General features: G+C 63.1%; 53 protein-coding genes, 1 tRNA gene and 1 pseudogene (1 of these 55 running past the window's edge). 26 read left to right on the top strand and 29 right to left on the bottom strand.

Features of this window, described 5'->3' with window-relative positions; translation table 11 throughout:
* A protein-coding gene (locus ACTHNZ_RS04640) for a patatin-like phospholipase family protein (protein ID WP_440541325.1) crosses the window boundary here: on the bottom strand, window positions 1–856 show its 5' portion. 128 nt of this gene lie to the left of the window's left edge; the window shows 856 of its 984 coding nt (coding positions 1–856); it begins with the start codon at window positions 854–856; the stop codon falls past the left edge of the window.
* 253 nt (window positions 857–1,109) lie between these two features.
* Between ACTHNZ_RS04640 and gltX the strand changes: the two genes are divergently transcribed.
* Both gltX and ACTHNZ_RS04630 read left to right on the top strand, forming a co-directional pair.
* The gene (gene gltX, locus ACTHNZ_RS04635; RefSeq protein WP_440541324.1) at window positions 1,110–2,519 is read left to right on the top strand and encodes a glutamate--tRNA ligase; all 1,410 of its coding nucleotides are present in this window, start codon (window positions 1,110–1,112) and stop codon (window positions 2,517–2,519) included.
* A gap of 127 nt (window positions 2,520–2,646) precedes the next feature.
* A tRNA-Ala gene (locus ACTHNZ_RS04630) sits at window positions 2,647–2,722 on the top strand.
* A gap of 102 nt (window positions 2,723–2,824) precedes the next feature.
* On the opposite strand, the gene ACTHNZ_RS04625 is transcribed toward ACTHNZ_RS04630, so the two are convergent.
* The 7 genes from ACTHNZ_RS04625 to ACTHNZ_RS04595 form a co-directional block, all read right to left on the bottom strand.
* Window positions 2,825–3,625, bottom strand: coding sequence for an IclR family transcriptional regulator (locus ACTHNZ_RS04625; RefSeq protein WP_440541323.1), 801 nt, complete (start codon window positions 3,623–3,625; stop codon window positions 2,825–2,827).
* Window positions 3,626–3,732: 107 nt separating this feature from the next.
* Complete coding sequence (locus ACTHNZ_RS04620) at window positions 3,733–4,641, bottom strand: SMP-30/gluconolactonase/LRE family protein (protein WP_440541322.1); 909 nt, start codon at window positions 4,639–4,641, stop codon at window positions 3,733–3,735.
* On the bottom strand, window positions 4,638–5,474 hold the full coding sequence (locus ACTHNZ_RS04615; RefSeq protein WP_440541321.1) for a citryl-CoA lyase: 837 nt from the start codon (window positions 5,472–5,474) through the stop codon (window positions 4,638–4,640). Before ACTHNZ_RS04615 ends, ACTHNZ_RS04620 begins: the two co-directional genes overlap by 4 nt.
* A 19-nt stretch (window positions 5,475–5,493) precedes the next feature.
* Window positions 5,494–6,954 (bottom strand): MFS transporter, encoded by a 1,461-nt coding sequence (locus ACTHNZ_RS04610; RefSeq protein WP_440541320.1) that lies wholly within the window; start codon window positions 6,952–6,954, stop codon window positions 5,494–5,496.
* 42 nt (window positions 6,955–6,996) lie between these two features.
* Window positions 6,997–8,208, bottom strand: a complete 1,212-nt coding sequence (locus tag ACTHNZ_RS04605; RefSeq protein WP_440541319.1) for a CaiB/BaiF CoA transferase family protein — start codon at window positions 8,206–8,208, stop codon at window positions 6,997–6,999.
* A gap of 138 nt (window positions 8,209–8,346) precedes the next feature.
* Window positions 8,347–9,534, bottom strand: coding sequence for an MFS transporter (locus ACTHNZ_RS04600; protein WP_440541318.1), 1,188 nt, complete (start codon window positions 9,532–9,534; stop codon window positions 8,347–8,349).
* Between the two features lie 73 nt (window positions 9,535–9,607).
* A complete protein-coding gene (locus ACTHNZ_RS04595) occupies window positions 9,608–10,063 on the bottom strand; it encodes a MarR family winged helix-turn-helix transcriptional regulator (protein ID WP_440541317.1) in 456 nt (151 codons plus the stop codon).
* A 139-nt stretch (window positions 10,064–10,202) separates the two neighbouring features.
* On the opposite strand from ACTHNZ_RS04595, the gene ACTHNZ_RS04590 reads away from it, so the two are divergent.
* The 7 genes from ACTHNZ_RS04590 (at window position 10,203) to ACTHNZ_RS04560 (ending at window position 17,904) form a co-directional block, all read left to right on the top strand.
* Window positions 10,203–10,694, top strand: coding sequence for a flavin reductase family protein (locus ACTHNZ_RS04590; protein ID WP_440541316.1), 492 nt, complete (start codon window positions 10,203–10,205; stop codon window positions 10,692–10,694).
* A 96-nt stretch (window positions 10,695–10,790) separates the two neighbouring features.
* Window positions 10,791–12,026 (top strand): acyl-CoA dehydrogenase family protein, encoded by a 1,236-nt coding sequence (locus ACTHNZ_RS04585; RefSeq protein ID WP_440541315.1) that lies wholly within the window; start codon window positions 10,791–10,793, stop codon window positions 12,024–12,026.
* Between the two features lie 24 nt (window positions 12,027–12,050).
* Window positions 12,051–13,043: an amidohydrolase family protein gene (locus tag ACTHNZ_RS04580; protein ID WP_440541314.1), complete on the top strand. Its 993-nt coding sequence runs from the start codon at window positions 12,051–12,053 to the stop codon at window positions 13,041–13,043.
* A 45-nt stretch (window positions 13,044–13,088) separates the two neighbouring features.
* Window positions 13,089–14,462 (top strand): MFS transporter, encoded by a 1,374-nt coding sequence (locus ACTHNZ_RS04575; RefSeq protein WP_440541313.1) that lies wholly within the window; start codon window positions 13,089–13,091, stop codon window positions 14,460–14,462.
* A gap of 3 nt (window positions 14,463–14,465) precedes the next feature.
* Window positions 14,466–15,560 carry a maleylacetate reductase gene (locus ACTHNZ_RS04570; protein ID WP_440541312.1) on the top strand — a complete coding sequence of 365 codons (1,095 nt, stop codon included), beginning with the start codon at window positions 14,466–14,468 and terminating at the stop codon, window positions 15,558–15,560.
* A gap of 16 nt (window positions 15,561–15,576) precedes the next feature.
* Window positions 15,577–16,482, top strand: coding sequence for an intradiol ring-cleavage dioxygenase (locus ACTHNZ_RS04565; RefSeq protein ID WP_440541311.1), 906 nt, complete (start codon window positions 15,577–15,579; stop codon window positions 16,480–16,482).
* Window positions 16,483–16,680: 198 nt separating this feature from the next.
* Complete coding sequence (locus ACTHNZ_RS04560) at window positions 16,681–17,904, top strand: porin (RefSeq protein ID WP_440541310.1); 1,224 nt, start codon at window positions 16,681–16,683, stop codon at window positions 17,902–17,904.
* A gap of 94 nt (window positions 17,905–17,998) precedes the next feature.
* On the opposite strand, the gene ACTHNZ_RS04555 is transcribed toward ACTHNZ_RS04560, so the two are convergent.
* The 5 genes and pseudogenes from ACTHNZ_RS04555 to ACTHNZ_RS04535 all read right to left on the bottom strand — a co-directional run bounded on the left by ACTHNZ_RS04555 (window position 17,999) and on the right by ACTHNZ_RS04535 (window position 21,949).
* The gene (locus ACTHNZ_RS04555) at window positions 17,999–18,757 is read right to left on the bottom strand and encodes a YoaK family protein (protein ID WP_440541309.1); all 759 of its coding nucleotides are present in this window, start codon (window positions 18,755–18,757) and stop codon (window positions 17,999–18,001) included.
* 96 nt (window positions 18,758–18,853) lie between these two features.
* On the bottom strand, window positions 18,854–20,038 hold the full coding sequence (locus ACTHNZ_RS04550; RefSeq protein ID WP_440541308.1) for an acetate/propionate family kinase: 1,185 nt from the start codon (window positions 20,036–20,038) through the stop codon (window positions 18,854–18,856).
* A pseudogene (locus ACTHNZ_RS04545) lies at window positions 20,035–20,958 on the bottom strand (bifunctional enoyl-CoA hydratase/phosphate acetyltransferase); the annotation flags it as partial. The pseudogene ACTHNZ_RS04545 and the gene ACTHNZ_RS04550, both read right to left, overlap by 4 nt.
* A 229-nt stretch (window positions 20,959–21,187) precedes the next feature.
* Window positions 21,188–21,562 carry a DUF3564 family protein gene (locus ACTHNZ_RS04540; protein ID WP_440541307.1) on the bottom strand — a complete coding sequence of 125 codons (375 nt, stop codon included), beginning with the start codon at window positions 21,560–21,562 and terminating at the stop codon, window positions 21,188–21,190.
* A gap of 45 nt (window positions 21,563–21,607) precedes the next feature.
* Window positions 21,608–21,949 (bottom strand): c-type cytochrome, encoded by a 342-nt coding sequence (locus ACTHNZ_RS04535; RefSeq protein ID WP_440541306.1) that lies wholly within the window; start codon window positions 21,947–21,949, stop codon window positions 21,608–21,610.
* Between the two features lie 133 nt (window positions 21,950–22,082).
* Here ACTHNZ_RS04535 and ACTHNZ_RS04530 point away from each other — a divergent pair, with 133 nt between their 5' ends.
* Window positions 22,083–22,358 carry a DUF1488 domain-containing protein gene (locus tag ACTHNZ_RS04530; RefSeq protein ID WP_440541305.1) on the top strand — a complete coding sequence of 92 codons (276 nt, stop codon included), beginning with the start codon at window positions 22,083–22,085 and terminating at the stop codon, window positions 22,356–22,358.
* Window positions 22,359–22,388: 30 nt separating this feature from the next.
* A complete protein-coding gene (locus tag ACTHNZ_RS04525) occupies window positions 22,389–23,378 on the top strand; it encodes a zinc-dependent alcohol dehydrogenase family protein (protein WP_440541304.1) in 990 nt (329 codons plus the stop codon).
* A gap of 70 nt (window positions 23,379–23,448) precedes the next feature.
* Here the strand turns inward: ACTHNZ_RS04525 and ACTHNZ_RS04520 are convergent, their stop codons facing one another.
* The 4 genes from ACTHNZ_RS04520 to ACTHNZ_RS04505 form a co-directional block, all read right to left on the bottom strand.
* A complete protein-coding gene (locus ACTHNZ_RS04520; protein ID WP_440541303.1) occupies window positions 23,449–24,228 on the bottom strand; it encodes a helix-turn-helix domain-containing protein in 780 nt (259 codons plus the stop codon).
* A gap of 390 nt (window positions 24,229–24,618) precedes the next feature.
* Complete coding sequence (locus tag ACTHNZ_RS04515; RefSeq protein WP_440541302.1) at window positions 24,619–25,446, bottom strand: universal stress protein; 828 nt, start codon at window positions 25,444–25,446, stop codon at window positions 24,619–24,621.
* Window positions 25,443–25,949 (bottom strand): universal stress protein, encoded by a 507-nt coding sequence (locus tag ACTHNZ_RS04510; RefSeq protein ID WP_440541301.1) that lies wholly within the window; start codon window positions 25,947–25,949, stop codon window positions 25,443–25,445. Before ACTHNZ_RS04510 ends, ACTHNZ_RS04515 begins: the two co-directional genes overlap by 4 nt.
* A gap of 63 nt (window positions 25,950–26,012) precedes the next feature.
* Window positions 26,013–26,852, bottom strand: a complete 840-nt coding sequence (locus tag ACTHNZ_RS04505; protein WP_440541300.1) for a universal stress protein — start codon at window positions 26,850–26,852, stop codon at window positions 26,013–26,015.
* Window positions 26,853–27,132: 280 nt separating this feature from the next.
* Between ACTHNZ_RS04505 and ACTHNZ_RS04500 the strand changes: the two genes are divergently transcribed.
* Window positions 27,133–27,783 (top strand): BON domain-containing protein, encoded by a 651-nt coding sequence (locus tag ACTHNZ_RS04500; protein ID WP_440541299.1) that lies wholly within the window; start codon window positions 27,133–27,135, stop codon window positions 27,781–27,783.
* Window positions 27,784–27,854: 71 nt separating this feature from the next.
* Window positions 27,855–28,091 carry a hypothetical protein gene (locus ACTHNZ_RS04495; protein WP_440541298.1) on the top strand — a complete coding sequence of 79 codons (237 nt, stop codon included), beginning with the start codon at window positions 27,855–27,857 and terminating at the stop codon, window positions 28,089–28,091.
* On the opposite strand, the gene ACTHNZ_RS04490 is transcribed toward ACTHNZ_RS04495, so the two are convergent.
* Window positions 28,081–29,487, bottom strand: a complete 1,407-nt coding sequence (locus ACTHNZ_RS04490) for an MBL fold metallo-hydrolase RNA specificity domain-containing protein (RefSeq protein WP_440541297.1) — start codon at window positions 29,485–29,487, stop codon at window positions 28,081–28,083. The two genes, ACTHNZ_RS04495 and ACTHNZ_RS04490, sit on opposite strands and share 11 nt — an antisense overlap.
* Window positions 29,484–30,461: an LOG family protein gene (locus tag ACTHNZ_RS04485; protein ID WP_440541296.1), complete on the bottom strand. Its 978-nt coding sequence runs from the start codon at window positions 30,459–30,461 to the stop codon at window positions 29,484–29,486. Before ACTHNZ_RS04485 ends, ACTHNZ_RS04490 begins: the two co-directional genes overlap by 4 nt.
* A 149-nt stretch (window positions 30,462–30,610) precedes the next feature.
* Here ACTHNZ_RS04485 and ACTHNZ_RS04480 point away from each other — a divergent pair, with 149 nt between their 5' ends.
* The 3 genes from ACTHNZ_RS04480 to ACTHNZ_RS04470 are packed head-to-tail and all read left to right on the top strand — an operon-like array spanning window position 30,611 to window position 33,048.
* Window positions 30,611–31,036, top strand: coding sequence for a BON domain-containing protein (locus ACTHNZ_RS04480; protein ID WP_440541295.1), 426 nt, complete (start codon window positions 30,611–30,613; stop codon window positions 31,034–31,036).
* A 20-nt stretch (window positions 31,037–31,056) separates the two neighbouring features.
* Window positions 31,057–32,094 carry a zinc-dependent alcohol dehydrogenase family protein gene (locus ACTHNZ_RS04475; protein WP_440541294.1) on the top strand — a complete coding sequence of 346 codons (1,038 nt, stop codon included), beginning with the start codon at window positions 31,057–31,059 and terminating at the stop codon, window positions 32,092–32,094.
* 21 nt (window positions 32,095–32,115) lie between these two features.
* Window positions 32,116–33,048: a 1-phosphofructokinase family hexose kinase gene (locus tag ACTHNZ_RS04470; RefSeq protein ID WP_440541293.1), complete on the top strand. Its 933-nt coding sequence runs from the start codon at window positions 32,116–32,118 to the stop codon at window positions 33,046–33,048.
* 101 nt (window positions 33,049–33,149) lie between these two features.
* On the opposite strand, the gene ACTHNZ_RS04465 is transcribed toward ACTHNZ_RS04470, so the two are convergent.
* Entirely contained in the window at window positions 33,150–33,440 is a 291-nt protein-coding gene (locus tag ACTHNZ_RS04465) for a hypothetical protein (protein ID WP_440541292.1), read from the bottom strand.
* Between the two features lie 604 nt (window positions 33,441–34,044).
* Between ACTHNZ_RS04465 and ACTHNZ_RS04460 the strand changes: the two genes are divergently transcribed.
* Genes ACTHNZ_RS04460 through ACTHNZ_RS04440 form a run of 5 tightly spaced genes read left to right on the top strand, consistent with a single transcriptional unit; the run spans window position 34,045 to window position 39,266 of the window.
* Entirely contained in the window at window positions 34,045–35,034 is a 990-nt protein-coding gene (locus tag ACTHNZ_RS04460; RefSeq protein WP_440541291.1) for an HlyD family secretion protein, read from the top strand.
* Window positions 35,031–35,975, top strand: coding sequence for an ABC transporter ATP-binding protein (locus ACTHNZ_RS04455; RefSeq protein ID WP_440541290.1), 945 nt, complete (start codon window positions 35,031–35,033; stop codon window positions 35,973–35,975). Before ACTHNZ_RS04460 ends, ACTHNZ_RS04455 begins: the two co-directional genes overlap by 4 nt.
* Window positions 35,975–36,985, top strand: coding sequence for an ABC transporter ATP-binding protein (locus tag ACTHNZ_RS04450; RefSeq protein WP_440541343.1), 1,011 nt, complete (start codon window positions 35,975–35,977; stop codon window positions 36,983–36,985). Before ACTHNZ_RS04455 ends, ACTHNZ_RS04450 begins: the two co-directional genes overlap by 1 nt.
* Window positions 36,982–38,118 carry an ABC transporter permease gene (locus ACTHNZ_RS04445; RefSeq protein ID WP_440541289.1) on the top strand — a complete coding sequence of 379 codons (1,137 nt, stop codon included), beginning with the start codon at window positions 36,982–36,984 and terminating at the stop codon, window positions 38,116–38,118. Before ACTHNZ_RS04450 ends, ACTHNZ_RS04445 begins: the two co-directional genes overlap by 4 nt.
* Window positions 38,119–38,135: 17 nt before the next feature.
* Entirely contained in the window at window positions 38,136–39,266 is a 1,131-nt protein-coding gene (locus ACTHNZ_RS04440) for an ABC transporter permease (RefSeq protein ID WP_440541288.1), read from the top strand.
* 33 nt (window positions 39,267–39,299) lie between these two features.
* Here the strand turns inward: ACTHNZ_RS04440 and ACTHNZ_RS04435 are convergent, their stop codons facing one another.
* From ACTHNZ_RS04435 to ACTHNZ_RS04420, 4 genes are all read right to left on the bottom strand, one after another.
* Window positions 39,300–40,334, bottom strand: a complete 1,035-nt coding sequence (locus tag ACTHNZ_RS04435; RefSeq protein ID WP_440541287.1) for an Acg family FMN-binding oxidoreductase — start codon at window positions 40,332–40,334, stop codon at window positions 39,300–39,302.
* A 69-nt stretch (window positions 40,335–40,403) separates the two neighbouring features.
* A complete protein-coding gene (locus ACTHNZ_RS04430; protein ID WP_440541286.1) occupies window positions 40,404–41,360 on the bottom strand; it encodes a universal stress protein in 957 nt (318 codons plus the stop codon).
* Between the two features lie 93 nt (window positions 41,361–41,453).
* Complete coding sequence (locus ACTHNZ_RS04425; protein ID WP_440541285.1) at window positions 41,454–43,283, bottom strand: SulP family inorganic anion transporter; 1,830 nt, start codon at window positions 43,281–43,283, stop codon at window positions 41,454–41,456.
* 9 nt (window positions 43,284–43,292) lie between these two features.
* Entirely contained in the window at window positions 43,293–43,640 is a 348-nt protein-coding gene (locus tag ACTHNZ_RS04420; protein ID WP_440541284.1) for a hypothetical protein, read from the bottom strand.
* Window positions 43,641–44,320: 680 nt separating this feature from the next.
* Here ACTHNZ_RS04420 and ACTHNZ_RS04415 point away from each other — a divergent pair.
* From ACTHNZ_RS04415 to ACTHNZ_RS04395, 5 genes are all read left to right on the top strand, one after another.
* Window positions 44,321–48,097 (top strand): nitrate reductase subunit alpha, encoded by a 3,777-nt coding sequence (locus tag ACTHNZ_RS04415; protein WP_440541283.1) that lies wholly within the window; start codon window positions 44,321–44,323, stop codon window positions 48,095–48,097.
* A complete protein-coding gene (gene narH / locus ACTHNZ_RS04410) occupies window positions 48,094–49,620 on the top strand; it encodes a nitrate reductase subunit beta (RefSeq protein WP_440541282.1) in 1,527 nt (508 codons plus the stop codon). The genes ACTHNZ_RS04415 and narH overlap by 4 nt, the downstream gene beginning before the upstream one ends.
* A gap of 67 nt (window positions 49,621–49,687) precedes the next feature.
* Window positions 49,688–50,455, top strand: a complete 768-nt coding sequence (gene narJ / locus ACTHNZ_RS04405) for a nitrate reductase molybdenum cofactor assembly chaperone (protein ID WP_440541342.1) — start codon at window positions 49,688–49,690, stop codon at window positions 50,453–50,455.
* Window positions 50,452–51,135 carry a respiratory nitrate reductase subunit gamma gene (narI, locus tag ACTHNZ_RS04400; protein WP_440541281.1) on the top strand — a complete coding sequence of 228 codons (684 nt, stop codon included), beginning with the start codon at window positions 50,452–50,454 and terminating at the stop codon, window positions 51,133–51,135. The genes narJ and narI overlap by 4 nt, the downstream gene beginning before the upstream one ends.
* 63 nt (window positions 51,136–51,198) lie before the next feature.
* Window positions 51,199–52,461 (top strand): MFS transporter, encoded by a 1,263-nt coding sequence (locus tag ACTHNZ_RS04395; protein WP_440541280.1) that lies wholly within the window; start codon window positions 51,199–51,201, stop codon window positions 52,459–52,461.
* A 52-nt stretch (window positions 52,462–52,513) separates the two neighbouring features.
* Here the strand turns inward: ACTHNZ_RS04395 and ACTHNZ_RS04390 are convergent, their stop codons facing one another.
* From ACTHNZ_RS04390 to ACTHNZ_RS04370, 5 genes are all read right to left on the bottom strand, one after another.
* A complete protein-coding gene (locus tag ACTHNZ_RS04390; RefSeq protein ID WP_440541279.1) occupies window positions 52,514–53,308 on the bottom strand; it encodes a c-type cytochrome in 795 nt (264 codons plus the stop codon).
* A complete protein-coding gene (locus ACTHNZ_RS04385) occupies window positions 53,305–54,930 on the bottom strand; it encodes a b(o/a)3-type cytochrome-c oxidase subunit 1 (protein WP_440541278.1) in 1,626 nt (541 codons plus the stop codon). The genes ACTHNZ_RS04390 and ACTHNZ_RS04385 overlap by 4 nt, the downstream gene beginning before the upstream one ends.
* Window positions 54,920–55,489, bottom strand: coding sequence for a cytochrome C oxidase subunit II (locus ACTHNZ_RS04380; protein ID WP_440541277.1), 570 nt, complete (start codon window positions 55,487–55,489; stop codon window positions 54,920–54,922). The genes ACTHNZ_RS04385 and ACTHNZ_RS04380 overlap by 11 nt, the downstream gene beginning before the upstream one ends.
* A gap of 9 nt (window positions 55,490–55,498) precedes the next feature.
* Window positions 55,499–55,681 carry a hypothetical protein gene (locus tag ACTHNZ_RS04375; RefSeq protein ID WP_440541276.1) on the bottom strand — a complete coding sequence of 61 codons (183 nt, stop codon included), beginning with the start codon at window positions 55,679–55,681 and terminating at the stop codon, window positions 55,499–55,501.
* Between the two features lie 12 nt (window positions 55,682–55,693).
* Window positions 55,694–56,048: c-type cytochrome (locus ACTHNZ_RS04370; protein WP_440541275.1), on the bottom strand; the 355-nt coding region annotated here is incomplete at its 5' end.

The raw sequence follows: 56,048 nt of genomic DNA, 5'->3' as shown, positions 1-56,048 counted from the left end.
TGGCCGACAGCGCGGGCCGAATGACGAAGTCGGCGTATTTCTCGAGCTCGTAGGTCTTGATCGTCTGGCCCATGATCGTGAACGTCTGCAGCAGTACGTCGAACGAGCTTTGCGTCAACGCCGTTTGCGGATCGGCCGAAATGTCCACCGCGATGACGAAGTCGGCGCCCATCCTGCGCGCGAACGAGGCCGGCACGGGGCTCACGAGCCCGCCGTCGACATACTCGTGCCCGGCGATCCTGACCGGCTCGAAGATCGAGGGTACGCTGCAGGACGCGCGCACCGCGATGCCGGTATCGCCGCGTTGAAACAAGATCGGCTGGCCGCTGCGCAGATCGGTTGCGACGACGCCCAACGGCTTCGCCATTTTTTCGATCGGACGATGGTGCAACGTCGTATCGACGTAGTTCTGCAGCGCGACGCCTTGCAGGAAACCGCGCGTGCGAAACGGCATGGCCCAATCGCTGATCGACGCTTCGTCCATCGTCAACGCGAGCTTGTTGATCTGCAGGCCGCTCATTCCCGACGCGTAGAGCGCCCCGACGACGGAGCCGGCGCTCGTGCCGCAGACGAGATCGATCGGCAGGCCGCGCGCCTCGAGCGCTTTGATCACGCCGATATGCGCGAACCCGCGCGCGGCGCCGCCGCCGAGGGCGAGCCCGATGCGCAGCGGTTTCGGCGGGGCAACGGGCGGCCGGGCGGGTTCGGTGTTCGATTCGTTCGTGCGCGTGGCGGGCGATGCGCACGCGGCGAGCAGGGCCGATGCGCATGCAATGGAAAAGCCGCGGCGGGTGAGGCGAGGGGAAGACGGTTTCAACGAGAATCTCCTGCAGCGCGCCGCACATTCGGCGCGCACGTCGATGCGCGCGGCAAGACCTAGCGGGCCCGCCGGCAGCCGCGCGCAAGCGCAGCGCGCACATCATACGGCAAAGCGATTGGGCGCGGCTGAGTGGTTGCTCGACTCGTGCGAGCCGGGCAGGCGGTGCGGTGTGGTGCGGTACGGTGTGGCGCGGTCCCGTGCTGTGCGCCCCGGGTATAATTGCCGTCTATTTCTCTTTGCTCGACGGCAGCGCGCTTGCGTAGGTGCCGTCGAACTATCGACGCTACCTATGACCACCGTCCGTACCCGTTTCGCCCCGAGTCCCACCGGTTTCATCCACCTCGGCAATATCCGCTCCGCGCTCTACCCCTGGGCATTCGCGCGCAAGATGCAAGGCGCGTTCATCCTGCGGATCGAGGATACGGACCTGGAGCGTTCGACGTCCGAATCGGTCGATGCGATTCTCGAAGGAATGGCCTGGCTCGGCCTGGATTTCGACGAAGGCCCCTTCTATCAGATGCAGCGCATGGACCGTTATCGCGAGGTCGTCGCGCAGATGCTCGATCAAGGGCTCGCGTACCGCTGCTACATGTCGATGGAAGAGCTCGAAGCGTTGCGCGAGCGCCAGCGCGAGGCGGGCGAGAAACCGCGCTACGACGGCACTTGGCGCCCAGAGCCGGGCAAGACGCTGCCGACGCCGCCGGCCGGCGTCGAACCGGTGATCCGCTTCAAGAATCCGCTGGACGGCGTCGTGGCGTGGGACGATGCGGTCAAGGGCCGCGTGGAAATCTCGAACGACGAGCTCGACGATTTGGTCATCGCTCGGCCCGACGGCACGCCAACGTACAACTTCTGCGTCGTCGTCGACGACCTCGACATGCGGATCACGCACGTCATCCGCGGGGACGATCACGTCAACAACACGCCGCGGCAAATCAACATTCTGCGTGCGCTCGGCGGCCAAACCCCGGTCTATGCGCATTTGCCGACCGTGCTCAACGAAGCCGGCGAGAAGATGAGCAAGCGGCACGGCGCGATGAGCGTGGTCGGCTATCGCGATGCCGGCTACCTGCCCGAAGCGGTGCTCAACTATTTGGCTCGCCTGGGCTGGTCGCATGGCGACGCCGAGATCTTTTCGCGCGAGCAGTTCGTCGAGTGGTTCGACCTCGAGCATCTGGGCAAGTCGCCCGCGCAATACGATCACAGCAAGCTCAACTGGCTCAACAACCATTACATCAAGGAAGCCGACAATGCGCGGCTGGCCGAATTGGCGAAGCCTTTCTTCGCCGAACTCGGCATCGACGAGGCCGCGCTCTCGCAGGGGCCGGATGCGGCATCGGTCGTTGCGCTGATGAAGGATCGCGCGACGACGATCAAGGAGATCGCCGAAAATGCGGCGATGTTCTACCGCACGCCGGCACCGGAGCCCGAGGCGCTCGCGCAGCACGTGACCGATGCGGTGCGGCCCGCGCTGGCTGAGCTTGCCGCTGCGCTGCGCGGTTGCGAGTGGACGAAGGAGGGCGTTGCTGCCGCACTGAAGGCGACGCTCGCCGCGCACAAGCTGAAGATGCCGCAGCTTGCGATGCCGGTGCGCTTGCTCGTGGCCGGCACGACGCATACGCCGTCGATCGATGCGGTGCTCGTCTTGTTCGGGCGCGAGCGCGTAGTGAGCCGGATCGAAGGCGGCCTTGCAGCTTGATGTGATGAGAGGGCAATGGCTCCGGGGCATCGCCCTCATAGCGTCTTCGTAGAAAAGCGAAGAAAAACGCGGTGAGGGTATTTACAAGATCAAAAAGGGCCTATAGAATCTCACTTCTGTTCTGCAAGGGGGTATAGCTCAGCTGGGAGAGCGCTTGCATGGCATGCAAGAGGTCAGCGGTTCGATCCCGCTTACCTCCACCAAACACCGCAGACAGTCTCAAAGAAAAGCTCTGGATTCCAGGGCTTTTTCTTTTTCTACGATGCGTAGAGTTGTCCCATATCCGCTCCCTGATCTTTCGCGATTTATCGTGGCTGTTTGTTGCTGCCCCGCCCATCGTCGAGCACGGCGAGGGCGGCGCGCAACGGCGCCGCATCGCCGCCGAGCAGTTCTGTCGCGCGAATCGACGTCTCGACCATCGTTCTGCGCATGCTCTTCAACAACGCGTCGTCGACGCGCGAGCGCGGCCCCGCGAGCGTCAGCGCACCGGCTAGCGGCTGCTCGGCCGAAAACACGGGCGTCGAAATCCCGGCCGTTTCCTCGTCGCGCTCGCCGATCGAGATGTAATATCCTTCTCGCCGGATCGTTTCATAGAGTTGGCCGCGTGCGCCGCCGAATGCCGTCAGCACGCGGCCGCCCGATCCTTTGTCCATCGGCAGCACGTCACCCTCGCGGACATGGTCGCGAATCGCATGCGTCGAATCCACTCGATGCAAGCACACGCGCAGGTTCTGCTGCCTGACATAGAACGAGACGCTTTCACCGCTCCCGTCGCGCAGCGCGCGCATCAACGGCAAAATCACGTCGCTAAGTTGAAGGCCGCGTTGATAGATCGCACCGAGCTGCAATGCGCCGGGGCCGACGAAATAGCGGCCGTCGTCGGCGCGCAGCAGCATGCGGTGATGGATCAACGATGCAATCAGTCGCAAGATGGTGCTTTTGTAGAGCCCCGTGCGTGTAGCGAGCTCTGCGAGCGAAAGCCCTTTGTCGTCGGGGCGGAATGCAAACAGGATGGCGAAGGCGCGATCGAGCGCGGCGACGCCGTCGGGCGATGTCGTTGGCGCCGCAATAGCATCGGAGGACAGGCGATTCGAAGAGGCAGCCATGGATAGCGAGAGTCAATAATGGCACAGCGCAATTCAGGCGAACCCGACCGCGGCGCGCACTGCCTCCCATCGCGCTCTCGCGGCGTTATGCCTGACGGAGCGTTATTTTACTGCGCGATACCGGACTCGCTCCAATCGGCCCGCAATACCGACCCGGTACTCGAATCGGTGATGAACAGCGTTTGCCCGTGCGTGCCGCCGAACGTGACGTTGGTGATCGTGCGCCCCGCGCACGATTGGATCTTCGCGATGCCTTCGCCGTGAGCGTTGAGCACGAAGACGGCGCCGAGCGACGCATGCGCGACGAACAAGTTGCCCTGAGCGTCCATCGTCAAACCGTCGGGGCCACTCGTTCCATAGAACTGAGCGAAGCGCCCGACTTTGCTCGTGCTGCCGTCGGGAAGCAGAGGCATACGCCATACCGAGTTGTCTCGCGTCATGGCGACGAATAGCACCTTCTCCTTGGCATCGAGCACGAGACCGTTCGGGCTCGGTCCGTTGTCGATCAGGCAGTCGAGGCGGCCTGCCGTCGTCAAGCGAAACACGCGTCCCGTCGGGTCGTGCAACCCTGTCTGCCCTTGATCGGTGAAATAGATGTCGCCGTTGTGCGCCACGATGAGATCGTTGACGCCCTTGAAGCGCTCGCTGTTGCGTCGTGTGAGCAGCGGCTGCACCTCGCCGTGCGCCGGATCGAGCTTCATCACGCCGTTCTTGTAGTCGGCGATGACGAGGCGATGCACGGGGTGCCAGGCGAGGCCATTGGGTTCGCCGTCATAGTTCGCGATCACTCGCCATTCGAGCGACGGGGAAACCCGTAAAATCCGCCCATGCGGAATGTCCACGACATACAGATTGCCGTCGGGATCGAAGCAAGGTCCTTCGATGAAGCAGTCGATCGCCTCTGAGCCCTTGTTGGCGCGCGACCAGTCCGTTACCACGCCGTGCTTGCGCAATGCGTCCGGCATGGCAGTGTGGATGCTCGTTGCGACGAGCCGAGGTGCGGGATGCCAACTCATTGATCGTCTCCGGGGTAATGACGTTCGGTGTTGCCTGTGTATCGGTAGGGCATCTGGCGCGGCATCGGGCCTTTATTGCGCTCCGCGCGTCCTTTCTGTTCCCATGCGTGCGATAGGATGCCGACCGCGCGTGAGAGGCAGAACACGCCGCGGGCGAGTTCGGGCTCGAAGCCGAGCTCGGCATAGATGACCGCCGTTGCACCGTCGATGTTCATCGGAATCGATCGGCCTTTGCGCGCTTTCAACACGGTCTCGATGCCGCGTGCGATTGCGGCGTACCGTCCAGGCACGACGTCCTCGGCAGCCGCATCGTCGACCATCGCCAGCAGCCGGCCCGCGCGCGGATCGACGGGATGAAAGCGATGTCCGAAGCCGGGCAGATACTTGCCGTTTTCGGCGATGGACGCATCGATCGAACGCTCGATGGCGGATTCGAACGTGCCCCCTTGCGCCTGCTCGCGTTCGATCGCATGAAAGAGTTCCACTGCTTGTTGTCCCGCACCGCCATGAACATCGTCGAGCGTATTGAGTGCCGAAGCCATCGCCCCATTCAAAGGCAAGCCGCAACTGACGGCCATGCGCGAAATCGCGATCGAAGGCGCGTGCGGCCCGTGATCGACCGACGCCACGAGCGCCGCTTCCAACAGGCGTGCTTGGCCAGCCGAGGGCAAGTCGCCGCGCAGCATCAGCCAGATCATCTGGGGGAAGCCGATCGCGCCGATCAACTCTTGAATCGGATAGCCGCGCACACGGATGGACCCGGGGTGGATGTCGACGATCGACGTGCTCCAATAGTCGGCGGCGAGCGCCCCGAAATCACCGGTATGAGTCATGTGGAATTCCCTATTGAATTCAGCGATTGATGTCTTCGAGCGCGAGACCTTTCGTCGACGGCCCCATGATGCCGATCACGAGCATCACGAAAACCATGCAGCCGGTGATCATGTAGAAGACGCCCGTCGCGCCGAAATCGCGCAGAAAGAAAGCGACGACGAACCCCGAGAAAATCGCGCTGAGCCGGCTCCATGAATAGACGAAGCCGATGGCGCGGGCACGGATTTCGGTCGGATAGAGCTCCGACTGATACGTTTGGAACGAGTAGCTCATGATCGTGAGCGAAAGGTTCATGAACAGCCCGAATGCGATGAGTCCAGTCGCCCCGGTCTGATTCGCGAACAGCAGACCGAACGCCGCTGCCGCCCCCGCTGCGCCGACGAGACTCCATTTGCGTTCGACCTTGTCGGCAAAGTAGAAGAACACGGCCGGGCCGAACGGCAATGCGATCGACATCAGGAAGGAATACTGCAGGCTATGGACGAGCCCGAAGCCCTTGCTCGTCAGCAGCGAAGGAATCCAGTTGCTGAATCCGTAGAAGCCGATGACCTGGACGGCGTTGAACAGCGACAGCATGACCGTGCGTTTCAGATACGGCGCTTTCAACACGTCGCGAAAGCTTCGCTCCATCGTCGGCGCGGCGTGTTCGCGAGGTGCCGGTGCCGGCAATGCGCTGCCATGCTGGCGTTCGACGATGTGCTCGATTTTTTCCGTGACTCGCTCTGCTTCATCGAGTCGCCCTTGAGCTACGAGCCAGCGCGGGCTTTCGGGGATGCCGAGACGAATCAGCCAGACCAACGCTGCGCCTGTCGCGCTGGCAAGCACGACCCAGCGCCAGCCGTCGACGCCGAGCGGGTGCATCGGCACGAGCCACCACGACATCAGCGCGACCACCGGCACGGCGCAGTAGGGCACGATTTGAGTGATCGCGAACGCGCGGCCTCTCAAGTTCTTCGGCATCAATTCCGCGACGTAGGTATTGATCGTCACCATTTCGACGCCCAGCCCGATGCCGGCGAGCAAGCGGAATACGTTCACGCCGAGCGGGCTTTGCTGGAAGGCCATCAGAACGCTGGCAGCGGTATAGGCGAGCAATGCCACGACGAAAATGCGCCGTCGCCCGAAGCGATCGGCCAAGAAACCGAGCCCCAAGGTTCCAATGAAAAGGCCCGTGAACGTTGCCGCAACGAACGCCGCAATGCTGTTCATTGCGAAGATCGACGTGGAAGTCTTGACGAATAGTCCGCTCGCGATCAGGCCGGGTGCGATGTAGCCGGTCATGAAAAGATCATAGAATTCGAAGCAGCCGCCGAGCGACAACAAGAACACGATGCTCCAGATATGGCGCGTGGCGGGCAGTCGATCGAGACGGGCCACGATGGCGCGTGCCGTCGCATCGCGATCTTCCGTCAAGGGTCTCGCTCGAGCCGATTCGGTATGGGCCGGCGAAATCGCTCCCGCCGCAAGCGTAGATTTCATGTCTTCCTCCAATCAAGTATCTGTATGTGCGACGTCGGATCGTCAAATCGCGCCTTCATCTCTTAGCCGAGCGATCGCCTGCGCATCGAAGCCGAGCTGCTCCAGATGCGCTTGCGTATGCTCCGACAAGCGAGGCGCGCGCATTGCTGGGCCGCCCGAAGACGATCCCCCCTGCGCATCGATCAAGCGAAAGCCCGCACGCGTCACGCGCTGCACGCTATCGCCGTCTTCGAATTCGTGGATGAATTGGCGGCCGGCTATCTGCGGTTGGCAAATTGCCTCGGGCACGCTCAATACGAGTCCTGCGGGCACCCCCGCGGCGATCAGTCGCGCTTCCCAATGGGCGGCACTGTCGGCTGCAAGTGCAGCTTCGATTTCATGCTTCAGTTCGGCGCGATGCCGCTTGCGTCTATCGCGTTCGCGAAAACGCTCGTCTCGTGCAAGTTCAGGACGGCCGATGACTTCGCACAGCGCCAAGAACTGCTTCGTTTCGTTCGCTGCGATGTTCAACATGCCTTCGCCGCATCGGAACGTGCCTGATGGAGCCGCGGTGAAGTTTTCGTTGCCCATGGGCGTGGGCTCGACCCCCGCGTTCAGGTAGTTCGACACCACCCACCCCATCGTCGACATCGTGGCCTCGAGCATCGAGACGTCGATGATTCGTCCTTGCGCTGTGCGCTGCGCCGCAAGGACCGCCGCACAAATTGCGAGCGCGGCGCTCATCCCGCCCACGGTATCGGCCACGGGGTAGCCGACGCGTAGCGGTGCAGTGTCGGGACCGCCCGTCACGCTCATCGCCCCTGACATGCCCTGAATGATCTGATCGTAGGCTGGCCTGTGCGCGAGCGGCCCATCGTTGCCGAACCCGGAAATCGCGCAGTAGACGAGGCGCGGATTGACGGCGAGCAGCGATTGCGCGCTGAGTCCTAGGCGATCCATCACGCCGGGGCGAAAGTTCTCGACCAGTACATCGGCCTCGGTCACGAGCCTGCGCAAGATTTCCTTGCCGGCTTCGTGCTTGAGATTGAGCGTCATCGACTCCTTGCCCGCGTTCACCGCGACGAACGAGGCCCCCATGTTGCGTGCAGACGCCTCCGGATCAGCTCCCAAACGTCGGGCAAGGTCGCCGCCGTCGGGGTTTTCGATCTTGAGTACATCGGCTCCGAGCAGGGCGAGCTGATAGGTGCAAAACGGCCCCGACAGGACATTGGACAAATCCAAGACACGAATGCCGGAAAGAGGGAGCGGAAGCATGGCGATCTCTTTATGATTCGTTCTGTTAGATAGAACGTCGTTCTATAAAAAGGACGGACCCATGCTAGGGCGTGGAGCGGCTCATCAGAAATTGGGGATTACCCTCGGCGCAATGGGATATCGGGCGGGGGACTGCATCTATCGTCTGCGGATTGTCTCGAGCGCGTCGTAGAGAGTCAGCGCGGCGCCTATACTCAGGCCCAGCGCAAAGACCGCCGTTGCCATGGCGATCGTTCCGGTCGCCAAGATCATCGACGCGATCGGAACGACGGAGAGGATGACGACGTTGTTGAGCGTCTCGGCGGTGGCCAGAACCACACCCTTGTCATGAGCCGAACGTTCGGCCAGCACGGTCGTCGCGGAGGGGGCTCCGGCCCCGAGGGCTGCGCCCCACGCGGCGAGGCAGACGAGCGCGCCGAACACAGGTAGCGACAGAAGATGGAATGCCGCGACGGAAACGATTAAAAGGCTCGTCACGACGATCAGCGAACGTTCCTCGCTGCCCGTTAGGCGCCGGAGCTTCCCAGCCGACAGATTGCCGATTGCGAGCCCGACGCCGAATGCGGTCACGCTGAGCCCGACATGGGCGACGTCGAGTTGATAACGCTGGCGTAGCACTTCTCCCGACAACAGGAAAGCGGATACGCCCGTTCCATTCCATAAGCCTTTCGCGAGTAGGGGGCGCGTGACGGCCGGGTTGCGGAGCCATCTGAAGCCGTGGGTCTCGTGGGTCACGGCGGCAGGGCGACGTTTCGGCATCGCCGCGGTACCGATCAGGAACGCGACGATGCAACCGGTCGACGTCAGCAGGAACGGCGCTCGCCAGCCGACCCAGGCGGTCAGCAGGCCCGCCATCGCGGGACCAAGCGCGATGCCGAGTGTCATACCCAGCATGACGGTCCCCATCGCGGCCGCATGACGTGCGCGCGGCACAACCTCGGCAATCAGCGCGAACGAGGCTGGAATGATGATGGCGGACGCGAGGCCGCCGAAAATCCGGAGCGCGATCGCGATGTCGAGCGTCGGCGAGAAGGCGATGCCGACGCCGTCGATCGCAAACGATAGCAGCGCGATCTGCAGGAGACGGCTCCGATTGATCCGGTCCGACAGATAGCCGAGGAACGGCGCCGCGACGGCATAGGCAAACGCATAGCTCGAGATCAGCCAGGCGATGTGAACCGAGTCGGTGCCGAATGCGACACTGAGCGGATTCAGCATCGCAGAGAGCATGAACTCGCTCGCGCCGACGAAGAATACCGACATCGAGAGGACGGCCAACAGCGTGCGATCGTTATCCGTGCTGGCAACGGCTTCTGATGAGAACACGCCGTTTCCTATAAGAGTGCGAAATCGATAAACGTAGTGGCGACGCGTCGTGGGCCGGGACGGCGGACCGCGCTCATTCGGCAGCCTCCGTCACTTCCTCCTCGAGCGCATCGAGCAGGTCATAAATCTCCGAAAGCGTCTTCTTCAGCGTCTTCAGCGCCGCGGGCGAAAGCTTGCTGACCGCCACTTGCTCGAAATGCTGCGCGATCGGCATCAACTCCTTCAAAGCCTTCTCGCCGGCAGCCGTCAGGTTGATGGCGACCGTCCGCGCGTTGTTCTCGAGCCTGCTGCGCGAGACGAGCTTCATTTTCTCCATCGTGCCGATGAGGCGCGACAGCGTGGAAAGCTCGACCGTCGTCATGGCCGCCAAGTCGTTGAGCCGCTGATCCGGGACCTCCGCTAACGCCGCCATGACGCGATACATCGGCAGGGTGATCCCGTACGACGCGATCCGACGCGAGAACAGTTCCCCCATCCGCACGCCAACGCGGTTCAGCAGGTAGGGGAAGGAGTCGGTGAACTTGTACATAGGGGTATACCTCTTTCGTGATTGGCTAATTCTATCAAGCAAGAGTTTCGACCGCATGATTTGCATTGCCAACAGTTGCAAATGAAACTATAGTTGTTTGCAACACGGTGCTTCGAAGCCCGGATCACTCGGAGACGATATGGATACCCTAGCCGTACCTCATCCGCACATCGGCGCGTCGTTTCGTGCCGCGATGCGCCGCGTGGCGTCGACGGTCACGATCGTTACGGCCTGCGACGGGCATCGCCGTCATGGGATGACGATGACCGCCGTCAGCTCGCTTTCGATGGATCCGCCATCGATGATCATTTGCGTCAACCAGTCCACGTTCTTGCACGACATCCTGATGTCCGCTCGGCACTTTTGCGTGAACGTGCTGACGCACGATCAGGCCGAAGTATCGACGGCGTTCAGCGGCGCGTCGTTGCCCGAAGCGCGTTTTTCGGTGGGGGAATGGCTGACGCACGAGACGGGCATGCACTACCTCTCGAATGCGCAGGCCAATATCGTTTGTCGAAAGAACGCCGCCGTGCCCTTCGGCACCCACACGATTTTCATCGGCAGCGCCGAGGACGTGCTGCTCGGCGACGACGCCCGGCCGCTCCTTTACCGCAACGCCGCCTATTGCTAGGGCCCGTTCCCTGATTTCAATTCGGCGGCCGGCAATGCCTCGACGATATCCGCGATGCGCAAGCCGTTCCGCAATACCGACCATTGGAGGTGACTCATGATCGTTGTAGAAAGGGAAGCCGGACCGGCCGCGCTGCGCAGCGCCGCTCCCCCCTCGATTGAAGAACTGCGCACACGCTTCGCTGCGCTCGCGGCGCCCATCAAGGCTCGCGCCGCTCAAATCGAAGCCGACCGTCGGGTTCCGATGGACATCATCGATATGCTGCGCGGCGCAGGCTACTTCGATCTCGTGAAGCCGAAGGCATACGGCGGCTTGGAGAGCGACTTTTCAACGCTCGTCGATCTGAACACCGACTTGGCGAAGTCGTGCGCGTCGACGGCGTGGGTAGCCGGGCTTCTCGCCGCGCATCAATGGCTCGTGGGCTCCTTTCCGGCGCAAGCGCAGCACGACGTTTGGGGGGCGAACCCCGACGCGCTCGTCTGTGGCTCCTATGCCCCTGTGTGTCAAGCGGAGGCGACCGAGGGCGGCTATCTGATCAGCGGCCGCTGGAGCTTCGCGAGCGGATGCGAATGTGCGCAATGGTCGCTATGCGCGGCCATATTACCCGCGCAAGGCGATCGGGAGAAACCGGCGCCGGCGTTCCTGCTCGTGCCGGAGGCGGACTACACGATCGCGGATACGTGGCACGTCATCGGCTTGGCCGGCACAGGCAGCAAAACGCTCGTTCTCGACAACGTATTCGTGCCGGCACATCGGACGCTCTTGTTCTCGGAAACGACGAGCGGTGAGACACCGGGCGCAAAGCTCTATCCTCACCATCCGGGGTTCTCCATTCCGATGCTGAGCGCGATTCCATCGTGCTTGGCGTCGGTCGCGGTAGGCGCCGCGCAAGGCGCGCTGGAAGATTATCTCGAACGGACGGCCCGGCGCGTGACGCGCGGTGCCGTCGCGGGCGGGCAAAATCGGATGGCCGAATTCGCGACGATTCAATTGCGCGTGGCGGAGGCGACGGCAAGCGTGGACGCGGCGCGCCGGGGACTCGTTGCCGACCTGCGCGATCGGGAGGGGACGGTGAATGCCGGCGAGAAAGTATCCGTCGAAGAACGGATCAAAAGCCGACTCGGGCAGGCGTTCGCCGTCTCGCTCGCCATCCGGGCCACGGAAGCGCTGAACGCGTCGACAGGCGGGCAGGGACTCGACTTGGCCAATCCGATCCAACGTGCCTGGCGTGATGCCAATGCGGTGGGCCGGCATATCAGTATGAATTGGGACACGGTGGGCACGATGTACGGCCAGATGGCGCTGGGCCTCGAACCCAAAGGCCAATATTGATGCAATCGGAATTGGAGCATTCCTATGTTTAAAGCAACGCGCAAGATCGCGCTCGAAGAGCATTTCGCCATCGAGGAGACGGTTCAAGATTCGGCCGGTTTCGTGCCGCCTTCCTATTGGATCGAGTTGAAACACCGGTTGCTCGACATCCAGGATCGGCGTATCGAGGAAATGGATCGCAACGGTATCGAGCTGATGATCCTTTCTCTGAACGCGCCCACTGTGCAGGCCATTCCCGAGACGAAAGCGGCACATGCGCTGTCGCGGCGCGCGAACGACTTCCTCGCCGAGCAGATCGCGAAGCGCCCCGATCGATTCAAAGGATTCGCCGCGCTGCCCATGCAATCGCCCGAGCTCGCGGCGCGCGAGCTCGAACGCTGTGTCAAGGAACTCGGTTTCGTCGGTGCGCTCGTCAATGGCTTCTCGCAGGTGGAAGGCAGCGATGACGTGCTCTATTACGATCTGCCTCAGTTTCGCCCGTTCTGGGCGACGGTCGAGGCACTCGACGTGCCGTTTTACTTGCATCCGCGCAACCCGCTGCCCGCACACGCGCCGATCTACGAGGGACATCGTTGGTTGCTCGGCCCGACGTGGGCATTTGGTCAGGAGACGGCGGTTCACGCGCTGCGGATGATGGGCTCCGGCCTTTTCGACGAACATCCGCGCCTGAAGATCATTTTGGGCCACATGGGCGAGGGGCTGCCGTACAGTATGTGGCGTGTCGACAATCGGAACGCATGGGTGAAGACGAAACCGGCCTATCCGGCTGAGAAGCCCATTGCCGAGTACTTCCGCTCGAACTTCTGGCTGACGACGTCGGGCAACTTCCGTACGCAAACGCTGATCGATGCGATGCTCGAAATCGGCTCCGACCGGATTCTCTTCTCAGCGGACTGGCCCTTCGAAAATGTGGACCACGCGGCGCAATGGTTCGACGACGCGTCGATCAGCGAGAACGACCGAATCAAGATCGGCCGAACCAATGCGGCACGGCTGTTCAAGCTAGGCGACGTCTGATCGACGTCCGATCGTCATCACAAAACATAATTGGAGTGAGACACCATGCATGACGAACTCATCGACGTGCAGGACGAGTTGTCGGAGGCACCGGTCGGTCCGATGCACGTCAAGCTCGGCATCCTGCTCGCCTTGCTGACGCTGTTCGACGGATATGACACGTTCAATCCGGCCTACGTGATTCACTACGTACGCGAGCCTTGGGGCCTATCGTTGCAGCAGGCGGGGATGCTCGTCTCGAGCGGCCTGGTCGGCTTTCTGTTCGGGGCGGCCGTCCACGGCGCGATCGCCGATCGGTTCGGGCGGCGCATCACGCTGCTCGGCGGGTTGTGGATCACGACGATTTTCTCCGTTTTGACTGCCCTGGGTGGCCATTCTTTTGCGGCCTTTTGCTCGTTGCGCATTTTGACGGGCCTGGGCCTCGGGGTGCTGCTGCCGCTGTCGACCACCTACATCAATGAACTTGCGCCGCGGCGAATCGCGAACACCTTCGCGCTCTGGGGCGTGGCGCTGGGATGGGCCGCGGGCGGCGCTTGCGCCGGTATCGTCGGCGTTTTCGTGACGCCGCGCACGGGCTGGCAAGGGCTTTACTGGATCGGTTCGCTATCGTTCTTGCTGATTCCCTTCGTTCATCGCTATTTGCCCGAATCGCCGAAGTTCGTGTTGCTGCGCGGGCGCGAGGAAGACGTAAAAGCGATTCTGTCGAAGCTGCGCCCCGATCGCGCGGCGGCGTACCGCGATCGCGGCGTGGCACGGCATTCGGCAATCGCGCGAACGCCCGTTTTCGCGCTGCTCGAGGCGCCTTACCGCAGGCAGTCGATCGCGATCTGTGCCACGAGCTTCTTGAGCTTGTTTTGCATATTCGGACTCTCGGGATGGATCCCGACGCTCATGCAGGCGCGAGGCGAGACGTTCGCGGCCAGCTTTGCGTTCGGTGCGCTGATGCAGGTGATGTCGTTCGTAGGCGGACTCGTGTGCGGGCACCTGGTGGACCGCTCGAATCGTCCGCGCGAGTGGCTTTGCGCGTGGTGGGCCGTCGGTGCGCTGTCCGTGCTCGCGCTCGTTTTTTTCCGTACGCACTGGACCAATTTCGCATTCAGTGCCGCAGCCGGCTTTTGCATCATCGGTGGGCAATTCGTGCTCAATAATTTCACGGCGGCTTCGTACGAAACGCAAATGAGGGCAACCGCCGTCGGGATGGAGCTCGCCGTGGGGCGGCTTGGAGCGATTCTGGGGCCCTTCATCGGCGGCGCGCTGCAACAGGCATTCGGAGGCTCCGGCGCGATGCTCGGTGCGATTGCCGTGGCCGCGGCGGGCGCTGCCGCGTGCGTGATGTTCGCGACGAAAAGCGGCGCCGATTACGAGCAACGACGCGATGCGGCAGATGAGCCGGTTGCCGGCGTCGCAAGAGGGGGATGATCGATGAGCTTGGGTGCGATGATATCGAACCTGCCCTTCGTCTATGAAGGGTTGCCGATGCGCGTGCTGTTCGGCGAGGGCACGCGCTCGAGCGTGCGCGAGGAAGCGCTGAGACTCGGCATGTCGCGCGTGCTGGTTCTCAGCGGGCCGACGCATGAAACCGCCGCGCGGCAAATCTCGAGCGAGCTCGGCGATTTGCATGCCGGGACGTACGCGGGTGCACGGATGCATACGCCCATTGACGTGACCGAGGAAGCGCTGGCGCTGCTGCGCGAGCTGCGCGGCGACGGCATCGTGACGATCGGTGGCGGATCCGCCACGGGTCTGGGCAAGGCGCTTGCGCTCCGCACCGACCTCCCGCAGATCGCATTGCCGACGACGTATGCCGGGTCTGAAATGACGCCGATCCTCGGCGAGACGAAGAACGGCGTCAAGACGACGCAGCGCAGCGCAAAAGTGTTGCCCGAGACGGTGATCTACGATGTCGACCTCTCGATGGACTTGCCCGTGCGCCTGACCGGCGTGAGCGGCATGAACGCGATCGCGCATTCCGTCGAGGCGCTCTACGCGCGCGACGCCAACCCGATCATCGGTGCGCTGGCGCTCGAGAGCATTCGTGCACTCGTGAAGGCGCTGCCGGCGCTCTGCGATGATCCACATGAGCGGGCCGCGCGTGCGGGCGCGTTGTACGGTGCTTGGCTCGCCGGCATCTGCTTGGGCGCGGTCGGCATGTCGCTTCATCACAAGCTCTGCCACACGCTGGGCGGCACGTTCGATCTGCCTCATGCCGAGACGCATGCCGTCATCCTTCCGCATGCGCTGGCCTACAACGCCCCGGCGATACCGGACGTGATGGCGCGGCTGCGCGACGCCCTAGGCGTCGACGACGTTCCGGCAGCGCTTTATGAACTCAATCGCGTGATCGGGGCGCCGCGCGGACTGCACGAACTCGGCATGCCGGAGGATGGCATCGGCCGATGCGTCGAATTGGCGCTGGCGAACCCGTACTGGAATCCGCGGCCATTGGAACGGACGAAGCTGCGTGAGCTCTTGTCCCGCGCCCATCTCGGCGTCGTTCCGTCGATCGATCCGAACTAAAAACGAGGAGGCAGCGATGAGCGAACACGAAACGACTGCGTTTCCGCTATTCGACGAGCAGCGGTCGGCCGATATCGTCAATGCCCGAATCGGGCCCGACGTCGATCCGCGAACGCGCCGGATCGCCGAAACGGTGGTCAAGCATTTGCACGCGGCAGTGAAGGAGATCGAGCCGACGCACGAAGAGTGGCTTGCCGCCATCCGGTTTCTCACTGACACGGGGCAGATGTGCACCGACTGGCGCCAGGAGTTCATTCTGCTCTCCGACGTCCTCGGCGTGTCGATGCTCGTGGACGCGATCAATCATCGCCGCCCAGGCGCGGCGACAGCGAACACGATTCTTGGCCCGTTTTTCGTCGATGGCGTTCCGTTGTCGGTGTCGGGCGCGAACATCTGCCTGGACGGAAAGGGCGAGCCGCTCGTCGTGCAAGCCTCGGTCGCGGACATCGAGGGCCGCCCGGTGGCAGGGGCCGTTATCGACGTCTGGCAGACGAACGACGACGGCTTTTACGACGTTCAGCAAAAGACCATCCAACCCGACGGCAACTTGCGGGGCAAGTTCCAAAGCGATGCGCAAGGCCGGTTTTGGTTTCGGACCGTGAAGCCGCGCGATTATCCGATTCCGGACGATGGGCCCGTCGGCAAGCTGCTCAACACGCTCGGCCGGCATCCGAACCGTGCGGCTCACATCCATTTCATCGTCCAGGCGCCCGGATACGAAACGGTGATCACGCACGTATTCGCGCCCGACTGTCCGTATCTCGGCGAAGACGCTGTCTTTGGCGTGAAGGAAAGCCTCGTCGGACGTTTCGAGAAGGTTGACGATCCCGCGCGGGCGGCGTCGTTCGCGGTGGCGAGTCCCTTCTGGCTCACGGCGCCGTCTTTCGTTCTTCAACGCTCGGGGGAAGACCGCTCGCGATAGGCGCGCGATAGGCGCGAGATAGCCGTGAGGCGGGCGCAGCGGTATGCGCCGCTGCTTCGCGCTTGCATGCCGATGCGCATGGAGGAAGGCGTAATGAGGTAGTGAGCTGGGCCGGAAGAGGGAGGATGCACGGGTTATTACTTAGGAATACTAATTAATTGAAATGTATCGATAGCACGAACATAGGAGACTTTTGCAATGAGGAAGTTCGTATTTGGCGGCGCCATCGCCATGGCCGCGGCTGCGGCCCACGCCCAGAGCAGCGTGACACTGTACGGCATCGTCGATGTCGGTTTGAGCTACGTGAACAATGCACAAACGGGCCGCTCGAGTGCAGGTTTGCGCGGTGCGCCGCAGACGGCGCTTACGGACGCCCATGCGACGGGGATGTCGGGCAGCCGCTGGGGGCTGCGTGGAACGGAGGATCTCGGTGGCGGGCTGAAAGCCCTGTTCGTGCTCGAAAACGGATTCATGATCAACAATGGCACGCTGGCGCAAGGCGGGGCCGAGTTCGGGCGCCAGGCCTATGTCGGGTTGTCGTCGGCCACGGCCGGCACCGTGACCGCCGGTAGACAGTACGATCCGTTGGTCGATGCGATTCAGCAGTTTTCGGCGCCGTATTGGGCTGGTTACATGTCGTCGCACGTCGGTGACGTCGACAACCTGGCCAACACGAGCCGCATCAACAACGCCGTCAAATACACGACACCGAGCTTCCACGGCATCAAGGCGGGCGCGATGTACAGCTTCGGTGGCGTGGCCGGCAGTCAAGCGCAGAATCAGATCTGGTCGCTCGGCATCAGTTATAGCGCGGGGGCGTTTTCGCTTGGCGCGGCCTATTTGAACGCGCGCAATCCGAACGTGTCGTTCTACGGCAATACCCCCAACAAGGGGCCTGCGACGGTCGACAACATCGGCTCGCTCGGTTCGGCCACCACGCCGCAATCCTCGCCGGCGTTCGCGGGCTACGCTTCCGCGAATACGCTCGAGATCATGGGCATCGGCGCATCGTATGCGTTCTCTCGGGCGACGGTGAACGCCATTGTGACCAACACGCGATTCGATGGGCTGGGTTCATCCTCGGGGCCGAACCCGTTCGGCTATAAAGGGAACGCTGCGTTCACCAGTGCCGAGCTCGGCGTACGGACCATGATTGCGCCGACGCTGACGACCGGCATCGCGTTCGACTACACGCAGCGCAATTCGGTGAGCGGGGACGGCGGAGCGAAATACATGCAGCTCGATTTCGCGCTGGATTATTTGCTTTCGAAGCGAACGGACGTGTATGTCCTGGCGGCTGCTCAACGGGCGACCGGACACGATTCGCTGGGTCAGCCGGCGGTGGCGGCGATCAGCGGGTTCACGCCTTCCGCTACGGGCAAGCAAGTCGGGCTTCGGATCGGCCTGCGCCACAAGTTCTGAGCTGAGGCCGCCGATCGGCGGGACGGCGCCTACGCGGGCCGTTCCGAATCGGCGTCAAGCAGCGTTGGCGTGCTATCGATCGCTCCGGCCTCTACTACGCTTGCTCTCCGAGCATATCGTCGATCAATGGCACCACTGCGAGTGCGACGAGCAGCGCTGCCAGCGGCACGGTTGCCGAAAAGCCGATGTGCTTGAATCCGATCGCGCCCGCGATTCCGCCCAATAGAAACGAACCGAGCAGCGAAGCGAGCAGCGCGAGGCGCTGCCGGTCGCAGCGCACGAACCCCGCTGCGTGCCGCATCATGCCGTTGCGCGGTCCGTTCCAGTAAAAGAGCCGCCCGAGCTCGATTCCGATATCGGTCACCAAGCCCGTCATATGCGTCGTACGGATTTCAGCCTTGGAAATCTTCGTGATCATGGCGTTCTGCAATCCCATCACGAAGCAGAGCAGCGCAACCGTTGCCGGGACGAACAAGATGCGGTGCGCTTCGAGGTTCGACCCGAGGAGCCCAAAGCACAGCAGCAGCGTGGCCTCTAGCACGAGCGGCAGCCCGTACTGGCTGCGCAGTGCGCGCCGCCGGCCCCAATTGATGCAAACGGTCGACACCGCGGCCCCGAAGATGAACGACGCGAGGGAAGCCAGGCCGCTGGCGAATAAATCGATGCTGCCGAGCGCGAGATTGTCGGCGAGCGACGATACGATCCCCGACATGTGCGACGTATATTGGCCAACCGCGAGAAAGCCGCCGGCATTGGCGGCACCGGCGACGAACGCGAGCGAACGGCCGAGACGCCGGTTGGCTTCGTCGGTGCGCTCGGGGTGGGTGAAACCGCGGAGGTACTGAATGGGCATGCTGCTTCGTCGGTCAGCGATCAAGCGTGAGCCATCGTAGCACGGTTGGGATCGAGCCGTTGCGCGGAGGGGAGCCGGCGGGCGAAATTGGACCGATCAAGGTTCGCCATGGAGGACCGACACCGCCTCTTGCGCAATGATTTGCTCCTCGTCCGTTGCGATCACGAGCACTGCCGCACGGCTCGAGGCAGTACTGATGACGCACGCGTGACATGCATTGGACTGCACGTCGAGCTGTATGCCGAGCCATGCCAAGCGCTTGCAGACGGCGCTTCGAATCGCGGGCTGGTGCTCACCGATGCCGGCCGTGAACACGAGGGCATCGAGCCCGCCGATCGATGCCGCAAGCCGCGCGACCTCGCCGGCAATGCGAAAGGCGAACAACTCGAGCGCTTCGCGCGCCTCGGGCAATGCGCTCGCCAGCAATGCCCGGCTGTCGGCGCTGATGCCCGAGATGCCGAGCAGGCCTGACTCGTGGTAAAGCAGTGCTTCGACGTCGGGGAGGCTATACCCCTGTCGTGCGAGCAGATGCAGCACGACGCCAGCGTCGAGCGCGCCGCAGCGCGTCGCCATCGGAATGCCGTCGAGCGTCGAAAAACCCATGCTCGTGTCTCGACTCGTGCCCGCGTCGAGCGCGCACAGGCTCGCTCCGCTGCCGAGGTGTGCGATGACGACTTTTCCCTTGGCGAGGGACGGAAAGCGATCAGCAAGCCGTGAGGCGATGAATTGGTACGACAGCCCATGGAAGCCGTATCGTTTGATGCCCGCATCGAAGAAACGGCGGGGGATGGCAAAACGTCGCACGAGATCGGCTTGCGTCTGATGAAACGCCGTATCGAACGACGCCGACTGCCGCAGGTGAGGCCGCAGTGTCCGGATTGCGCGTATCAGCCGTACGCTTTGTGGCTGATGCAGCGGTGCGAGGGGAACGAGTTCCTCGATCGCTGCCAGCGTTCGGTCGTCGATCGCAACAGGACCCTTGAACCGATCGCCGCCATGCACGACTCGGTGCCCAACCAGCGTGAAATCGTCGAAGGAGAAATGGGCTTTGAACCAATCGAGCGTTTGATCGATGACTCCGTGCAGATCGTCGGTGAGCGGTGCGCTCAGGGCGAAGTGGGCAGCTTTTCCGCCATTCGATATGTTCAGCGCCAATGGAACGTCGTGGAAATCGATGCTGCCGCTGCCGATGCGGATCGGCGTGCGGTCGGCTACCCGGAACAGCCCGAATTTGATGGTCGACGATCCTGGATTGAAGGTGAGCAGCAGCGCGTCGTTCACGAGTCGGCGCCCCGATGATGCGTGCGCTCCGCAACGAGCTTCGCGAGGGCGGCCGACGCTAGGCGTACGCGCAGCGAATCGGCGCGGCTCGTGAGGATGATCGGCAGGCGTGCGCCGAGCACGAGCCCGGCGCCATCCGCACCCGCGAACAGCATCAGTTGCTTGACGAGCATGTTGCCGGATTCGAGGTCCGGCACGAGCAGGATGTCGGCTCGGCCCGCGACCGGCGAAACGATGCCTTTGGTCGTTGCGGCCGCGACGCTGATTGCGTTGTCGAATGCGAGCGGTCCATCGACGAGGCCTCCCGTGATCTGCCCGCGCGAGGCCATGACCGTGAGCGCTGCGGCATCGAGTGTGGACGGCATCTTTGGATTGACCGTTTCGACGGCCGCAATGACGGCGACGCGAGGCACGTCGACACCCATGAGCCTCAGGAAGTCGATTGCATTCTGGCAAATATCGCGCTTTTGCTCGAGGGTGGGGGCGATGTGGATCACGGCGTCGGTAATGACGAGCGGCTTGTCGTAGGCCGGAACGTCCATCGCATAGACGTGGCTGATGCGCCGTTCGGTCCGTAAGCCGGACCCGGTTGCGACGACCGCGGCGAGCAATTCGTCGGTATGCAGGCTTCCCTTCATCAGCGCGGAAACTTTCCCCGCCGCTCCCCACTCGACCGCGCGGGCGGCGGCCGCATGACTGTGCGGGACGGCCTCGATTGGAATTCCCGATAGATCGACCTCGGCCGCATCCGCCGCTGAGCGGATCTTCGCTTCGGGGCCGATCAGCACCGGATCGAGCAGGTTTTCGTCGCGCGCTTCCACGGCCGCGCGGATGGCTTCGGGCGAGCAGGGATGGACGATCGCCGTACGCAAGGCCGGGTGGCATCGCGCTTCCCGGATGAATGCCTCGTAACGGGCATGATCGAGCGCGCGAAACGGGCTTTCCGCGGGCAGCCCGGGTGCGGCTGTCGTCCCGCTCATCGAGCGAGCTCCCGGCTTCCTGCGAGTGTCCATCGGGGTTCCTTCTGACTCGGCTTGCAACCGACTGTACACGCGTAGGCGATGGCGGATATGACGCGCATCAAGCCAAGCCGACGCGCAGTGACCGATCGAAGGAGCGGGGCCGACAACGAGCGCCGAGGCTCAGCCTTCACCTCGCGCTCCAATCGTCCGCAAACAGGCCGCACTCTGGGGCGACGTTTTCGTTGTCTAGGCACTGCACGTGCCAATGGCCCGATGTCGGATTGCTGCTGTCCGGCGTGCACTGGCGAACAAGTCCGAGTTCACCCTCGAACGGGCCGCCTTGCGTGCCGAGTTGCAGTCCCTCGAGGAGGAATAGGGGCCGCGTGCCGGATGGTTCGCAAATCAATGTGCCGCTGGGCTCTGCTCGCAAGGGTCCCCATTCGGGAAGCGTGAGGCCACCGTGCGCCTCGCGCGACCATTTGAGCAATCCGTCATCGAGCCAAAGGATGGCATAGGCGCGCGGGTCCGTATCGAACGTATCAAGGTGTAGGGTGATTCGCATTGCGCTCTCCTCTCCTGTAGGCCAAGGATGGCTATCGCATTGCCCTTACTGGCTCAGCACCCAAGCAACGAGCTCGTGCGCCTCTTTCTGCGACAACGGGCCGCCGCGCTCCGACGGCGGAGGCATCGGCGTATCGCCCCAATGTGCCCTGCCGCCCAAACGCAGCTTTCGCTCGAGCATCCGAGCTGCGCGAGGCTTTTCGCGGTAGCGATCGGCGATCTGATGAAACGACGGCGCGAGGAACGGTTTGTCTACGGTATGACAGAACATGCAGTGCTGTCGATTGATCAACTCGCTGGGCTCAGGCGCAGCGAAGGTCGGCCTGGCCAGCGCCGCAGCCAAAGAACAGGCGATTCCGATTGCAAGTTTCGTTTGCCGCGCGTTCATCGATGTTCCCCGAGTGGCTCATCGTAGCCAGTGTAGATAAACGGTGTCGAGCGCCGGTTGATTCACGTCAAGCACGGTCGCCGCTCGCGCGGCTATCCTTGATATCAGGCATTTCGACGCAAAGGGGATCGACATGGATATCCGCTTTCCCGACGATCCGCCGCGCTATTGCGGCCCCAATCTCACACTGACCTTTCCGGCGCTCGTCGATGGCGAGCGCGTCAATTGCTCCATCACGGCCGAGGCGCTCGAGGACCATTTCGGCGCCCGATCGCCGCGTGAGGAAGACGCGCTGCGCGCGTTCAACGGCCATCGGCATAAAATCGAGCATGCCGCCCGCAGGCTGTTGCAGGAACTGGGAAGGACGCCGGTTGTTCTGCACAGCGGCTATTTCCGCTTCTGCGAATGAGCGGCGCGAAGTCATTCCCGGAGAGGCTCGATGCGCGCGATGGTGTTCGACGGAGCAGTACCGGTTTTGAATGAGTGCGAGTGGCCCGAGCCGATCCCCGGGGACGGGCAGCTATTGATCGACGTACGCGCATGTGGCATCTGCCGCACGGATTTGCACGTCATCGACGGCGATCTGACGCATCCGAAGCTGCCGCTCGTTCCGGGACACGAGATCGTCGGTGTGGTAGCGAAAGTCGGCGCCGGCGTCGAAGGCTTCAGCGTAGGCGATCGCGTGGGCGTGCCTTGGATGGGGCATACCTGCGGACGTTGCTCGTATTGCATCGGCGGACGAGAGAATTTGTGCGACGCGCCGAGCTTTACGGGTTACACGATCGATGGCGGCTACGCCGAGCACGTCGTTGCCGATAACCGCTATTGTTTCCATCTGCCACAGCGCTATTCGGACGTGGAGGCCGCGCCGCTGCTATGCGCCGGGCTCATCGGGTACCGTACGCTTCGAATGGCGGGGGACGCGAGCCGCATCGGCATCTATGGCTTCGGCGCCGCGGCGCACATCGTCGCGCAGGTGGCCCGGCATCAAGGACGCAAGGTCTATGCGTTCACGCGCGACGGCGACACCGCGGCGCAGCAGCTCGCGCTGCGGCTCGGCGCTACGTGGGCCGGCAGCAGCGCCGAGCGCCCGCCCGAAGAGCTCGATGCCGCGCTGATTTTTGCGCCGGTCGGCGCGCTGATCCCCATTGCATTGCAAGCGGTGGCCAAGGGCGGCACGGTCGTATGCGGGGGGATTCATATGAGCGATGTGCCGTCGTTCCCCTATGATTTTCTTTGGGGCGAGCGGCGTATCGTGTCGGTGGCGAACCTGACGCGTGAGGACGGACGCGCGTTCATGCGACTCGCCCAAGAGGTGCCGCTCGAGATTGCGGCCACGGCTTACCCGCTGCGGGAGGCCAATCGTGCGTTATCGGACGTGCGCGAGGGCCGCGTCGCGGGTGCCGCCGTTTTGACGATGCAATCATGAGCGAGCGCACGTTGCGGCCGTTCTTTCGCCCGCAACGTGCGTCGACGAGCATCGCCGAGCCTTGGAGCGATCACACCTGCTCGAGCCGCTTGAAGTCTACGATACGGATTTGCTTGCCGTGCGTATCGACGATGCCGTCCCTTTGAAACTTGGAGAACATGCGGCTCACGGTCTCGAGCTTCATGCCGAGGTAGCTGCCCATCTCTTCGCGCGTCATGCGCAGATAGAACTCCGAGGCCGAGTAGCCGCGCAGTTTCATGCGCGTCGAAAGGTTCAGCAGGAATGCCGCAAGCCTCTGCTCCGCAGTCCTCGCGCCGAGCAGCATCATGATTGCCGACTCGCGCACGATTTCCGTGCTCATCATCCGATGGACATGGTGTTGCATCGCCGGAACCTGGCGACACATCCCTTCAAGCAATCGAAATGGAATGATGCATGCGCTGCTGTCCTCGAGAGCAATCGCATCCGAATGGTAGTGCCCGCTGCAGACGCCGTCGAGCCCGAGGGTTTCGCCCACCAGATGAAAAGCCGTCACTTGCTCGCCGCCGTCCCTATCGGTGATGACGGTCTTGAACGAACCCGTGCGCACGGCGTACAGGCTTCGGAAATCGTCATTGCGGCGATACAACGTCTCGCCGCGCTTTACCGCGCGCGTCGAGTAAATGAGCGAATCGAGTTGCGTCAATTCCGACATCGTCAAATCCGCCGGCATGCACACCGCGCGCATGGCGCAATTGGAGCACCGCGCCGAAGCGCTTTTCGGGGTCGCGTCCGTGATGGGTATGACCGCACTGGAAGCTGCGGTGGCAGCGCTCGGTAAGCTTGGGAGGGAATCGAATACGGCAGACATGGCAGCCTCCGGTCGACGCATTCAAGCAAGTTGAGAGCGCCTTAGCGCTTCCCGCAAGCGTGTTGGTTGCGAGATCGAGCGCGCGCGGGATGGGGCAGTCGACTTGCGCCAGCCGCGATGCGGCGCCGGAAGCGCCTGCTCGATAGCCTCACTATGGTCCATGCGCAGGGCGAGCGAAATCAGCGTATCCCGAGTCGAATGTAGGAAGTGCAGCCGGCGTGTAGGGATCGTCCGACAAAGATCGAGTCGAGCTGAGAATGAAAGTGCGCCGATCCGCAGCGGTCCGATGGACCCTGACGCGATCGGCGCATCTTTAGTCGTTGCGTGCGGCGTGCGGCGTGCGGCGTAAGGCCAGGAGAAAGACGCTGGTTCGACCTTGCGCGGCGCGAATCAATGAGACATGAGGACCGGCACCGTCATCGTCCCGAGCAGCGCGCGCGTGACGCCTCCCAATGCGTATTCCGTGGCGCGCGCATGGCCGTAGGCGCCCATCACGAGCAGGCTCGCGTGCACGTCGGCCACTTGGTTGAGCAGCGTGGCGCCCGTACCGACGCCAGAAACGCGAGGTATCGACGCGAACCCGGCATGGATGCCGTGGCGTTCCAAATAGCTCGCCGCGTCGAAGCCGGCCGGTTCGTCGCGGTCCGGATGCTTTTCGACGACGGCAACCGTGACGAAGCGCGCACGCTTCACGATAGGCAATGCGTCCGCAAGAGCGCGGGCCGCCTCGCGGCTACCATCCCAAGCGATCACGACATTTTCGCCGAACGATGGCGTATGCCCCGCGTAGGGCAGGATGATCACCGGACGGCCGGAATTCATCACGACGTCCTCGGCAAAATCGCGTGCAACGAAGGACGCTTCGTCGTCGTGGTCTCGCTGGCCCAGAACCACGAGATCCGCGTGCCGCGCATGTAGGACGGCTGCATCGGTAGCCGGTCCTGCCGGCGCACGCCACTCGAACGGACACCCGGCGCGCGTAGCGGCCGCCGTGAATCGCTCGCAGGCATGCTTCATGCGTTCGGTGCCCTGCGCTTCGAGCTTCGCCAAACCGAGGCTATCGCCGCGCCTGAAGAGGGGCCGAAAGAGGTCTTGGCAGACCGCGTAAAGACCGATGACGTGAGCATCGTGCTTCAATGCCAACTCGAGCGCGAAGGCCGTACGCGCCTCGCTATGCCGGCTGTCGTCGAGATGGACGAGTAGGGTTCGGTATGTCATAGGAGCACCTGTGTGGTTCGGTGATTCGCCGACTGTTGCGTCGCCGCGGCGCCATCGGTGCTGCCTGGAACGAGCAGGACCGGGCAGCACGACATGCGCGTGAACCGCTCGGCCACGCTGCCGAGCATGAGGCGCTGCACCCCGCGCCGTCCGTGTGTGCCCATCACCACGAGATCGCAGCGGCTCGCGCGCGCTTCTTCGAGAATGCGTTCCGGAACGTTGCCGCCCGGTTTGTCCACCTCGACGACCTTTGGCGTTCCCTTGACGCCGTCTCGCTGCATGGCGGCGCTCGCTTCCTTCTTCAACTGCTCGCCGGTTTCGAGCAGGGCATTGCGAATGATCGAGGGATCGAAGCCGGGCGCTTCATAGGCCACCATGGGAATGTCGATGACATAGAGCGGTATGAGTTCGGCGCGACTCTCTCGCGCCAGGGAGAGCGCATAGTCGAATGCGCGCTTGGCTGTCTCGCTGCCGTCCATCGGCACCAGTATTCGCTTGTACATGATCGAAAGCCTCATCAATGAATTACGTCGAACGTTCGTTCTGCGTCGATAGGGGGCTTCATGTCAGTGCGACATCAGCACCGGAACGGTCATCGATTTGAGAATCGATCGCGTCGCGCCGCCGAGCACGAGTTCGCGCCAGCGCGAGTGGCCGTAACACCCCATCACGAGCAGGTCCGCGTTCAGGTCGGCGGCTCGGGAGAGAATCGTTTCGCCGATCGGCACGTCGTCGACACCCTCGATTTCCTGCGTGGCGACATGGGCACCGTAACGCGAGATGACCCCAGCGATATCGGCGCCGGGAATGCGGCTCGAAGGCGGTTCGCCGCTCATCGCGTTGATCGTGAGTACGGTGACCTGTTTTGCTCGAGCGAGGAATGGCAGTGCATCGTGCAGTGCGCGCGTAGCTTCGCGGCTGCCATCCCATGCAATCGTGACGTGCGAACCGACGCCGTGAAATTGGCCGGCATACGGCACGATCAGAACGGGGCGTCCCGATGACAGCACGAGGTTCTCGACGAACTGCTCGGCGACGAACGACTCGGGATCGTCGGCATCGTATTGGCCGACGATGGTCAAGTCGGCAAGGCGGGCTGCTCGAGGAACGCACCGATTGGCATATTCCGTAGACCATTGCCATTCGCCCGCGACCTTCAATCGCAGCAGCTCGGCCCGGAATAACCGCTCGAGGGCGCCTTGCCGCTCGTGGCGGCGCTTCTCGAACTCGACGAGATACTCGGCATTGCCGGCCATCACGTAGAACGATCCCGGCTCGGGTCGGTAGACGGTGAAGAATCCGGTGAGATAGGCGTCGAATTGCTGGGCAAGCGACAGCGAGAGTTCGAGGCGGCTATGGACGGACTCGCTCGTATCGAGGTGTACGAGGATGCTTTTGTAACTCATTGCCATTGCTCCCGAGATAGGCATTGCGGTGTCTGAATGGGCCTCAACGTGATTTCAAGTCTAGGAGCGCAGGCGCGTTCTCGATTGATGCAAATCAACTGGAGACGCGCCAATGGCGTGAGACCCGCTCGTTGTTTCGTGCGTGTTTGATGTACGTCAGCCAGGCCCATATGTCCGTCGATCAAGATTGAATCCACAGAATGGGTTTTCGATATCAGATGCAGGTTGCCTGAGTCAGATCGCCGTGTGGTGACGACGATACGCATGAAAGGAGGGTGAGATGAAGACAGACAAGCAACTGAGGGACGAGGTGGCGGAAGAACTCGATTTCGATCCTCTGATCAACTCGGCGCAAATCGGCGTCGAGGTGACCGACCGCGTGGTGACCTTGTCCGGGCACCCGTCGAGCTACGCCGAGAAGGTCGCAGCCGAAAAGGCTGCTCAACGCGTGGCTGGCGTGAAGGCGGTCGTCGTGGACATGCACGTTCGTCTGCCGAACGATGACGTGCACACGGACGAGGAGACGGCGAGCGCTGTGCGCTCCATGCTGCGGTGGATGGTCGGCCTTGGAGAGGACGCGGTCAAAGTCCAAGTCGAAAACGGCTGGGTGACGTTGCGCGGCGTGGTCGACAATCCGCGCCGCAGCTACCTTGCGGCGCGCACCATCGGGCAGATGCGTAGCGTCACTGGGGTGACGAACCTCATCGAAGTGTCGGGACCAAAGGCAGTCGGCGACGTAATGGAGCACATTGGCAAGGCCCTGCAACGCCACGCGCAACGTGCGGCTAAGCACATCCAGATCAAGGTAAGAGACGGCACCGTCACCCTCTCGGGCAAGGTCGGGTCGTACGCGGAGCGATCGCTTGCACGAGGTGCGGCATGGTCGGCGCCCGGCGTTCACGCCGTCATCGACGATCTGGAGATCGAGTAGCCAAGGCGCCGGCTCCGAGGGCTGGCGCCACTGCCAACGAGGGAAAATATCCGGAAGTCGAGGCATTCATCATGACGGTGTCAGGCAAGGTCAGCGACCACGACTGGTCGGTTTCGGTCAAAGTGATTCGGGAGCCGGATGGATTCGTGCCCGAGGTTCACGTCGTCCACCATGCGCTGGACGGGAAATTCGAGCGTCGGTTCAAGCACCACAAGACGTTTCGGACCGAGGGCGAAGCGGTGCTCGAAGGGCTGCGCGAGGGCATGAGCTGGGTGAGGCAAAAGATGGAGAACCTCTTCAGCCTATAGGGGCATCGAGCGGCACGCTGTGGGCGGTATGCGGCGCATCCGCCAACTCGACCGATTCGAGGTACGTCGGCACCTCGCACGGCCAATGCAGTTCTTCCACGATCCGACGCCGTAGCGCATCGGCGGCTGCAGGCTCTCCATGCGTGACGAACACCCGGTCGGGCGGCGTCGACATCGACGAAAGCCATGTCAGCGTTTCGCGATAGTCGGCGTGCGCGGAGAGCGACGAAATCGATTCGACTTTGGCGCGTACCGGAACGTACTCGCCGTGAATCTTGAGCGTCGGTGCATGCGCTTCGAGTGCCGCACCTCTCGTTCCTGCCGCTTGAAACCCAACCAGGACGATTGTATTGCGGGCGTCGGGGGCAAATGCCTTCAGGTGATGCAGCACCCGGCCGCCGGTGAGCATTCCGCTTCCCGCGATGACGACCATCGGGCCGTGCCTGCCCGATACCTCTTTCGATTGATCGACGGTGCGCACCATGGTCGCCGCCTTACTGATCGCATTGGCTTGCGTGATGGTGAGGCGGTGATCGCGTAGATGGTGCCGGTAAAGGTCCGTGACGGCGATCGCCATCGGACTGTCGAGGAACACGGGAACGTTCGGCATGCGGCCTGTCTCTTTGAGCAGTGCGATGTAGTGGAGAATCGCCTGCGTGCGGCCGACTGCAAAGGATGGAATGACGACCACGCCGCCGTGCTTGAACGTGCGAGCGAAGATGGCCTCGAGTTCGGCGGCCGGGTCGCTCGGGGCATGCAGCCGATCGCCGTAGGTCGACTCGACGACGAGGTAGTCGGCATGCATGATCGGCATCGGGTCACGCATGATCGGATCCGAATAGCGGCCGAGATCGCCGGAGAACGCGGCCAGCTTGCCGTTCATGTAGACGAGCAGGCTTGCCGCTCCCAGGATATGCCCTGCAGGAAGCAGCCGAAAGCTTGCTTCGTTGGCGAGCGTCACGGGGCTGTTGAACTCACAAGGCACGAACTGCTCGAGCACGCGTTCGGCATCGTCGACCGTATAGAGCGGAAGTGCGGGGTGGTGCTTCGAATAGGCGTGGCGGTTCGCGAAATCCGCTTCTTCTTCCTGAAGCTTGGCGCTGTCGCGCAACATGATGCCGCACAGATCGACGGTGCTCGAGGTCGCATAGACAGGTCCTCGATATCCCATTCGCGCGAGCACGGGTAGGTAGCCGGAGTGATCGATGTGGGCGTGCGTGAGGATGACGGCATCGAGCGTTTCGACGGGCACCGGCAGCGGCGCCCAATTGCGCAAGCGTAGGTTCTTCGTGCCCTCGAACAACCCGCAATCGATCAGCACGCGAATGCCGGCGCCCTCGAGAAGATATTTCGAACCGGTGACCGTTTCCGCGGCCCCTAGAAACGTGAGCTTCATGATGGTTCTCCCTCGGGGATGGCGAGCGGCCGCTCCGGCACTGCGCACACCGACTCTTGCGAGCCGTACCAGCTTGCGATCGCATTCCAGATTTCGACGGCCGATTCGGCGAACGTCAGCAGATGCGCATCGCTCGCGGCGATCATGCCTTCGTCGACCATGAAATCCACATCGATCGCTCGCCGCCAATACGGCTCGCCGACGAGCACCACGGGCAGCGGCGCGATCTTGCCCGTTTGCAGGAGCGTCAGCACCTCGAAGAGTTCGTCGCAGGTGCCGTATCCTCCGGGAAAGAAGACGGCGGCTTTGGCGCGCTCGAGCAGATGCATCTTGCGAATGGCGAAGTAATGCAGCTTGAAGCAAAGGTCAGGGCTGATGTACGGATTCGGCAGTTGCTCGCGCGGCAACGCGATGTTCAAGCCGATGCTCGGCGCGCCCGATTCGAATGCGCCGCGATTGGCGGCTTCCATGATGCCGGGGCCGCCGCCCGTCACGACGGCGAGCTTCGGAACGCGCTGCGTGGCGCACTGGACGGCGACGATACGACCGAATTCGCGCGCGATCGGATAGTAGCGGCTTTTATCGAGCAATCGCTTCGCTATGTCGACTGCTCGGGCATGAGCGTGACTCGTGGGCGCGCCGGCCAGCGCCTGCTGCGCGGTGCTCAGGCGTTCCTCGGCCGCCGTCGGCTCGATCAGCCGCGTGCTGCCGTAGACCACCACCGTATGCTCGATTCCATGCCGTAGGAGGATTTCCTCGGTTTTCCAGAAGTCCAACTGCAAGCGCACGCCGCACATCTCGGGCCGCAGCAAAAATGCCCGATCCTCGTCGGCTTGCTGGTAGCTCGGGCTCGTGATCAGACTGCGCACGCGCTCACGCGCTTCAGCCTCGGTGTCATGGTCGGCACGATCATTCATTGGACGCCTCTGAGTCGAATCCAGATCAGTTGCGGAGATTGCCGTGACATCGATCATCGTCTTCGCTTCGATCGCCGTCGCTGACGCAGATCAATTCGCGGCGCCCTCTCGCATCGATTTGATTGGCGTCAAGGACGAACGGCGTCGTTGCGCGAAGCTAGATGGACGCGATGACCGTGTGCGGTCGAGGCCGGTGGAGAGTCGACATGAAATCGGATGCGCAATTGAAACGAGAAGTGGAAGACGAATTGAAGTGGGCCGAGGGCGTGCCCAGCGATGCCATTCACGTGCGGGTCGACCGCGGATGCGTCACGCTGACGGGAGAGGTCGATTGGGGCGCTCAGCGCCACACCGCCGAGTTGGTGGCAAGCCGTACGCTCGGGGTCATCGGTGTGATGAATCAGATCGCCGTGAAACGCGATGCCGATCCGGTCTTGATCGCGGAGCAAATCGCGGCGGCTTTGGAGCGCCACGCGCTCAACGACGCAAAAAGGCTCCAGGTCGACGTCAAGGACGGCGTCGTCACGCTGCGCGGGGAAGTCGGTTCGCAAGAGGAAAAGCGCGCGATTCATGGCGTCGCGTGCGCGAGCTTCGGCGTCCGAGAGGTCGTCGATTTAACGATAGTCGTATAAGCGATGGAGGTTTCGCCGTCATGAAAGCACTTGTCTATCACGGCCCCGGCAAATGTGCGCTCGAGGATCGGCCGCTGCCGGCGCTCGTGAACCCGACCGATGCGATCGTGCGCGTCACGCGCACGACGATTTGCGGCACCGATCTGCACATTCTCAAAGGCGACGTGCCGACCTGCGTGCCGGGCCGCATTCTCGGCCACGAAGGCGTGGGCGTCGTTCACGAGACCGGCTCCGCCGTCTCGTCGTTCGAGCCGGGCGACCATGTGTTGATTTCGTGCATTTCATCGTGCGGAAAATGCGCGTATTGCCGGCGCGGCATGTATTCCCACTGCGCGACGGGCGGGTGGATCCTGGGCAACCGGATCGATGGGACACAGGCCGAGTACGTGCGCATCGCGCATGCCGACACGAGCCTGTATCACATTGCGCCTGAAGCGGACGAAGATGCGCTCGTGATGTTATCGGACATCCTTCCGACAGGGTTCGAGTGCGGTGTCCTCAACGGCAAGGTCGAACCGGGCTGCACGGTTGCGATCGTCGGTGCGGGGCCGATTGGCCTGGCCTCGCTACTGACTGCTCAGTTCTATTCGCCCGCCCGCATCATGATGATCGACCGCGACGCGAATCGCCTGGAGGTTGCTCGGCGGTTTGGCGCGACCGATTGCATCCAGGCCGGCACGGACGATCCGATAGCAGCCGTCATGAAGCTGACCGAGGGTGTCGGCGCCGACTGTGTGATCGAGGCGGTCGGCGTGCCTGCGACATTCGAGCTGTGCGAGGCACTCGTTGCGCCCGGTGGCACGATTGCGAATATCGGCGTGCACGGCGTCAAGGCCGACCTCCATCTCGAGACGCTATGGGATCGCAACGTCGCGATCACGACGCGGCTCGTCGATACGGTCAGCACACCGATGCTGTTGAAGACGGTTCGCTCGGGCAAGCTCGATCCGAAGCAGCTCATTACACACCGCTTCAAGCTGGCCGAGATCGCCGCAGCCTACGACACGTTTGGGCATGCCGCGGACACGCACGCATTGAAGGTGCTCATCGAGGCTTGATCTCGTACAGGCGATCTCACGATGCCCGACGTCCTCACCGTCACGTTGAATCCCGCGCTCGACGTATCGACGGCGGCGGAACGCATCATCGATACGCGCAAGCTGCGGTGCGATGCCGCGCTGAGGCATCCGGGCGGCGGCGGAATAAACGTGGCGCGGGTGATCACCCGGTTGGGCGGCGATTGCCTCGCCCTTTATCCGGCCGGGGGCCTGCTCGGGCACGAACTGCGGCATCTCGTCGATGCGGAGGGCGTTCGTGGCGTCTGCATCGATATCGCGGGCGAAACGCGCGAGAGCTTCAGCGTCTACGAGAAGGCGACGGGGCGCCAGTTTCGCTTTGTGCTGCCGGGGCCGGCGCTTGCGGAGCACGAATGGCAAAGCTGTATCGCACAGATCGACGCGCGCATCCCGGCAACGCGCTACCTCGTGCTGAGCGGGAGCTTGCCACCGGGCGTTCCAGCCGATGCCTATGCCCGGTTGGCGAACGCGGCCCGCGCCCAGGGGGTGCGCACCATCTTGGACAGCTCCGGCGCATCGCTGCGCGCCGCGCTCGAAGCCGGCATCTTCTTGGTGAAGCCCAGTCTGGACGAACTTTGCGAACTCGTCGGCCGAGCGCTAGCCAGCGAGGCCGAATGGCGTGAAGCCGCGCTCGAAGTCATACGAAGAGGGCAGGCGCAGGTCGTGGTATTGACGCTGGGAAGCCTTGGCGCGCTGCTCGTGAGCAAGGACACTATGTTGCGGGCGCCGGCATTGCCGGTGACCGTGTGCAGCGCGATCGGCGCGGGCGACGCGCTCGTTGGCGCGCTAGTCTGGGCCCTCGTTCGCGACGCGCCGCTGGCCGAGGCGTTTCGCTATGGCTTGGCCGCGGCGTCGGCGTCGCTCGCCGGCACCGGCACGACGCTTTGCAGCAAGAGCGAGGTCGAGCGGCTCTACCGTCAGGTCAAGATCGAATAACCGCGCGGCGCGGCATGCGCAGGCTGCCAATGTGCAGATCGAATTGCGCCGCGGCGGCAGCATCACTGAACGTCATCGCGCCCGATCGACGAGGCGCGCGATCAGGTAGTCGCGGAGGGATAGATGAACAGCGTGACGGGCAGCCGTTCTCGTATCACGATCGGGCGCAGCGCCTCGTAGACGGAGCGATGGCCCTCGTCGACCGTCAACGCGACGCTTTTGTCGAGCATGTCGGGAGAGGCGTTCGCCGCCCAATCCACGACATTGCGCAGCGGCACGATCCGATAACCGTGCTCGCGTAGAAATTGAAGCTGAGCTTCGAAGGTCGAAATGCGCACCGTCATCGCGTCATCGGCCGTTGCGGCGAAGCGGTGGTAGACGAGGATAGCCACTCGCGGCTCGCACTCGGCGGCCGTCGCACCCGCCATACAGGCCGCGCTAAGCACCACAGCGAGGACACGGGCCAAGAATGCCGTTTTGTTGTCGAAGCACATGGTTCATCGGGCGTTCTGATTCTCATCGAATGGATGGGCTGCCTCGGCTTGCGCCGATTCGCTCAGTATCGGTTTCGAGGCTCGTCGTCCGGTTGATGCACGTCAATTCGGCGATAGGCCGCGCGGTGAACGGGCACGTCAGTGCGTTGAAAGTGAACCGGAGCCCGTTCGACGGCCGAAAAGCTCGAAGACGATCTTGGAAGGCCGCTCATGCCGGTCCTCGGCAAGCGGGCGGGCGATGCTTTCATTGATCATCGTCAATGCGTGGGGCACGGCCATCGGCGAAGGTTGTACGAGCGGAATCGAGCAACGGCGGCCGATAGCCAATCGTGGCCGTCAGGTCGACGCCGGAGACCGGGGAGCAATCCGGTAGGAGCGTGCTCTCGCACGAAAATCTTGCACTGCGACGAGCACGTTCGGCCGAGCCGGCCGGCAATAGCGGTTTTTTCGGCGTTCGAGCCGGAATTCTCATCAACGCGTGGCAGGTTGTCTACCAATGGCTATGAGCAGCTGGCGTCTGAAGCTGGCATTCGGGTTCGGCTTATCCGCGGCCGCCGCGTGTGCCTATGCGGCATTGCATTGGTCGGCTTGGTTCGCCCCTCACCGAGGCGCCTCCGAGATCGTCGTGTCCGGCAACATCGAGGCGCACGAGAGCGTGCTCAGCGTCACGCAGGTGCAGGCGCCGATCGTTTACCTGCCGTTCGACGAAGGCGCCCGTGTTTCCCGCGGCGCCATCCTGGCCCGGCTGGACGATCGGCTGTATCAGCGGCAAATCGAGATCGACCGCGCCAATCTGGCGGTTGCATCCGCTCAGGTGAACGCGAGCCGCAGCACGCTCGCGGCGGCCGAGCACAGCGTGACGAGCGACCGGTTCGACGTAGCGCAAAAGAAGCTCGATTATTCGCGCGCCGACGTGCTCGCCAAACAGAACGCGGTGTCGCTACAAAGCCGCGATCTCGCATTCACCGCGGCCCAGCAATCCGCGGCTGCGCTGGCTCATGACGAAGCACTCGTCAAGGCCGCTCGCGACGCCGTCGCGCTCGCGAGCTCGAATGTGGAGGCGGCCCACGCCAAGCTCCGGCTCGACGAGACGATGCTTTCGTACACCGTGCTGCAAGCGCCGTTCGACGGGGTGATCGCCGTGCGCGAAGCCGAGCTCGGGCAATTGGCGGGGCCCGGTGTGGCGATCGTCACACTCGACGAGCTCGATCACGTCTGGCTGCGCGCATACGTAAACGGGCCGGATGTCGGCCGCATTCGATTGGGCCAGACCGCCGACGTGCGGACCGACGCCTATCCGGCGAAGGTCTATCGGGGTCGCGTGAGCTTCGTGTCGCCGCAGGCCGAGTTCACCCCGAAAACGGTCGAGACGCACGCGGAGCGGGTGACACTCGTCTATCGCATCCGTATCGACATCGACAATCCGACCCACGAGTTGCTGCCGGGCATGCCGGCCGACGCGTCGATCGCCGCACGACGGGCCGGGCAATGAACACGCTGCGGCGGCCCGCGGCCGTTGCCGTCGAGATGGAGAACGTCGGGCGCAGCTTTGGGGCGCTCGAGGCGGTGCGCGGGGTGACGCTTGCAATCGAGCGCGGCGAGATATTCGGCGTGGTCGGGCCCGACGGTGCCGGTAAAACGACGCTCATGCGCATGCTGGCCGGCGTGTTGCATCCCGATTCGGGCCGTATCTTGCTCGAAGGGGTAGACGTGGGCGCGAACCCCGAGCAGGCCAAGCTCGCGCTCAGCTACATGCCGCAACGCTTTGGTCTATACGAGGACCTCAGCGTCGACGAAAACGTCTTCTTCTACGGCGAACTGTTCGAGGTGCCGCGGGAGCGCTTTCGCCGGCGGCGCGGCGAACTGCTCGAAGCCGCCGGGCTCCAATCGTTCGGTAAGCGGCTCGCCGGCCAGCTTTCGGGCGGCATGAAGCAAAAGCTCGGGCTCGTTTGCGCACTGATTCACACGCCCAAGGTGCTTCTGCTCGACGAGCCGACGACCGGCGTGGACCCGGTGTCTCGGCGCGAATTCTGGACGATTCTCTATCGGCTGCGCGAGCAAGGTGTGACGATCGTGCTATCGACGGCCTACATGGACGAAGCCGAGCGATGCTCGCGCTTGGCGCTGCTTCACGCCGGACAGGTTCGCCGTTGCGATACGCCGCAACGGCTGAAAGCCGGCATCGAGGGCGCATTGCTCGCCGTGTCGGGCCCGTCGCCACGCGAGATCCACGACGTCGTAGCGCATCTGCCCGGCGTGCTCGGTGCGCTGCTGATGGGGGACCGCGTTCACGTTCGAGTGGACGATGCGGCGCGCCGCAGGGCCGAGTTGGGCGCGGCGCTCGACTCCCGTGGCATCGCGTACGCGCCGGTCGTCGCCGTCGAACCCGGTATCGAGGATGTCTTCGTCGCGTTGATCGGAGAATCGACATGATGGAGGAGCGGGGCGGCGCCACGCCTGCCGGACCGGTTGCAGTCCCCGATGGCGGAAACGCGGCGGCCGACGCCGTCGTGCTGGCACGCCGGCTCACGAAGCGGTTTGGAACGTTCACGGCAGTCGACCGGCTCGATCTGACGATCGCCAAAGGGGAAGTCGTCGGATTCATCGGCCCTAACGGCGCCGGCAAGTCGACTGCGATCCGGTTGCTGTGCGGCCTGCTGAAGCCGAGCGCGGGGCACGCATCGGTAGCAGGCTTCGATGTCGGCACGCAGCCCGAGGCGGTGCGCGCGCACATCGGCTATATGTCGCAAAAATTCTCGCTTTATGGCGACCTGACGTGCCGCGAAAACCTGCGCTTTTTTGCGGGCATCTATCGCGTCCCGCGTGCCGTGCTGGGCGAGCGCATGCGCTTCGCGATCGAAATGGCGGGTATCGAAGGCCGAGAGGACACGCTCGTGCGCACGCTCGCAGGGGGGTGGCGCCAACGCCTCGCACTGGGCTGCGCGATCTTGCATCGGCCGCCCGTTCTGTTTCTCGACGAGCCGACGTCCGGCGTCGAGCCACAGGCGCGGCGGCGCTTCTGGGACCTCATCCATCGGCTGGCGGGGCAGGGCGTGACCGTGCTCGTGTCGACGCACTACATGGATGAAGCCGAGTACTGCAATCGTATCGCGCTCATCGATGCGGGCCGGCTCGTCGCGATCGGCAGCCCAGGCGAGCTGCGCGAGCGGCAATTGGGCGGCACGCTCTACGAGATCTCTTGCGAGCCGCTCGGCGAGGCGATCGATGCGTTGCAGGCCGCACCCGGCGTGCTCGACGCCTCGATCTTCGGAGACCGCCTGCACGTATTGCTGGCCAGCGGCCATGATGAAGCCTCGTTGGTCGACGCCGTCAAGCATGCCGACGTCGAGGCGTCGGCGCCGGTTCGCATCGCGCCTAGCCTCGAAGATGTGTTCGTGCAACTGGTGGCGCGGGCGGAACGCGAACGGGGGGAGGCGGCATGAACGTCCGGCGGCTCGTTGCCATGGCTTACAAGGAAACGCTGCAGATATGGCGCGATCCTCGCAGTCTTGCGATCGCGTTGCTGATGCCGGTGATGCAGATGGCGCTGCTCGGCTATGGCGTCAGTCTCGACATCCGGCACGTCCCGCTATGCGTGCGCGACGACGAGCACAGTCAGCTCAGCCGCGAACTCGTGCAGCGGTTCATCGCATCGGGCTGGTTTTCCGCGGTTCGGCTCGTGCAAAGCGAACGTGAGATGCATGCCGCGATGGATGCGGGCGCCTGTATCGGTACGGCGACGATTCCGGTCGATTTCTCGCGCACGCTGACGAGAACCGGGCAGGCCTCCGTGCAGACGGTTTTCGATGCGAGCGACACGAATACGGCCAACATCGCGATGGGATATGCCCAAGGCGTCGTGGCACAAACGACGGCCGAATTCGGTGCCCGCTGGGCGTTGGCTCACGGTTTCGCGGTCACGAAAGTCGGCACCGTCGATTTGGAGGCGCGCGTTTGGTACAACGAGGGACTCGATAGCCGCTACTTCATCATTCCCGGCGTCGTGGCCGTGATCGTCGCGTTGATCGGGGCTCAATTGACATCGCTGACCGTGGCCCGAGAATGGGAGCGAGGCACGATGGAGCAGTTGATCTCGACGCCGGTGACGCCCCTTGAAGTGATGACCGGCAAGCTGGCTCCCTATTTCGCCATCGGCTTGGCGGATGCGGCTTTCTGCCTGCTTGCCGCGGTGTACTGGTTCGGGGTGCCGTTTCGGGGAAGCATGCTCACGCTGTTCGCCACGACGGCACTATTCATGCTCGTGGTGTTGGGCATCGGTTATCTGATGTCGGTACGCATACGCAGCCAAGTGGGCGCGAGTCAGGTGGCACTGATCCTGACGATGCTGCCGACCACGATGCTTTCAGGGTATACATTCGCGATCGAGCAAATGCCTGCTCCGATTCAGGCGCTCACGCTGATCGTCTATGCACGCTATTACGTCACCATCTTGCGCGCGGTGTTTCTGAAAGGCAGTCAGCTTGCAGACGTCGCGGGGCCGTTCGCTGCGTTGGCACTTTACGCGGCCGTGATCATTGGGCTCAGCGTGCGGGCGTTTCGAAAGCGTTTGGACTAGATTCCGGAGCCGGCGCCATGTTCGATCGCGTGCATTCGATGCTGGTCAAGGAGTTCATCGAACTCAAGCGGGACCGTTGGGCCATATTCCGTCTTGCGGTTCCGCTCCTCATTCAGGTGATCGTATACGGCTACGCGGCGACATTCACCGTGAATCATGTCAGAATCGCCGTCCTCGATCAGGATGGAAGCGCGGCGAGCCGCACGCTGCTCTCGCACTTCGTATCGACGGGACGCTTCGACGTGGTCGATCGCGCACGGACTCAGCAGGACGTTGGACGCGACATCGACGCAGGGCGCGTGGATCTTGCCTTGGTCATCAACGCCGGGTTTGCGCAAGACCTCCAAAACGGCAAGGGCGCACCGCTGCAGGTCATCGTCGACGGAACGAATTCGAATACCGCGCTGATCGCGCTGGGCTATGTCAACCAGATCGTCGCTCGGTTTCAAATCGACTGGAGGCGCAATGCGTGGCCGGCGCCGAGGCCGCCGGCGCCCCTAACCGTGAGCGTCGCGCTCGACGAGCGCCCGTGGTTCAACTCCGGCTTGGAGGATAGATGGTTCTTCATTCCAGGGGTGGTCGGTACGTTGACGCTGATCCAGGTGGTAAGCCTAACGGCGTTCGCCGTGGTCCGAGAGCGCGAAGTCGGCACGCTCGAGCAGATCATGGTGAGCCCGATTCGCCCGGTCGAATTCATCCTTGGCAAGACGGTGCCGTTCTTTCTGATCGGCCTTGGCGATGTGGCGCTCGTCACGGCGCTCGGCGTCGGTTGGTTTCATGTGCCGTTCGTCGGCAACTGGCTCGTGCTGTTGGCCGGCGTCGCGCTGTTTCTGCTTGCCACGCTCGGGATCGGGCTGTTGCTTTCGACGTTTTCGCGCACTCAGCAGCAGGCGTTCGCGCTCAATTTCTTTCTCGTCAACCCGATCTTCATTCTGTCCGGGTTCGCGTTTCCCATTGCTGCGATGCCGAAGGTTCTGCAGTGGCTCACCTTCCTCAATCCGCTGCGCTATTTTCTCGTGGTGCTGCGTTCGGTGTTTTTAAAGGGCGTGGGCTTGGGCGTGCTGTGGCCGCAGTTGGCCGCGATGGCAGCCCTTGGCGCGGTGATGCTGACGGCGAGCGTGCTGCGATTCAGGAAATCGCTCGATTGAGCCGAGCGTTCGAAGGCAGTTCGGCGCTGGCGATCACCACAGAACTTCATCGAGCGGGCGGCGTGGCGCACGCTGGGTGACCTGCGGGCCATAGCCGATTCTCAACAGCAGTTGCGGCGAGGCATCGATGCCTGCAACCTTGCGCAACCGCTCGCGCAGTGCCGCAATCTCGACCGGCTGGTTCAGATACGAGGCGCAAAGGCCGGTGGTCGCGGCGGTCAGGAGCAATCGCTCCAACGCTTGGCCGGCGGCCAGCCAGGCCTCACGGTTGTCGCTGTCGGTGGCAATCGCGATCAGGAGCGGCGATCCCGCCAGCAGCTTCTCGTGCATGGCTGCCATGCCCTCGCCGATATCGAACGTGCGGATCGTCGATGCGGCGATCGGCACGGCGAGATCGAGCAGCACGGCTACACCGGCCGCATCGGCGGGCATGCCGTCCCGACTGCGCCTCGGATGGACCCACGCCGCAAGTTCTCGCCTGAAGCAAGGGTCGGCGAATTGAAGCGCGTCGGCCTCGCCGATCAAATCGGCGATGCGCGTTCGCGTTGCGTGATCGTCGATACAGACGATCCGCGCGCCTTCGGCTTCTCCCGCTTCGATCAAGCGGCGTTTTACGTCCTCGTCGAGCGGTGTGGCGGAAAACGGCTTGCGCACGGTCGCGCGTGCGGGAATCGCATCGAATAGCGTGGAAAGGCTCTCATCCAAGAAGCCTCGCTCGGAAACATGGATCCGGGCCAGCATGTCGGGATCGACTTCGGATGGAAACAGCGTGATTCGGTAGCTCAGTCCGTAGTGATTCAATGCCGTGCGCAGATTGAAAAGGGCCGCTCCGCAGCTGATCGTCAGTTCCCGGTCGAATGGATCGACGACCGGCAACGCGCGCATGCGGTCTGCGCATACGGTGATGGAGTCGTCGTCGACGATGAAATGCCATGGTTGAGAATTGTGACTCGACGGCGCCAGGATGGCGTATTGCAGCGCGTAGCGCAGCTTCTTCGGCATGCTTGCGGTGGAGTCGAGAGGGGGAAGGGCGTGCTTGCGCGCGGCCGCTGGCGTGTCTGAGCTCATTTGCGATGTCCTCCGAGGCTGCTTTTCCGTGTCGCCCTGCGAAGTTATAGGAACTTCCAACTCGGGGCACTAGGTATGCGTGGAATTGACCAACAGCAGCGGCGCGTGCGTCGCGTGCGCGACGCGTCCGGCCACACTGCCGAGCAGCCAGCGTGCGATGCCGCGGCGGCCGTGGGAGCCCATGACGATGAGGTCGGCCCGCCACTTCTCCGCTTCTCTCAGGATGGCCTGAGCGACGTCGTCGCGTACCTTCGCGGTGCTGATGAGCGCGGCAGTCGAGTGGTGCGGGCAGGCGGCCTCGAGCATCGGCCGGACGTCCTTCAGCGCTCGCTCTCCCTGTTCGATGAACGCATCTTCCAGCACGTCGACCGGAACGATGTCGGTGAACTGGCCAGCGCGATCGACGACATAGATGGCGCGCAGTTCCGCGTCGCGCGTAGCGAAAGTCAAACCGAACCTCAGCGCTTGCAGAGCTGGCTCACTGCCGTCGATCGCGAAAAGAATGCGTTCGGGGGTGCGGTGAACGCGTGCCTTGTCGCGCGTCGGAACGATCAATGTCGGGCAATGGGAGAGCTTGGCGAGCGATTCGGAGACCGTGCCGTTGACCCAGCGGGAAAGCCATCCGTGGTGTTCGTCGGCACCGAGGACCAGCAAGTCCGCGCGCCAAGCATGCGCGCAATCGAGCAGTCCATGGACGAGGTCGCCTCCGCGCTTTTCCAAGTCGATGACGTCGGTGTCCAACCGTACGTCCGTGCGTGCGAAATCAGCGCTCGCTCGAGTCACGGCCGATGTCGCATCCTGGAGCAGTTCCTGCCGCGCGGTGTCCAGCACGGCGGCCGACGACGATCCCAACGGAATCAATGTGCGCGGATTCTCCGCTACGCTGACGATGCGAACGTCGGACCCCGGCGGCGATATCTTGCTGGCAAAGTTCAACGCCGCCTGCGAGGCAGCGGAAAGGTCCGTCGCAATGAGGATTCTGCGGGGGCGGATCGGAGCGCCGTTAGATATAGTGTCGTCGTTCATAGTCTGCTCCGTGTCGGGGGCTTTTCACATTCTGTACTCGACGTTGCGCCGACGATTGACGCGGATCAACGGGGTGCGACATGCGTCGATGTCTCAGGGGCGACCCGTCGGTACGCGCTTCACGCCGAATGGGCGACGCGTGCGTCGACGGCGACGCAGGCGATGTCCCGGTTTCTTTGTCGCGGTAGGCTTTGAACGGTGCCGCCGGGAAAAATATTCGACGGCTTCATCGATCGTCGCAAAGAAGCAGGCGTCGCCGCCGAGCGAATCGAATAGCCCATACCGCCGCAGTTGGTCTTTTACCGGTCCCTTCAGTTCGGCGAAGCAGAAGTGGATACTGTCCCTCCCCAGGTCGTCGCGCAATGCCGCAATGACGGCGGCCGCCGTGACATCGATATCGGTCACGGGTTCCGCCGCGATGATCACGCGGCTTATCGGCGTCGGCGAGCGGGTGATGGCGCGGCGGACGCTATCCGCAAAAATGTCGGCGTTTGCAAAAAAGAGCGGGGCATCCCAGCGAAACAGCAGCAGGCCGGGGCATCGTTTCGCATCCGAGTGACGGCTCACGTCGTGATAGCCGCGTTTCCCTGGCACTTCGCCGAGCACCGCGCTGTAGGGATGCCACGCGCGCCACACGAACGAAGCTATGGCGAGCGCTATCGAGATGAAGATGCCCGGCAGCACACCGAGTAGCACGACGCCGACGAGGCAGAGGATCGACACCGCAAATTCGCCGGGCCGCACACGATAAAGTCTCGCGACGTTGCGCACCTCGACGATGCCGAGCGCCGCACAGATCACGATCGCCGCCAGCGCGGCATCGGGCACGTATGCGAGCATGGATGGCGTGAATAGCAAAAGCAGCGCGACCGAAGTAGCAGCCACGAGATTCGCCAGTTGTGTCTGCGCGCCCGCCGCCTGAGCGATAGGGGTGCGCGACGCGCTGCTGCTGACGGGGCAGCCGCTCGATAGCCCGGCAAGCAAATTAGCCATGCCCAGCGCGAATAGTTCTTGGTTTCTGTTCGTTTCTTCCGCTGTCACACGAACGAAGGCGCGCGACAGGATGCTGATATCCGCAAACGAAACGAGCGCGATCGCTATCGCGCCGCTAAGCAGGCTGCTGAAGCTGGCTGCGGAAAGCGGCTGAAGATGCGGCGGCGTCCATGCTGAAGGCAGTGTAGCCGCCACCGGTGCAAACGATATCCCTTGGTGACGCAGCCACCATCCTGCAGCCCCCGCGGCGAGCACGGCGATCAGCACACCGGGAGTGCGCGGAGCATAGCGCCGGAGCAGCAGGATCACGGTGATGCACGCAAGCCCGACGGTGGCGGACGCGACGTCAGCCCCGCCTGCGATCGGACGGCGCGCGATCTGCAGTGTGCCTTCGATCATCGAGCTTCCGCGATATGAAAGCCCAAGCAGGCGGGGAATCTCACCGGCCGTCAGCGTTACCGCTATGCCGTTCAGATAGCCGTAGCGGATCGGCCGCGACAGCAGGTCGGTGACGAAGCCGAGCTTCGCGAGGCCGAAAAGCATGCAGATCGAGCCCACCATCATGGCGAGCGTTGCCGCGAGCGCGGCCGTTCGTCCCGGATCGCCGTGCGCCAACGGGACGACGGCAGCGGCGATCAGTGCCGCCAACGCCGAATCGGGGCCCAACACCAGAATGCGGCTCGGCCCGAACAACGCGTATCCCACGAGCGCACCGATCGTCGCATAGAGCCCGGCCATGACGGGCACGCCTGCTGCCTCTGCGTAGCTGAGCCCGACCGGAACGAGCACAGCGCCGAGGGCAAGGCCTGCGAGCAGGTCGCTGAGGAGCCACTTCGGCTGATAGGTGCGCAGCGTGCGCAGCAACGGCAGGCAACGCTCCGCGATCGAGCGGAGCGGTTGCGTGCAGCCAGGCGGCGAATCCGATCCCATCGATCGAGTTCAAAACGCGATCTGCAAGAGGTAATCGAACGCGAGCACAACGAGCGAGCAAAACAGGCCCAGCGATACGTTTGCCAGGCGACGCCCAAGATCGGCATGCCGGCTGGACGATGCGATGACCAGAAAAAGCGCTTCGGCGAGGATTTGAACCCCGAACATCACGAGCATGAGCAGGAAATCGTACCCCGTCTGCTTGAAATTCGCGAAGTGCATGCCGTAGCGCGCAATCCAGTATGACACCCGGTAGGCCTCATATATGACGAATAGCAACGGAAACAGATAGCTCACCACATAGGTCGGTTTCGTCGCATGCCGCAATTCGAAATGAAGCGAGTGAATATGCTCCATGACGGCCTCCTATTCAAGAAAGAGCCGGTTCGAATGAATTTTAGGGCAGCAAATGCGGTATCTGTGTTGATGCCGGTCAATGGAGTGCGATCTGTTCGTACGGTGCGACACCGACGACGTTCGTTCAATGACGTTTCGCGATCGTTCTGAGGACCGAATCACCGTCGGCAGTCAGCCGAGGACACCGCGAGCCCGGTGCCAACTGTTCGAGTGCAATCAGTTGTCGCTCAACGAGAGACGCTAGATCGTCCGGGTCCAGTTCTCGTAAATCGGACGCGCGGGCAACGAGCAGCAAGGCAGAGAATTCGTGGGGGCTCAGCATGATCGACTCCATTGCAGCTTTCGAAGTAGGGCGGTCGCGTGGACGATTGCCAATTGAAGGATAAGCGTTCCCACCATCGAGTCATCGCGCATATTGTCGCAGGCACGCTAGGGCAATGCCGGTGCTTTCTCTTGCTCGTTCGTCGAACGCCTATCCGTGCGAGCGCATTGGAGGCCCTGAGCGCCAGTTGACCTGCATCAAGTGAATCCATGAAACGGTCTAGATAATCTGCCTACGCCAATGCCGTTTCACAGTTGAAGCGAAACGCGATGGGAGGCCGGCATTGCCTTCGCAACCTCGGATCTGCTCTCCGTTGACACCGAGAACAGTCTGACCAAAGATGGGTGGGAGAGCCTGCATGAGTCATTTTCTGGATCGGTTGCGCTACTTCTCGACGTCACGACCGCAGTTCTCGGACGGCCACGGCGCGGTGACCGAGGAAGACCGGAAATGGGAGAACGGCTATCGCCAGAGGTGGCAGCACGACAAGGTCGTCAGGTCGACGCATGGCGTGAACTGCACCGGCTCTTGCTCGTGGAAAGTCTATGTCAAGGGCGGCATCGTCACCTGGGAGACGCAGCAGACCGACTATCCGCGCACGCGTTCCGACATGCCGAATCATGAGCCTCGGGGCTGCGCACGCGGTGCATCGTACTCCTGGTATCTGTACAGCGCGAATCGCCTCAAATACCCGCTGGTGCGCAGCGCGCTCGTGCGGCAGTGGCGCGAGCGTCGTCGGACGCTCGCTCCCGTCGAGGCGTGGCGCTCGATCGTCGAAGACGCCGATGCGCGCCGCGCATACCAGAGCCGACGCGGTCTCGGCGGCTTCGTGCGCTCGACTTGGGATGAGGTCGGCGAGATCGTCGCGGCCGCCAACGTCCATACGGTCGCGCGCCACGGGCCGGATCGCGTCGTGGGCTTTTCGCCCATCCCCGCGATGTCGATGGTCTCGTATGCGGCCGGCTCGCGCTATTTGTCGCTGATCGGCGGCGTGTGCCTGAGCTTCTACGATTGGTATTGCGACCTGCCGCCCGCGTCGCCGCAAACCTGGGGCGAACAAACGGACGTGCCCGAATCGGCCGACTGGTTCAACGCGACCTTCATCATGATGTGGGGCTCCAACGTCCCGCAGACCCGCACGCCCGATGCGCACTTCCTGGTCGAGGCACGCTATCGCGGTGCGAAAGTGGTTTCGGTGTTTCCGGATTACGCGGAAGGCGCAAAATTCGGCGATTTGTGGCTGCATCCGAAGCAGGGAACGGACGCCGCGCTCGCACTCGCAATGGGCCATGTGATCCTCAAGGAATATCATCTGGCCCGAAAAAGCGACTACTTCATCGACTACTGCAAGCGTTACACGGATATGCCGTGCCTCGTGCGGCTCACACCGCACGGTGACGGCTACGTGCCGGAGCGCCTCGTGCGGGCCTCGGATTTCGACGACGCCTTGGGCGAGCGTGCGCTGCCCGAGTGGAAGACCGTGATGATCGACGATGAGACGGGCGAGTACGTCGTGCCGCTCGGATCGATCGGCTTTCGCTGGGGACAGCAGGACGCCGAGCCCGGCAAGTGGAATTTGCGGTCGGAGACGTCGCGCGGCGCGGCGTTGGCGCCGCGGCTTTCCTGCACGCACGCCCACGACGCGGTCGTCGACGTATTGTTTCCGTACTTCGGCAAGCAACCGGACGCGCGTTCCGAGCCCGTGCCTCACCGATCGGCGCTATCGCGCAAACTCGGGGTTCGTCGCGTCGTCACGCGCAAGGGCGAGATGCTCGTCGCGACCGTGTACGACCTCTTCATCGCGAATTACGGACTCGATCAGGGCCTCGGCGGACGTGACGTGGCAGCCGCCTACGACGACGATCAGCCGTGCACGCCGGCGTGGCAGGAAACGATCACCGGCGTGAAGCGCGCCGATGTCATTGCGGTTGCACGGCAGTTCGCGGAGAACGCGCACAAGACCCACGGCAAATCGATGGTCATCATCGGTGCGGGAATCAATCACTGGTTCCATATGGACATGTCCTACCGCGCGATCATCAACATGCTGATCATGTGTGGCTGCATCGGCAAGCCGGGCGGCGGGTGGTCTCACTATGTCGGGCAGGAAAAACTGCGCCCGCAAACCGGCTGGACCGCACTCGCGTTCGCGCTCGACTGGAACAGGCCGCCGCGTCAGATGAACGCCACTTCGTTCTTCTATGCGCACACCGATCAGTGGCGCTATGACCCGATGGATCCCAGCGCTTTGTTATCGCCGTTTGCCGACACGACACGCTTCCACGGTTCGCCGATCGACTATAACGTCCGCGCGGAACGCATGGGCTGGCTCCCTTCCGCGCCTCAGCTTCGGGAGAACCCGTTGCGGGTCGGTGCGAGCCTGTCCGACTCGGCGCTGCCAGGCGCGGAAGTCGCGCGACGGCTCGTGGCGGGCGAATTGCATATGGCGTGCGAGGACCCCGACGCAGCCGAGAGCTTCCCGCGCAACCTTTTCGTTTGGCGTTCCAACCTGCTGGGGTCGTCGGGCAAGGGGCACGAATACTTTCTGAAACACCTGCTCGGCACGACGCACGGCGTGATGGGCAATGAGTTCGTCGATGCGAAAGGGCCTCGTCCCGAAGAGGTGAAGTGGCGCGGTGACGCCCCGCAAGGCAAGCTCGATCTGTTGGTCACGCTCGATTTCCGCATGTCGACGACGTGCATGTACTCGGACGTCGTGCTGCCGACCGCGACGTGGTACGAGAAGGACGACATGAATACGTCCGATATGCATCCGTTCATTCACCCGCTGTCGGCGGCAGTGGACCCGGCGTGGCAGTCGAAGAGCGACTGGGAGATCTTCAAGCACATCGCCAAGCGATTTTCGGAGCTGAGCGAGGGTTACCTCGGCATCGAGCAGGACGTCGTGCTCGCGCCGATCGCGCACGACACGGCGGGCGAACTCGCTCAGCCGTTCGAGGCGCACGACTGGAAGCGCGGAGAGTGCGAACCGGTACCGGGGCGCACGATGCCGTCGGTCGTGCTCGTCGAGCGCGATTATCCGAACACCTACCGGCGTTTCACGTCGTTGGGACCGCTCATGGATAGGCTCGGCAATGGCGGTAAGGGAATCGGCTGGGACACCGGCGAGGAAGTGAAGCTTCTCGGCGAGCTCAACTACCGCGTGACCGACGAATGCGCGACGCAGGGGCGTCCACGTATCGAGACCGCGCTCGATGCAGCCGAGGTGATTCTCTCCCTCGCACCGGAGACGAACGGAGCCGTGGCGGTGAAGGCCTGGAGCGCGCTGTCGCATATGACCGGCATCGATCACACCCATCTTGCGCAGGCTCGCGCCGATGAGAAAATTCGCTTCCGCGACATCCAGGCGCAGCCTCGCAAAATCATCTCGTCCCCCACTTGGAGCGGGATCGAATCGGAGCATGTCTCGTACAACGCAGGCTACGTGAACGTCCACGAACTGGTGCCGTGGCGCACGTTGAGCGGGCGCCAGCAACTCTATCAGGATCACCCGTGGATGCGCGCATTCGGGGAATCGCTATGCGTCTACAAGCCGCCCGTCGAAACCGGCAGTTGCACGCACATGATCGGGCAGCGCCCGAACGGAAATACGGAGCGCGTTCTGAATTTCATCACGCCGCATCAAAAGTGGGGAATTCACAGCACCTATAGCGACAACCTGCTGATGCTGACGCTGTCGCGCGGCGGCCCGATCGTTTGGATCTCCGAGGACGATGCAAAGGCGATGCACGTCGCCGATAACGACTGGGTCGAGTGCTACAACTCGAACGGCGCCCTGTGCGCGCGAGCGGTCGTGAGCCAGCGCGTGCCTCCCGGCATGGCGATGATGTATCACGCTCAAGAGAAGATACTGAACACGCCCGGCTCTGAAATCACCGGTACGCGCGGCGGCATTCACAACTCGGTGACGCGCATCGCCCTCAAGCCGACTCATATGATCGGCGGCTACGCGCAACTGTCCTATGGCTTCAATTACTACGGCACGGTCGGCTCGAATCGCGACGAGTTCGTGATCGTCCGCAAGATGAATCGCGTGGACTGGCTCGACGGAGAATCCGCCGAAGCCGATAGGAGCCATGTCCGCGGCGTTGCGTTCGATGGAGAAACGTCATGAAGGTGCGCGCACAAATCGCAATGGTGCTGAACCTCGATAAGTGCATCGGCTGCCATACCTGCTCGGTGACTTGCAAAAACGTTTGGACGAGCCGAGAAGGCATGGAATACGCCTGGTTCAACAACGTCGAGACGAAGCCCGGCATCGGCTATCCGAAGCAGTGGGAGGACCAGGAGCGCTGGAAGGGTGGCTGGGTACGCCGGGCCGACGGGACCATCGAGCCGCGCGTGGGCGGGAAATTGCGTGTCATCGCACAGCTCTTCGCGAATCCGCACTTGCCGCAGATCGACGATTACTACGAGCCTTTCACGTTCGACTACGCGCATCTGCAGGAAGCGGGAGACCAGCGTGCGATGCCGGTTGCGCGGCCGCGTTCGCTCGTGAGCGGCGAAAGGCTTCAAAAAATAGAGGGTGGGCCGAACTGGGAAGAAATTCTCGGCGGGGAATTCGAGAAGCGAGCAAAGGACCGCAATTTCGAAGCGGTCCAAAAGGAGATTTACGGGCAGTTCGAGAACACCTTCATGATGTACTTGCCGCGGCTGTGCGAGCACTGCCTGAATCCGGCCTGTGTCGCCGCATGCCCGTCCGGTTCGATCTACAAGCGCGAGGAGGACGGCATCGTGCTGATCGATCAGGACAAATGCCGGGGGTGGCGCATGTGCGTGTCCGGCTGCCCGTACAAGAAGATTTATTACAACTGGCATAGCGGCAAGGCGGAGAAGTGCATTTTCTGCTATCCGCGCGTCGAGGCAGGGCAGCCCACGGTGTGCTCCGAGACGTGCGTCGGGCGGATTCGCTACCTCGGCGTGCTGCTGTATGACGCGGACCGCATTGCACAGGCGGCTAGCGTCGAGCGGGACACCGATCTCTACGAAAGTCAGCTTTCGTTGTTTCTCGACCCGAACGATCCCGAGGTGCTGGCGCAGGCGCAACGCGACGGCGTGCCCGCGGCGTGGCTCGACGCGGCACAGCGCTCGCCTGCATACAAGATGGCAATCGACTGGCGGATCGCCTTTCCGCTGCACCCGGAGTATAGGACGCTGCCGATGGTGTGGTACGTGCCGCCGCTCTCGCCGATCAACGCGGCGGCGAACGGCGGCATGCTCGGAATGAACGGCTATTTGCCCGACGTCGAATCGTTGCGTATCCCCATGCGTTACTTGGCGAATTTGCTGACCGCGGGCGACGAGGCACCGGTGAAGCTTGCGCTCGAGCGGATGCTCGCGATGCGCGCATTCATGCGCGCGCGTCATGTCGACGGCATCGATGCGCCGGGCATCCTCGAACAGGTGGGCTTATCGCTGCCGCAAACCGAGCAGATGTATCGCTACCTCGCGATCGCGAATTACGAAGACAGGTTCGTGATTCCGACGACTCATCGCGAGTACGCGGAGGACGCGTTCGAGTTGCGCTCCTCGTGCGGTTTCTCGTTCGGTAACGGGTGCTCGGGAGGGCGCTCCGAGACCAACCTCTTCAGCCCCAAAAAGGGAAAGAAGACGATTCCGATCCGGCAGGAGCCGTAAGATGAAACAGCCTATGCAATCGTCCTTACGCCAGCCGGTAAACCTCCTAGCGCCGCTCGAGCACGGCATGGCGTCCGATGCGGCGCAGGGGGGAGACGAGCAGTCCGAGGCAGATGCCGCGCTCGATGCGAGCTTTGCGGCGTTCTCCGCGCTGCTCGACTATCCCGACGCGGCGTTGCTCGACGCGCGGGAGTCGATCGAGCGTCACCTGCGCGGTGAAGCGCGCTTGCCGCCGCGCCAGCGTGCCGGGCTCGAGCGCTTCTTCGCATTCTGGCGTGAGCGCGACCTGATCGCGCTGCAGGAGAACTACGTTGCGCTGTTCGACCGCGGCCGTTCGACATCGTTGCATTTGTTCGAGCACGTACACGGCGAGTCGCGCGATCGAGGCCAGGCGATGGTCGACCTGTTGCAAACGTACGAGCAGCACGGGCTTTTTCTGAGGACTGGCGAACTGCCCGATTACCTGCCGGTGTTTCTTGAATATCTGTCCCGCCTGCCGGCGCCCGATGCCCGAGCCGCGCTCGCCGAGACGGGCGAGATCATCCGGGCACTCGCGACGCAACTCGCCGAGCGCAAGAGTCATTACAGCTTCGTCGTTGGCGCTCTATTGCCGTTGGCGGGCCTGCCGGCGCTCGAGGCGCCGGCAGTTGCGGAGAACGACGAGGCGGCGACACCCTTGAGCGCCGTCGACTATCGCGAGCTCGACGCGGCCTATGCGGACGAGCCGGTTCGGTTCATGGGTGCGCCGGCGCCGGCGGAAGAGACGGTGCGGTTCTACGACAAGCGGCCTGAACGACAGCCTTGGGCCGATCGCTGCGAGGAGGAAAGGCCATGAAAGGGTACCTGCACCCATTTTTGTTCGGAATCTATCCGTACATTTGCCTTGCCGTCTTGTTGATCGGCAGCCTGATTCGCTTCGATCGCGAGCAGTACAGTTGGAAGAGCGATTCATCGCAGCTCTTGCGGCGCGGCTCGCTCAAGCTCGGCAGCAACTTGTTCCACTACGGTGTGCTTGTCGTCGTGCTCGGGCACTTCGCGGGATTTCTCGCACCGCATTGGCTCGTTTCGCCATTTCTGTCGGCATCGGCCCACCAGTCGATCGCAATGGTGGGCGGCGGCGCTGCCGGCACCGTATCGATCGTGGGCCTGACGATGCTGATCGCCCGCCGGCTTCGCGACCCGCGGATACGGCGCAACAGCCGAACGTCGGACATCGTGATCGTCTTGATGCTATGGGTACAGCTCGCGCTCGGGCTGGGAACGGTCCTGCTGTCGCTGCGGCACATGGACGGCCTGCTGTTCGAGCAGTTGACTGACTACGTAAAGGGAATCGTCACGTTCCGCCCGGGCGTCGCGAGCTTGCTGACGGGCGTGCCCCTGACGTACCGGCTGCACATCCTGCTCGGTTTCACGATTTTTTTGGTGTCGCCCTTCACGCGGATGGTGCACATCTGGAGCGGCATCGCGTCGCTCGCCTACCTCGTGCGCCCCTATCAATTGGTGCGCAAGCGCTGACTTTCCAAGGCGGACGCGCGAGCGGACCGCTGCTCGATTGCCTCGACGAACAGGAGAACGGATATGGCGATTTCCGGCGGTGCGATGACGGGCTCGCTCGCATGCGCGAAGCCGGCGCGCGCTTGGCGCGTGCTTTTGGCGAGCACGCTCGCTTTCATGATGTGCTTCGTGGTGTGGATGATGTTCGGCGTGCTCGGCGTCAAGCTGCGTGAAGACTTGCAACTGAACGGCACGCAATTCGGCCTGCTGACGTCGACACCGGTGCTCACGGGCGCGGTGATGAGGCTTCCGCTCGGTGCATGGACCGACCGCTTCGGCGGCCGGATCGTGATGACGGTTCTGCTCGTCGTCTGTGCCGTGCCCGTCTTTGCGGTGAGTTACGCGACGCAGTTCTGGCAATTCTTGCTGATCGGCTTATTTCTCGGCTGTGTCGGTGCGTCGTTCGCAGTCGGCACGCCCTACGTCGCCCGCTTTTTTCCGCCGGAACGCCGTGGCCTCGCGATGGGCGTGTTCGGTGCCGGCACGGTTGGCGCAGCGGTCAATCTCTTCGTCACCCCCGTGCTGATGAAGGCTTACGGCTGGCGCTTCGTGCCGAAAGCATACGCCGTTGCACTCATCGCGACGGCTTTGATCTTTTGGCTTGCTTCGGCGCCCGACCCGGGGACCGGCAAGGCAAGGGGCACGTGGCGCGATTCGCTGCGCGTCGTTCGCGACGCGCGCGTATGGCGCTTATGCCAGTATTACTCGATCACCTTCGGAGGATTCACCGCACTGTCGTTGTGGATCCCTCAGTACTTGAAGGGCGAGTACGGCATGTCGTTGACTGCCGCGGCGGCTTTCGCCGCTGGTTTTTCGTTGCCCGGCTCGGTCCTGCGCGCGCTGGGCGGGGCGCTGGCCGATCGCTTCGGCGCCCATGCAGTCACATGGTGGGGCCTCTGGATCGCCTGGATGTGCCTGTTCCTGCTTTCCTATCCGGCTACCGACCTGGGCGTTCATACGCTCGACGGCGTCTCGACGTTGCATATCGCCATGCCGCTCGGCGGATTCATCGCGTTATCGTTCGTGCTGGGCGTGGTGTTCGCCTTCGGCATGGCCTCGACATTCAAATACGTCGCGGAAGCATTTCCCGAAAACATGGGCATCGTGACCGGCATCGTGGGGCTTGCGGGCGGAGTGGGCGGGTTCCTGTTGCCGATCCTCTTCGGCGTGGTGCTCGACCTGTTTCGGGTGCGCTCGACGTGCTTCATGTTCCTCTACGGGATCGTATGGGTGTCGCTCACGTTGATCTATCTATCCGAGGTTCGGCGCACGAAGTTCATCGGATAGCGGCTCGTTCTCGGGCCTCTCCGTTCTCCGGCGCCCGCGCAATACGGCGAGTTCAAGGCTGCTGCCCGGCATAGTATCGCGCGGCAGCCTCTATCTCCGCACGCGTCATTTGCCGTGCAACGTTGCGCATCTGCGCGTCGATGTCGTTATGGCGGTCGCCCGTCGCAAAGGCCTGTAGTTGGGCATGGATATAGGCTGCCGGCTCGCCTTCGAGCGCGGGAGCGCCCGTCTTGTGATCGGCCGCCCCGTGGCACGACGCGCAGGGCGCGATATTGCGCATCGGCGAGCCCGAGGCGACGATCTGCGGCACGTTCCCGCTCGCCGTGGGCGAGCCGGGGAGCTTGGGCAAGTGGGCGTAATACGCGGCGAGGTCGCGCATGTCCTGGTCGGACAATGCCGCCGCCATCGGGCTCATCGCCGCGTTCGTGCGCGCGCCGCTCTGAAAGTCCTCGAGCTGCTTGTAGATCACGGTGTCGTATTGCCCGGCCAGATTCGGCGAGTTTGCTTGGCTGATCCCTTGGGGCCCGTGACACATCGAACAGCGCTGCGCGAGCGTGGCGCCACGGCCGATCGCGAGCGGGTCGACCTGCGAGAAGGTCGTAGGCGTGACCACCACCTCGCTCGTTTTCACTCGCGAGGTGACGGGCGTTGCGACATACCATTGCCGCGGCACGCCGGCCGCGCTGCAGATTGCGTTCCAAATGCCCATGAACTGCGGATCGGTATGGACCGACGGCAGCCAAACGAAACCGATCAGGGTCGAAACGGCGGCTACGCCCACGGTCAGGCCGACACTGACGGTAAACCAACGGTTACGCAGCGAAAACAGGCGTTCTTCGGTGCTCATCGCGCCCCTCCCATATAGATCGCCGGCACCGACGTCTGTTTGAGCACGAGCAGTTGCGCGATCGGGTAGCCGTAATTGACGACGGTGAGCGCGATCATCAACGCGACCCATAGGCCGAAGCTGTTCAGCGCGACCGGTAGCTTTGCCGGCGGATGCACGGCCGTGCTGAACGTAAAGGCTTGCGTCGTCACCGGCTTTCCTCGATGGCCGTGCGCGAGCACGATGAAGAACAGCACCGCCGACGCCACGAGCATCAGCGCGCCGACGAACGACAAGTCGACGGTAATCGCCTCCGGGGCGATCGCGGGATCGCGGTAATCGAAGTAGGCCATTCGCCGCGGCATGCCGAGAATGCCGGCGTAATGCCAGGGGAACGTCGTCACGATCATGCCGATGAACCAGAGCCACAGTTGCCAGTGCATGAGCTTCACGCTGGAGAGGGCACGGCCCGTCAGGTAAGGCCACAACTCGTAGGCGATCGCGAAATACATGATGACGATCGCACCGCCGAAGATCAGATGAAAGTGGCCCGTGATCCACTGCGTGTTGTGGATCGTCGAGTCGAGCTGATAGCTCATGTTGATGAGCCCGCCGGCACCGCCGAATCCGAGCATGACGAACGAGAACGCGACCGCCAGCATCATCGGCTCGTGCCATGGCAGCACGCGCAGCCAGCCGAACGGGCCGCGCCCGCCGCGCAGCCGTCCGGCAATTTCGACCGAAGCGCAGATCGTGAAGACGGTCAACAGCGTCGGCACCGAAACGAGCGCGGTGAACACCGACTGCAGAAACTTGAAGCCGGACCCGACTTGAGGATCGGCGAACAAATGATGAAGGCCGATCGGCATCGCGACGACGAGGAACAAAATGAACGAGATCCGTGCCATCGCATCGCTGTAGAGCCGGCCGCCGACGGCGCGCGGCACGAGCGTGTAGTAGGCGATGTAGGCGGGCATGAGCCAGAAGTAGACGATGGCATGCAGCGTCCAGGAGAAGAACACGCGGGCGAGGCCCGCGTCGATCGTGCTCTTGAGTCCAAGGGCGACCGGCAGGATCTGGAACAGGATTTCGATTGCGGCGCCGACCGCCGTCCACGCCCACAGATACGATCCGGCGACGTTCGCGAACATGGCCAGGGGCACGGGCTTGCCCGGGTTCGCGGCCTTCCAGGCGTGCAGATTGACCGACATCAGGGCCACCCAGATCCAGGAACCGACGACGACCAGCACGACCCCGATGTAGTAGAACGCATTGCCGACCATCGGCGGATAGAACGTATAGAGCACCGAGGCTCGGCCGAGCGCGACGGGAATCATCGCGATGATCGACCCGGCCGCGACGAGCCACCATCCGAGCCACGCCCAGCGCTTGCCGACGAGCGGCTGCTCGAGCGAAATCTCGCTGATCGCGTAGCCGAACCCCATCGCGATGAGCGTCGGAAACACATAGCCCATGACCGAGCCGTGCGCGGTCACGGACCGGTAATAAAGCTCGGGGCGCTGGAGCCACGCGTGCAGGGGGCTGCGCACGTACATCTGCCACGCTCCGAGCAGCAAGGCGATGCCGAACGTGGCGAAGGCGAACCAGAAGTGGGCGAGAACGAGTCGTTTGTTATTGAGCACAGCTAAGTCTCCGCGCGTTGGCCGCGAGTGTGTCGAACGCGGCACGATCGAGCACCCGAACGTGCGCCCACATGCCTTCATGGCCGGTGCCGCAGTATTCGTGGCAGGGCATCAGGTGTTCGCCAGTTTTGGGAAAGCTCGTCTTGAAGGTCGAGACGTAGCCCGGCTCGACCATCGTATTGATGTTCGTATCGGCGATGAGAAAGCCGTGCACGAGGTCGGCGCTCGTCACGCGGAACGTAATCGGCGTATCAGCCGGCACGACGATGCATTGCGGCGTGAACGAGTATTGCTGTGCGACGATCCGCACCGTGACCGAGCCATCGGTTTCGGCGGCGCTGCCGAGATTGCTTTCGATGAACTCGCCCGATACGTGCAGCGTCGTCGGATCGATCGTCTCGACGCGGGAGGGCGGCATCATCGCCCAATGCAAGCCCGTGAACACGACCATCGCGACGAGCGCCGCGATGACCGCGATGACGAGGGCCGCCCATTTGCGCTCGATGCGAGCGGCGACCGCCGCGCTGCCGGGGTGGCGGGAAGGGTTGGGGATCGACATATCGCTCGCTCAGTAGATGAAGCCGCGCGGCAAGAAAACCAGGAAGTAAAACGCGAACCAGAGCGCGACGACGACGGCGGTGGCGATGCCGGCCACCGCAATCGCACCGGTCGGCCCCGAGCGAACGATTTCGTCGATGCGCTGCGTATCGGGATCGCCCGTGCCTGCATGTGCTTCGTGCTGGGGAGTCATGGCGTCCTCGGTTCAGTAAAGCGGGGCGGCGCGCAGTGCGTTGGCTTCCTTGGCCGTCACGGCCGTGCCGTGATTGCCCCAGGCCGTGCGGATGAAGGTCACGACGGCCGCGACCTCTTCGTCGGAAAGCGACTGCGCGAACGGCGGCATGCCATAGGGCGCCGGGTTCTTCGCGGTGCCCGGCGCATAGCCGCCATTGAGCACCATTCGAATCGGGTTGACGGCCGAGGTCATCTGGATCGACTGATTGTTCGCGAGCGGCGGAAAGTCCGGCAGCTTGCCTTCGCCGTGTTTGCCGTGGCAAGTCGCGCATTGCGCGTCGTAGATCTTGGAGCCGAGCCGCGAGAGCAAGTCGCGCGCTTCGCCC

Origin of the sequence: Trinickia sp., from assembly GCF_051953955.1 — a bacterium.
Lineage (GTDB): Bacteria > Pseudomonadota > Gammaproteobacteria > Burkholderiales > Burkholderiaceae > Trinickia.
Note: the sequence above shows the minus strand (reverse complement) of the source record. Positions and strands in the feature narration are given on the sequence as shown.

Excerpts from the sequence above, each read along its gene's own strand:
- ACTHNZ_RS04480 (WP_440541295.1), top strand. The coding sequence starts at position 30,611 with ATGAAATCGGATGCGCAATTGAAACGAGAAGTGGAAGACGAATTGAAG.
- ACTHNZ_RS04515 (WP_440541302.1), bottom strand. The coding sequence starts at position 25,446 with ATGACATACCGAACCCTACTCGTCCATCTCGACGACAGCCGGCATAGC.
- ACTHNZ_RS04495 (WP_440541298.1), top strand. The coding sequence starts at position 27,855 with ATGACGGTGTCAGGCAAGGTCAGCGACCACGACTGGTCGGTTTCGGTC.
- ACTHNZ_RS04510 (WP_440541301.1), bottom strand. The coding sequence starts at position 25,949 with ATGTACAAGCGAATACTGGTGCCGATGGACGGCAGCGAGACAGCCAAG.
- ACTHNZ_RS04485 (WP_440541296.1), bottom strand. The coding sequence starts at position 30,461 with ATGATCGATGTCACGGCAATCTCCGCAACTGATCTGGATTCGACTCAG.
- ACTHNZ_RS04605 (WP_440541319.1), bottom strand. The coding sequence starts at position 8,208 with ATGCTTCCGCTCCCTCTTTCCGGCATTCGTGTCTTGGATTTGTCCAAT.
- ACTHNZ_RS04575 (WP_440541313.1), top strand. The coding sequence starts at position 13,089 with ATGCATGACGAACTCATCGACGTGCAGGACGAGTTGTCGGAGGCACCG.
- ACTHNZ_RS04440 (WP_440541288.1), top strand. The coding sequence starts at position 38,136 with ATGTTCGATCGCGTGCATTCGATGCTGGTCAAGGAGTTCATCGAACTC.
- ACTHNZ_RS04570 (WP_440541312.1), top strand. The coding sequence starts at position 14,466 with ATGAGCTTGGGTGCGATGATATCGAACCTGCCCTTCGTCTATGAAGGG.
- ACTHNZ_RS04615 (WP_440541321.1), bottom strand. The coding sequence starts at position 5,474 with ATGACTCATACCGGTGATTTCGGGGCGCTCGCCGCCGACTATTGGAGC.
- ACTHNZ_RS04435 (WP_440541287.1), bottom strand. The coding sequence starts at position 40,334 with ATGAGCTCAGACACGCCAGCGGCCGCGCGCAAGCACGCCCTTCCCCCT.
- ACTHNZ_RS04500 (WP_440541299.1), top strand. The coding sequence starts at position 27,133 with ATGAAGACAGACAAGCAACTGAGGGACGAGGTGGCGGAAGAACTCGAT.
- ACTHNZ_RS04475 (WP_440541294.1), top strand. The coding sequence starts at position 31,057 with ATGAAAGCACTTGTCTATCACGGCCCCGGCAAATGTGCGCTCGAGGAT.
- ACTHNZ_RS04555 (WP_440541309.1), bottom strand. The coding sequence starts at position 18,757 with ATGCCCATTCAGTACCTCCGCGGTTTCACCCACCCCGAGCGCACCGAC.
- ACTHNZ_RS04530 (WP_440541305.1), top strand. The coding sequence starts at position 22,083 with ATGGATATCCGCTTTCCCGACGATCCGCCGCGCTATTGCGGCCCCAAT.
- ACTHNZ_RS04580 (WP_440541314.1), top strand. The coding sequence starts at position 12,051 with ATGTTTAAAGCAACGCGCAAGATCGCGCTCGAAGAGCATTTCGCCATC.
- ACTHNZ_RS04450 (WP_440541343.1), top strand. The coding sequence starts at position 35,975 with ATGGAGGAGCGGGGCGGCGCCACGCCTGCCGGACCGGTTGCAGTCCCC.
- ACTHNZ_RS04455 (WP_440541290.1), top strand. The coding sequence starts at position 35,031 with ATGAACACGCTGCGGCGGCCCGCGGCCGTTGCCGTCGAGATGGAGAAC.
- ACTHNZ_RS04415 (WP_440541283.1), top strand. The coding sequence starts at position 44,321 with ATGAGTCATTTTCTGGATCGGTTGCGCTACTTCTCGACGTCACGACCG.
- ACTHNZ_RS04505 (WP_440541300.1), bottom strand. The coding sequence starts at position 26,852 with ATGAGTTACAAAAGCATCCTCGTACACCTCGATACGAGCGAGTCCGTC.
- narJ (WP_440541342.1), top strand. The coding sequence starts at position 49,688 with ATGGCGTCCGATGCGGCGCAGGGGGGAGACGAGCAGTCCGAGGCAGAT.
- gltX (WP_440541324.1), top strand. The coding sequence starts at position 1,110 with ATGACCACCGTCCGTACCCGTTTCGCCCCGAGTCCCACCGGTTTCATC.
- ACTHNZ_RS04585 (WP_440541315.1), top strand. The coding sequence starts at position 10,791 with ATGATCGTTGTAGAAAGGGAAGCCGGACCGGCCGCGCTGCGCAGCGCC.
- ACTHNZ_RS04490 (WP_440541297.1), bottom strand. The coding sequence starts at position 29,487 with ATGAAGCTCACGTTTCTAGGGGCCGCGGAAACGGTCACCGGTTCGAAA.
- narI (WP_440541281.1), top strand. The coding sequence starts at position 50,452 with ATGAAAGGGTACCTGCACCCATTTTTGTTCGGAATCTATCCGTACATT.
- ACTHNZ_RS04525 (WP_440541304.1), top strand. The coding sequence starts at position 22,389 with ATGCGCGCGATGGTGTTCGACGGAGCAGTACCGGTTTTGAATGAGTGC.
- ACTHNZ_RS04620 (WP_440541322.1), bottom strand. The coding sequence starts at position 4,641 with ATGAGTTGGCATCCCGCACCTCGGCTCGTCGCAACGAGCATCCACACT.
- ACTHNZ_RS04560 (WP_440541310.1), top strand. The coding sequence starts at position 16,681 with ATGAGGAAGTTCGTATTTGGCGGCGCCATCGCCATGGCCGCGGCTGCG.
- ACTHNZ_RS04390 (WP_440541279.1), bottom strand. The coding sequence starts at position 53,308 with ATGAGCACCGAAGAACGCCTGTTTTCGCTGCGTAACCGTTGGTTTACC.
- ACTHNZ_RS04380 (WP_440541277.1), bottom strand. The coding sequence starts at position 55,489 with ATGTCGATCCCCAACCCTTCCCGCCACCCCGGCAGCGCGGCGGTCGCC.
- ACTHNZ_RS04520 (WP_440541303.1), bottom strand. The coding sequence starts at position 24,228 with ATGTCTGCCGTATTCGATTCCCTCCCAAGCTTACCGAGCGCTGCCACC.
- narH (WP_440541282.1), top strand. The coding sequence starts at position 48,094 with ATGAAGGTGCGCGCACAAATCGCAATGGTGCTGAACCTCGATAAGTGC.
- ACTHNZ_RS04470 (WP_440541293.1), top strand. The coding sequence starts at position 32,116 with ATGCCCGACGTCCTCACCGTCACGTTGAATCCCGCGCTCGACGTATCG.
- ACTHNZ_RS04395 (WP_440541280.1), top strand. The coding sequence starts at position 51,199 with ATGGCGATTTCCGGCGGTGCGATGACGGGCTCGCTCGCATGCGCGAAG.
- ACTHNZ_RS04565 (WP_440541311.1), top strand. The coding sequence starts at position 15,577 with ATGAGCGAACACGAAACGACTGCGTTTCCGCTATTCGACGAGCAGCGG.
- ACTHNZ_RS04425 (WP_440541285.1), bottom strand. The coding sequence starts at position 43,283 with ATGGGATCGGATTCGCCGCCTGGCTGCACGCAACCGCTCCGCTCGATC.
- ACTHNZ_RS04590 (WP_440541316.1), top strand. The coding sequence starts at position 10,203 with ATGGATACCCTAGCCGTACCTCATCCGCACATCGGCGCGTCGTTTCGT.
- ACTHNZ_RS04540 (WP_440541307.1), bottom strand. The coding sequence starts at position 21,562 with ATGCGAATCACCCTACACCTTGATACGTTCGATACGGACCCGCGCGCC.
- ACTHNZ_RS04535 (WP_440541306.1), bottom strand. The coding sequence starts at position 21,949 with ATGAACGCGCGGCAAACGAAACTTGCAATCGGAATCGCCTGTTCTTTG.
- ACTHNZ_RS04430 (WP_440541286.1), bottom strand. The coding sequence starts at position 41,360 with ATGAACGACGACACTATATCTAACGGCGCTCCGATCCGCCCCCGCAGA.
- ACTHNZ_RS04445 (WP_440541289.1), top strand. The coding sequence starts at position 36,982 with ATGAACGTCCGGCGGCTCGTTGCCATGGCTTACAAGGAAACGCTGCAG.
- ACTHNZ_RS04375 (WP_440541276.1), bottom strand. The coding sequence starts at position 55,681 with ATGACTCCCCAGCACGAAGCACATGCAGGCACGGGCGATCCCGATACG.
- ACTHNZ_RS04610 (WP_440541320.1), bottom strand. The coding sequence starts at position 6,954 with ATGAAATCTACGCTTGCGGCGGGAGCGATTTCGCCGGCCCATACCGAA.
- ACTHNZ_RS04460 (WP_440541291.1), top strand. The coding sequence starts at position 34,045 with ATGAGCAGCTGGCGTCTGAAGCTGGCATTCGGGTTCGGCTTATCCGCG.
- ACTHNZ_RS04420 (WP_440541284.1), bottom strand. The coding sequence starts at position 43,640 with ATGGAGCATATTCACTCGCTTCATTTCGAATTGCGGCATGCGACGAAA.
- ACTHNZ_RS04625 (WP_440541323.1), bottom strand. The coding sequence starts at position 3,625 with ATGGCTGCCTCTTCGAATCGCCTGTCCTCCGATGCTATTGCGGCGCCA.
- ACTHNZ_RS04595 (WP_440541317.1), bottom strand. The coding sequence starts at position 10,063 with ATGTACAAGTTCACCGACTCCTTCCCCTACCTGCTGAACCGCGTTGGC.